The organism is Streptosporangium sp. NPDC000396, assembly GCF_042898655.1.
Taxonomy (GTDB): domain Bacteria; phylum Actinomycetota; class Actinomycetes; order Streptosporangiales; family Streptosporangiaceae; genus Streptosporangium.
Genome location: NZ_JBIAZA010000027.1, coordinates 56143 through 112780, shown reverse-complemented (window position 1 = coordinate 112780; position 56638 = coordinate 56143). Strand labels below are relative to the sequence as shown.

General features: G+C 69.7%; 51 protein-coding genes (2 of these 51 running past the window's edge). 27 read left to right on the top strand and 24 right to left on the bottom strand.

The genetic code is table 11. The features are described from left to right. The 3 genes from ACFY2X_RS34965 to ACFY2X_RS34955 all read left to right on the top strand — a co-directional run. Positions 1-395: the end of a WD40 repeat domain-containing protein gene (locus tag ACFY2X_RS34965; RefSeq protein ID WP_389947084.1), read on the top strand. It extends 2677 nt beyond the left edge of the window; 395 of the gene's 3072 nt are visible here — the last part of the coding sequence; its start codon lies off the left edge, out of view; its stop codon occupies positions 393-395. Between the two features lie 144 nt (positions 396-539). Further along, positions 540-1031: a SigE family RNA polymerase sigma factor gene (locus ACFY2X_RS34960; RefSeq protein ID WP_389947082.1), complete on the top strand. Its 492-nt coding sequence runs from the start codon at positions 540-542 to the stop codon at positions 1029-1031. Next, a complete protein-coding gene (locus tag ACFY2X_RS34955) occupies positions 1028-1819 on the top strand; it encodes a hypothetical protein (RefSeq protein ID WP_389947080.1) in 792 nt (263 codons plus the stop codon). Before ACFY2X_RS34960 ends, ACFY2X_RS34955 begins: the two co-directional genes overlap by 4 nt. A 51-nt stretch (positions 1820-1870) precedes the next feature. Here the strand turns inward: ACFY2X_RS34955 and ACFY2X_RS34950 are convergent, their stop codons facing one another. Both ACFY2X_RS34950 and ACFY2X_RS34945 read right to left on the bottom strand, forming a co-directional pair. Further along, entirely contained in the window at positions 1871-3379 is a 1509-nt protein-coding gene (locus ACFY2X_RS34950; protein WP_389947079.1) for a M28 family peptidase, read from the bottom strand. Between the two features lie 193 nt (positions 3380-3572). Next, complete coding sequence (locus ACFY2X_RS34945; protein WP_389947077.1) at positions 3573-5132, bottom strand: M28 family metallopeptidase; 1560 nt, start codon at positions 5130-5132, stop codon at positions 3573-3575. A gap of 261 nt (positions 5133-5393) precedes the next feature. Between ACFY2X_RS34945 and ACFY2X_RS34940 the strand changes: the two genes are divergently transcribed. After that, complete coding sequence (locus ACFY2X_RS34940) at positions 5394-5579, top strand: PspC domain-containing protein (protein WP_389947076.1); 186 nt, start codon at positions 5394-5396, stop codon at positions 5577-5579. A 16-nt stretch (positions 5580-5595) separates the two neighbouring features. Beyond that, positions 5596-6234, top strand: a complete 639-nt coding sequence (lipB, locus tag ACFY2X_RS34935; RefSeq protein ID WP_389947074.1) for a lipoyl(octanoyl) transferase LipB — start codon at positions 5596-5598, stop codon at positions 6232-6234. 89 nt (positions 6235-6323) lie between these two features. On the opposite strand, the gene ACFY2X_RS34930 is transcribed toward lipB, so the two are convergent. Both ACFY2X_RS34930 and ACFY2X_RS34925 read right to left on the bottom strand, forming a co-directional pair. After that, positions 6324-7883, bottom strand: coding sequence for an amino acid permease (locus ACFY2X_RS34930; RefSeq protein ID WP_389947073.1), 1560 nt, complete (start codon positions 7881-7883; stop codon positions 6324-6326). Beyond that, on the bottom strand, positions 7880-8830 hold the full coding sequence (locus ACFY2X_RS34925) for a phosphotransferase (RefSeq protein ID WP_389947071.1): 951 nt from the start codon (positions 8828-8830) through the stop codon (positions 7880-7882). The genes ACFY2X_RS34930 and ACFY2X_RS34925 overlap by 4 nt, the downstream gene beginning before the upstream one ends. A gap of 244 nt (positions 8831-9074) precedes the next feature. Between ACFY2X_RS34925 and ACFY2X_RS34920 the strand changes: the two genes are divergently transcribed. The 3 genes from ACFY2X_RS34920 (at position 9075) to ACFY2X_RS34910 (ending at position 12012) form a co-directional block, all read left to right on the top strand. Further along, positions 9075-9701 (top strand): TetR family transcriptional regulator, encoded by a 627-nt coding sequence (locus ACFY2X_RS34920; protein ID WP_389947069.1) that lies wholly within the window; start codon positions 9075-9077, stop codon positions 9699-9701. A gap of 218 nt (positions 9702-9919) precedes the next feature. Next, positions 9920-10375: a PH domain-containing protein gene (locus tag ACFY2X_RS34915; protein WP_389947118.1), complete on the top strand. Its 456-nt coding sequence runs from the start codon at positions 9920-9922 to the stop codon at positions 10373-10375. A 152-nt stretch (positions 10376-10527) separates the two neighbouring features. Further along, positions 10528-12012, top strand: a complete 1485-nt coding sequence (locus ACFY2X_RS34910) for a PH domain-containing protein (protein WP_389947067.1) — start codon at positions 10528-10530, stop codon at positions 12010-12012. Between the two features lie 42 nt (positions 12013-12054). Here the strand turns inward: ACFY2X_RS34910 and ACFY2X_RS34905 are convergent, their stop codons facing one another. Then, positions 12055-12792 carry a hypothetical protein gene (locus ACFY2X_RS34905; RefSeq protein WP_389947065.1) on the bottom strand — a complete coding sequence of 246 codons (738 nt, stop codon included), beginning with the start codon at positions 12790-12792 and terminating at the stop codon, positions 12055-12057. Beyond that, the gene (locus ACFY2X_RS34900) at positions 12789-13574 is read right to left on the bottom strand and encodes an SDR family NAD(P)-dependent oxidoreductase (RefSeq protein WP_389947063.1); all 786 of its coding nucleotides are present in this window, start codon (positions 13572-13574) and stop codon (positions 12789-12791) included. The genes ACFY2X_RS34905 and ACFY2X_RS34900 overlap by 4 nt, the downstream gene beginning before the upstream one ends. 68 nt (positions 13575-13642) lie before the next feature. On the opposite strand from ACFY2X_RS34900, the gene ACFY2X_RS34895 reads away from it, so the two are divergent. Next, entirely contained in the window at positions 13643-14149 is a 507-nt protein-coding gene (locus tag ACFY2X_RS34895) for a MarR family winged helix-turn-helix transcriptional regulator (protein WP_389947061.1), read from the top strand. A gap of 66 nt (positions 14150-14215) precedes the next feature. Here ACFY2X_RS34895 and ACFY2X_RS34890 read toward each other — a convergent pair whose 3' ends face one another. Next, entirely contained in the window at positions 14216-14947 is a 732-nt protein-coding gene (locus tag ACFY2X_RS34890) for a helix-turn-helix domain-containing protein (RefSeq protein ID WP_389947059.1), read from the bottom strand. Between the two features lie 6 nt (positions 14948-14953). On the opposite strand from ACFY2X_RS34890, the gene ACFY2X_RS34885 reads away from it, so the two are divergent. Further along, the gene (locus ACFY2X_RS34885) at positions 14954-15319 is read left to right on the top strand and encodes a hypothetical protein (RefSeq protein WP_389947057.1); all 366 of its coding nucleotides are present in this window, start codon (positions 14954-14956) and stop codon (positions 15317-15319) included. 20 nt (positions 15320-15339) lie between these two features. Here ACFY2X_RS34885 and ACFY2X_RS34880 read toward each other — a convergent pair whose 3' ends face one another. Then, positions 15340-15984 (bottom strand): response regulator, encoded by a 645-nt coding sequence (locus tag ACFY2X_RS34880; protein ID WP_389947055.1) that lies wholly within the window; start codon positions 15982-15984, stop codon positions 15340-15342. Continuing rightward, positions 15981-17069: a sensor histidine kinase gene (locus tag ACFY2X_RS34875; RefSeq protein WP_389947053.1), complete on the bottom strand. Its 1089-nt coding sequence runs from the start codon at positions 17067-17069 to the stop codon at positions 15981-15983. The genes ACFY2X_RS34880 and ACFY2X_RS34875 overlap by 4 nt, the downstream gene beginning before the upstream one ends. Before the next feature lie 87 nt (positions 17070-17156). On the opposite strand from ACFY2X_RS34875, the gene ACFY2X_RS34870 reads away from it, so the two are divergent. Together ACFY2X_RS34870 and ACFY2X_RS34865 are read left to right on the top strand one after the other, a co-directional pair. Then, entirely contained in the window at positions 17157-18269 is a 1113-nt protein-coding gene (locus ACFY2X_RS34870) for a hypothetical protein (RefSeq protein ID WP_389947051.1), read from the top strand. A 60-nt stretch (positions 18270-18329) separates the two neighbouring features. Then, positions 18330-18926, top strand: a complete 597-nt coding sequence (locus ACFY2X_RS34865; RefSeq protein WP_389947049.1) for a TIGR03086 family metal-binding protein — start codon at positions 18330-18332, stop codon at positions 18924-18926. Between the two features lie 50 nt (positions 18927-18976). Here the strand turns inward: ACFY2X_RS34865 and ACFY2X_RS34860 are convergent, their stop codons facing one another. The 3 genes from ACFY2X_RS34860 to ACFY2X_RS34850 are packed head-to-tail and all read right to left on the bottom strand — an operon-like array spanning position 18977 to position 20966. Further along, positions 18977-19609 carry an HAD-IA family hydrolase gene (locus tag ACFY2X_RS34860; RefSeq protein WP_389947047.1) on the bottom strand — a complete coding sequence of 211 codons (633 nt, stop codon included), beginning with the start codon at positions 19607-19609 and terminating at the stop codon, positions 18977-18979. Further along, positions 19542-20210: a thymidylate synthase gene (locus ACFY2X_RS34855; protein WP_389947045.1), complete on the bottom strand. Its 669-nt coding sequence runs from the start codon at positions 20208-20210 to the stop codon at positions 19542-19544. Before ACFY2X_RS34855 ends, ACFY2X_RS34860 begins: the two co-directional genes overlap by 68 nt. A 51-nt stretch (positions 20211-20261) precedes the next feature. Further along, the gene (locus tag ACFY2X_RS34850; RefSeq protein ID WP_389947043.1) at positions 20262-20966 is read right to left on the bottom strand and encodes a hypothetical protein; all 705 of its coding nucleotides are present in this window, start codon (positions 20964-20966) and stop codon (positions 20262-20264) included. 154 nt (positions 20967-21120) lie between these two features. Between ACFY2X_RS34850 and ACFY2X_RS34845 the strand changes: the two genes are divergently transcribed. Both ACFY2X_RS34845 and ACFY2X_RS34840 read left to right on the top strand, forming a co-directional pair. After that, positions 21121-24873 (top strand): WD40 repeat domain-containing serine/threonine-protein kinase, encoded by a 3753-nt coding sequence (locus ACFY2X_RS34845; protein WP_389947041.1) that lies wholly within the window; start codon positions 21121-21123, stop codon positions 24871-24873. Between the two features lie 265 nt (positions 24874-25138). Next, positions 25139-25546 (top strand): hypothetical protein, encoded by a 408-nt coding sequence (locus tag ACFY2X_RS34840; protein WP_389947039.1) that lies wholly within the window; start codon positions 25139-25141, stop codon positions 25544-25546. A gap of 168 nt (positions 25547-25714) precedes the next feature. Here ACFY2X_RS34840 and ACFY2X_RS34835 read toward each other — a convergent pair whose 3' ends face one another. Further along, a complete protein-coding gene (locus tag ACFY2X_RS34835) occupies positions 25715-26377 on the bottom strand; it encodes a response regulator (protein ID WP_389947037.1) in 663 nt (220 codons plus the stop codon). After that, complete coding sequence (locus tag ACFY2X_RS34830; protein WP_389947035.1) at positions 26374-27501, bottom strand: sensor histidine kinase; 1128 nt, start codon at positions 27499-27501, stop codon at positions 26374-26376. Before ACFY2X_RS34830 ends, ACFY2X_RS34835 begins: the two co-directional genes overlap by 4 nt. A 219-nt stretch (positions 27502-27720) precedes the next feature. Here ACFY2X_RS34830 and ACFY2X_RS34825 point away from each other — a divergent pair, with 219 nt between their 5' ends. The 3 genes from ACFY2X_RS34825 (at position 27721) to ACFY2X_RS34815 (ending at position 29704) form a co-directional block, all read left to right on the top strand. After that, positions 27721-28167: a DUF6223 family protein gene (locus ACFY2X_RS34825; RefSeq protein WP_389947033.1), complete on the top strand. Its 447-nt coding sequence runs from the start codon at positions 27721-27723 to the stop codon at positions 28165-28167. A gap of 218 nt (positions 28168-28385) precedes the next feature. Beyond that, positions 28386-28787 carry a DUF6223 family protein gene (locus ACFY2X_RS34820; RefSeq protein ID WP_389947031.1) on the top strand — a complete coding sequence of 134 codons (402 nt, stop codon included), beginning with the start codon at positions 28386-28388 and terminating at the stop codon, positions 28785-28787. A 209-nt stretch (positions 28788-28996) separates the two neighbouring features. Beyond that, positions 28997-29704, top strand: coding sequence for a sulfotransferase family protein (locus ACFY2X_RS34815; RefSeq protein ID WP_389947029.1), 708 nt, complete (start codon positions 28997-28999; stop codon positions 29702-29704). A 173-nt stretch (positions 29705-29877) separates the two neighbouring features. Here ACFY2X_RS34815 and ACFY2X_RS34810 read toward each other — a convergent pair whose 3' ends face one another. Continuing rightward, positions 29878-30744, bottom strand: coding sequence for a Tn3 family transposase (locus tag ACFY2X_RS34810; protein WP_389947027.1), 867 nt, complete (start codon positions 30742-30744; stop codon positions 29878-29880). Positions 30745-30948: 204 nt separating this feature from the next. Between ACFY2X_RS34810 and ACFY2X_RS34805 the strand changes: the two genes are divergently transcribed. Next, positions 30949-31305 (top strand): hypothetical protein, encoded by a 357-nt coding sequence (locus ACFY2X_RS34805; protein WP_389947026.1) that lies wholly within the window; start codon positions 30949-30951, stop codon positions 31303-31305. A gap of 459 nt (positions 31306-31764) precedes the next feature. Then, complete coding sequence (locus tag ACFY2X_RS34800; RefSeq protein ID WP_389947024.1) at positions 31765-32097, top strand: hypothetical protein; 333 nt, start codon at positions 31765-31767, stop codon at positions 32095-32097. A 311-nt stretch (positions 32098-32408) separates the two neighbouring features. Here the strand turns inward: ACFY2X_RS34800 and ACFY2X_RS34795 are convergent, their stop codons facing one another. Then, the gene (locus ACFY2X_RS34795; protein WP_389947023.1) at positions 32409-35258 is read right to left on the bottom strand and encodes a BTAD domain-containing putative transcriptional regulator; all 2850 of its coding nucleotides are present in this window, start codon (positions 35256-35258) and stop codon (positions 32409-32411) included. A 24-nt stretch (positions 35259-35282) separates the two neighbouring features. Further along, a complete protein-coding gene (locus ACFY2X_RS34790) occupies positions 35283-36188 on the bottom strand; it encodes a hypothetical protein (RefSeq protein ID WP_389947021.1) in 906 nt (301 codons plus the stop codon). 139 nt (positions 36189-36327) lie between these two features. Here ACFY2X_RS34790 and ACFY2X_RS34785 point away from each other — a divergent pair, with 139 nt between their 5' ends. Further along, positions 36328-37152, top strand: coding sequence for a DUF4344 domain-containing metallopeptidase (locus ACFY2X_RS34785; RefSeq protein WP_389947019.1), 825 nt, complete (start codon positions 36328-36330; stop codon positions 37150-37152). A gap of 92 nt (positions 37153-37244) precedes the next feature. Here the strand turns inward: ACFY2X_RS34785 and ACFY2X_RS34780 are convergent, their stop codons facing one another. Then, on the bottom strand, positions 37245-38276 hold the full coding sequence (locus ACFY2X_RS34780; RefSeq protein WP_389947017.1) for a GDP-L-fucose synthase family protein: 1032 nt from the start codon (positions 38274-38276) through the stop codon (positions 37245-37247). A 364-nt stretch (positions 38277-38640) separates the two neighbouring features. Here ACFY2X_RS34780 and gmd point away from each other — a divergent pair, with 364 nt between their 5' ends. The 3 genes from gmd to ACFY2X_RS34765 all read left to right on the top strand — a co-directional run bounded on the left by gmd (position 38641) and on the right by ACFY2X_RS34765 (position 43266). Beyond that, positions 38641-39627, top strand: coding sequence for a GDP-mannose 4,6-dehydratase (gene gmd / locus ACFY2X_RS34775; RefSeq protein ID WP_389947015.1), 987 nt, complete (start codon positions 38641-38643; stop codon positions 39625-39627). A 143-nt stretch (positions 39628-39770) separates the two neighbouring features. Then, the gene (locus ACFY2X_RS34770; RefSeq protein ID WP_389947013.1) at positions 39771-40493 is read left to right on the top strand and encodes a hypothetical protein; all 723 of its coding nucleotides are present in this window, start codon (positions 39771-39773) and stop codon (positions 40491-40493) included. Positions 40494-40497: 4 nt separating this feature from the next. Then, on the top strand, positions 40498-43266 hold the full coding sequence (locus ACFY2X_RS34765; RefSeq protein ID WP_389947011.1) for a glycosyltransferase: 2769 nt from the start codon (positions 40498-40500) through the stop codon (positions 43264-43266). Positions 43267-43327: 61 nt separating this feature from the next. Here ACFY2X_RS34765 and ACFY2X_RS34760 read toward each other — a convergent pair whose 3' ends face one another. Next, complete coding sequence (locus tag ACFY2X_RS34760; protein ID WP_389947009.1) at positions 43328-43879, bottom strand: CGNR zinc finger domain-containing protein; 552 nt, start codon at positions 43877-43879, stop codon at positions 43328-43330. A gap of 15 nt (positions 43880-43894) precedes the next feature. Continuing rightward, positions 43895-44956, bottom strand: a complete 1062-nt coding sequence (locus ACFY2X_RS34755; protein WP_389947007.1) for a DMT family transporter — start codon at positions 44954-44956, stop codon at positions 43895-43897. 71 nt (positions 44957-45027) lie between these two features. Between ACFY2X_RS34755 and ACFY2X_RS34750 the strand changes: the two genes are divergently transcribed. After that, positions 45028-45981, top strand: a complete 954-nt coding sequence (locus tag ACFY2X_RS34750; RefSeq protein ID WP_389947005.1) for a LysR family transcriptional regulator — start codon at positions 45028-45030, stop codon at positions 45979-45981. Between the two features lie 15 nt (positions 45982-45996). Here ACFY2X_RS34750 and ACFY2X_RS34745 read toward each other — a convergent pair whose 3' ends face one another. Continuing rightward, positions 45997-46794, bottom strand: coding sequence for a helix-turn-helix domain-containing protein (locus ACFY2X_RS34745; RefSeq protein WP_389947117.1), 798 nt, complete (start codon positions 46792-46794; stop codon positions 45997-45999). A 256-nt stretch (positions 46795-47050) separates the two neighbouring features. On the opposite strand from ACFY2X_RS34745, the gene ACFY2X_RS34740 reads away from it, so the two are divergent. The 3 genes from ACFY2X_RS34740 (at position 47051) to ACFY2X_RS34730 (ending at position 49829) form a co-directional block, all read left to right on the top strand. Next, positions 47051-47716 carry a DUF4097 family beta strand repeat-containing protein gene (locus ACFY2X_RS34740; RefSeq protein ID WP_389947003.1) on the top strand — a complete coding sequence of 222 codons (666 nt, stop codon included), beginning with the start codon at positions 47051-47053 and terminating at the stop codon, positions 47714-47716. Positions 47717-47886: 170 nt separating this feature from the next. Further along, positions 47887-49116 carry a serine hydrolase domain-containing protein gene (locus tag ACFY2X_RS34735; RefSeq protein ID WP_389947001.1) on the top strand — a complete coding sequence of 410 codons (1230 nt, stop codon included), beginning with the start codon at positions 47887-47889 and terminating at the stop codon, positions 49114-49116. A 197-nt stretch (positions 49117-49313) separates the two neighbouring features. After that, positions 49314-49829 (top strand): hypothetical protein, encoded by a 516-nt coding sequence (locus tag ACFY2X_RS34730; protein WP_389946999.1) that lies wholly within the window; start codon positions 49314-49316, stop codon positions 49827-49829. 84 nt (positions 49830-49913) lie between these two features. Here the strand turns inward: ACFY2X_RS34730 and ACFY2X_RS34725 are convergent, their stop codons facing one another. The 3 genes in view from ACFY2X_RS34725 to ACFY2X_RS34715 are tightly spaced (at most 25 nt apart) and all read right to left on the bottom strand, a layout consistent with a single transcriptional unit that may run on beyond the window. Next, positions 49914-50729, bottom strand: coding sequence for a class I SAM-dependent methyltransferase (locus ACFY2X_RS34725; protein WP_389946997.1), 816 nt, complete (start codon positions 50727-50729; stop codon positions 49914-49916). A 25-nt stretch (positions 50730-50754) separates the two neighbouring features. Next, on the bottom strand, positions 50755-51204 hold the full coding sequence (locus tag ACFY2X_RS34720) for an acyl-CoA thioesterase (RefSeq protein WP_389946995.1): 450 nt from the start codon (positions 51202-51204) through the stop codon (positions 50755-50757). Continuing rightward, positions 51201-56638, bottom strand: partial view of an SDR family NAD(P)-dependent oxidoreductase gene (locus ACFY2X_RS34715; protein WP_389946993.1) — the 3' portion only. 376 nt of this gene lie beyond the right edge of the window; the window shows 5438 of its 5814 coding nt (coding positions 377-5814); its start codon lies off the right edge, out of view; it ends in the stop codon at positions 51201-51203. The genes ACFY2X_RS34720 and ACFY2X_RS34715 overlap by 4 nt, the downstream gene beginning before the upstream one ends.

Sequence of the window (56638 nt, the reverse complement as noted above, 5' to 3'; positions counted from 1 at the left end):
TGCTGCGGATGTGGACTCCGTACGGCCACGAGACCGGCCCGACACTGAAGACCGGCTACGCCCGTGGCCTGGCCATCGCCCCGGACGGTTCACGGCTGGCGATGGTCGACTACGACAAGTCGGTCCAGCAATGGACGCTGGACGGGCAGCGCCTGCCCGACTTCGAAGGCCTGGAAGCCGACACCCACAGCCTGGCCTACAGCCCGTCCGGCACCCTGCTGGCCGCGACCCACGACAGGACGCTGCGCGTGTGGGGCGTCCAGGAGGAGTCGCCGCTCGCCGAGCTCCGGCTCGCGAACACGCTGAACGCGTGCGCCTGGTCCGCCGACGGCACCCGGCTGTACGCCGTGGGAGGCGCGGGCCTGTACGGCTTCGCACTGCACCTGCCCGGCTAGCTGTTTGTTTCGTTGTCCCCTTCGCCGGCGGCTCCTGCAACGACCGCGTGAGGAGACGGGAGTCGCCGGAATTTCTGATCCCCTGTAAACCGAACCCGCCGCCTCGGCGGTAGTCATCCTCGGAGCATCACGCTGGAGGCAAGGATGACTGACTACGCGGAGTACGTCGCGCAGCGCCATGAACGGCTGCGAAGAACGGCGTATCTCCTCACCAGGGACTGGGCGATCGCCGAGGACCTGGTGCAGACGGCGCTGGCCAAGGCCTGGATCGCCTGGCGGCGGATCGACGGCGATCCCGATCCGTACGTCTACCGGATCATCGCGAACACGCACGCCTCCTGGTGGCGGCGACGCTGGCGCGGGGAGATCCCGACGGGCGAGCTGCCCGACCGGGCGGTCGCGGGGGACTTCGCCGGTGACGTCGCCAACCGCGAGGCGCTGTGGATGGCGATCGGCGCGCTGTCGGGCCGTCAGCGAGCGGTGGTCGTCCTGCACTACTTCGAGGAGATGACCCTCGCCCAGGTGGCCGACGTGCTCGGGTGCTCGCTGGGGACGGTGAAGGGCCAGCTCGGCAGGGCTCTCACCCGGTTACGAGTTGATCAGGGGATCCAGATGATGACGGGAGCGGAGCGATGATTCACACCGAGCACGATCTGAGGGAACTTCTCGCGGAGCGCAGCACGGACGGCAGCGGGGGCGCCGCCCAGCTGGAGTCGATCATCGCGAAGGGGCGCAGAATCCGGCGGCGGAGGATGGGCGCGCTCATGGCCGCGGCGGTCGCGGCGGTCGCCGCGGTGGTGCCGGTCGTCATGGCGCTGTCGCCCGGAGGGAAGTCGCCGAGCGTGGCCGTCGCCGCCGAGCCCACCGCTCTTCTTCCCACCACCCCTCTTCCGGCCGCCACCCCCGAGTCCGGTAAGGATCTGCCCGCTTCCCTCAAGGGCATGGGGAAAAGGCTGAAGCTCATCCAGGCCTACAGGTCGGAGACGATGGGGCTCGGCTACACGGTGAAATTCAAGCCGACCAGCCGCTTCACCGGATACCGCGTCACCTGCGACGATCCTAAGGCGTGGGTGTTGATGACCTATAGGAGGGCGAGATATGCGGAGACCAAGTCGATCACCACGTGCGGCCGGCTTCCCGGATTGACCTCGCAGAGCAGCGAGGAGTCGACTCCCGCCAACTGGACCCAGAAGGAGCAGAGCATCGTCATCCGGGTGTTGCCCTCCGACGCGCCCATCATCGACATCTCGGAGAGCCAGCGCAAAGGGTGCGAGGTGTTCGGCAAGAAGAAGAAGCACATGTGCGACGGGAAATACATCGTGACCGCCCTCTTGGATCCGAAGGTCGCCGATCGCCTGGCCGCGAAGATAGGCACCAAGCCGGGGCGATGGGCGGTCGGCGTGTACGACCAGGACAAGTCCTGATCCTGTGACGAGTACGGCTCCCGCGAACAGGGGCGGGAGCCGTACTCGCGACTATCGGGTGATCTTGACGTCGTCGATTCCGGCCTCGACCAGGGAGGCGCCGGAGGCGTCGGCGGCCTCGATCAGGATCCGGACGGTCTGCCCGGCGAAGGCGGAGATGTCGACGTCGGCCGTGGCCCAGGCGCCGTTGCGGTTGGTGGCCGCGCCGAGCTGCTGGAACACCTGGGAGCTGGTCGAGCCGACGACCCGGACCCGCAGGAAGTCGGCGCTGGAGGCGTTGGAGCCGTGGGCGAGATACCAGGAGAAGCCCAGTCTCAGCGTGCCGCCGGAGGGCAGGGTGACGGCCGGGGATTGGATGCTGGTGGTGCCGCCGTCGATGTCATGGTCTCCGGCGGAGGCGCCGGCCAGTCGTCCGGTGACCAGGTCGTTGGTGCCGCTGACCGTGGTGCCGAGCTGCTTGGCGCCGCTGGAGGTGGTGGCCTCGGGGTCACCGCGTTCCCACTGGCCGGTGGTGGCGGTGTCGGTGCCGCCGGGGTTGGCGGTCCAGCCGGTCGCCGTCTCGAAGGTGTCCTGCCAGACGACCACGGGCGGGACGGCCGTGGCGATCGTCCACACGGAGTAGGCGATCGCGTCGGCGTTGCGGTCCAGCGCGGTGTCGTTGATGTTCGACGCGGTGTCGCAGGACCGGTGATAGCAGGAGTCGAACGCCTGGCCCGCCGTACCGCCCCACAGCGCGGCCTGGGCGCTGGACTTGATGCCCTCGGCGCCGGTGAAGGTGCCGCCGGCGGGGATGCCGACGCTGATGAACGGGCCGTAGTCGGAGCGGCCGTCGAAGTCGGTTCCCCGGGTGGGCACGCCGATCGAGGTGAAGTAGGCCTGGAGCGTCGCCTCCAGCTGGGCGGAGCCCGCCGGGCCGGGGCCCGAGCCGACGCCGTCGGAGTTGTCGCCGTCGTAGACGAAATAGCCGGGGTTGGGCGAGCCGACCATGTCGAAGTTCAGGTAGGCCTTGACCTTGGCGCGTTCGGCGGCCGGGAGGTTGTTGACGTAGAACTGCGAGCCGCGCAGGCCGAGTTCCTCGGCACCCCACCAGGCGAAGCGGAGGTGCTTGGTGGGCGCCAGGGCCTGGCGGGATACCTCGAGCGCGGTCTCCAGGATGGTGGCGCTGCCGGAGCCGTTGTCGTTGATGCCCGGTCCCGCGGTCACGCTGTCCAGGTGGGCGCCGACCATGAGGATGTCGTTCGGGTCGCCGCCCGGCCAGTCGGCGATGACGTTGTAGCCGGTCGCGCCGTTGTAGGTGAACGACTGCAGGGTGGTGGTGAACCCGGCGCCGTCGAGCAGGCCCTTGACGTAGTTCGCCGAGGCGAGATAGCCGGGGCGGCCGTGGGCGCGGTTGCCGCCGTTGGCGGTGGCGATGGACTGGAGCTGGGAGAGGTGCGCCTTCACGTTGGTCAGCGAGATGTCCGGCGGGGCGGCGGCCGACGCGGTGGCCGCGGTCGGTGCGGTGAGTGCCAGGGGGATGGCGAGGATCGCCGCCATCCCGATGGTCCGCAGGTTGCGCATCATGCTCCTCGGGTCGAAGGGTGTGGGAGTCCCCGAGCGGCGCGCACCGGCAGCGGTGCGCGCCGTACAGCGTGGTGGTGCGCTTGATGAGGGCGTGGATCTCCGCCCTAGGGATGCGTCCCGTGGATCTCTGTCCTACCACGTGAAACCATCTAGATCACGGATCGTGACGGAGAGTCCCACGGGACACTTTTCAGCTGGCCGCGCCCTTGGACGCCCGCGCGAAGGTCGCGGCGGACTTCAGGGCGGCGGCGCTCCGGGTGGCGTTCCGATCGGGAATGGTGGACAGGTCGTAGGCGTAGAAAGCGGTCGAGTAGCCGATGGCCCTGGCGTTGCGGTCGAGCGCGGCGGCGTTGATGTTGCCGATACCGTCGCAGGCCGAGTGGTAGCAGGGGTCGTAGGCGGCGCCCGCCGTACCGCCGAACGTGGCGGCCTCCTCGGCGGTCTTGATGCCTTCGGCGCCGGTGAAGATGCCACCGGACGGGATGCCGGTCGCGATGAACGGGCCGTAGTCGGAGCGGCCGTCGAAGTCGGTGCCCTTGAAGCTCAGGCCGCGCTTGCCGTAGAACTTCTCCAGGAGCTTCTCGATCTCGGCGGAACCGGCCGGGCCGGGACCGGCGCCCTCGGCGTCGGAGTCGTCACCGTCGTAGAGGAAGGTGACGTCGTTCGGCGAGGCCACCATGTCGAAGTTGAGATAGAGCCGGATCTTGTCCCGCTCGGCCTGCGACAGGCCCGCGACATACTGCTCGGAGCCGACCAGGCCCAGTTCCTCGGCCCCCCACCAGGCGAACCGCACCTTGTTCTTGGTGGGCAGGTGAGCCATCCTCAGCGCGGTCTCCAGGATGGCGGCGCTGCCGGAGCCGTTGTCGTTGATACCGGGGCCTTCGGGGACGCTGTCCAGGTGGGCGCCGACCATCACGATCTCGTCGCGCTTGCCCCACCGGGAGTCGGCGATGAGGTTCTTGGTCTGGCCGACCGTCGTCTTCGCGTCCACCTTCAGGTGGACGGTCGTGCCCGGGGTGTCGGCCAGGTCGAGGCCGACGGCGGTGCTGGCGAAGACGATCGGGAAGCCGAAGCGCCACTCGCGGATGTCGAACTGGAACGGCTCGGTACGGCCCGGCTGCCCTTCGTTGAAGAAGATCACACCGGCCGCGCCCGCGGCCTTGGCGTTCGTCGCCTTGTCGACGAACGGGCAGGTGCCGCGCTGGATGAGGGCGATCCGCCCGGGCACGAACCCGGCGAAGTCGGCGGCCTCACAGCCCGCGGTGGAGGTGTTGGGGGTGCCGGGCACCGGGATGACCGCGTCGACGACCTGGATCTGCGCGGTGACGTCTCCGGGGCTGGAGGAGATCACCGTCACGAAGTCGGCGGGGTTGGTGTAGGTCTTGGCCTCCGGGGTGACCTGCTGCAGTACCGAGGGGGAGAACTCCTCCCACCTGAGGGGATACTCCACGTCGGTGGTGGAGACCTGGTAACCGGCCTGCCGCAGCTTGTCCTTCACGTAGGCCAGAGAGGCGTCGTATCCCGGCGTGCCCACGGCGCGGGTGCCACCGTTGGCGGCGGCGATCTCCTGGAACTTGTCGAGGTGCTTCTTGACGTTCTTGCCCTTGACCGTGCCAGACAGGGCACCGGCCAGGGCGTCGGAGACACCGGTCGTGGTGGCTCCCGCCGGTGGGGTGAAGGCGAACGGAAGGGAAACGGCCGCGGCGAGGGCGACGGTTCGGACCATGCCGCGTCGTAAATTCAGGCGCATCGCGCTCCTTTGGAGGTGGAACTTGGGAGTCCCCATTCGGTACTAAGGCGGAACGTACCGTGATCAATCACCTTCGCCTAGACCCGTTGCAGCAGAGTCGCGCGGAACGGTGACCGAGAATGTGACGGCATCCAACCCTGCCAGGGTTTTCTCAGGACGACCGGGGAAACCCTGTCAGGGTTTTCTCAGGGATGACCGGGGAACGGGGTTGCCTTCGCCCTTCGTTCAACCGGGTGAAGAAGAACGATTCGGGGAGGCACAATGCACCGCTCGAGAAACCACAAAATAATCGCCGGAGTCTGCGGCGGGATCGCGGAGAGCCTCGGCTGGTCGCCCACGGTCGTCCGGGTGCTGTGGCTGCTGCTGTCTCTCATCCCGGGACCGCTGTGGGTCGTCTACGTGCTCATGTGGATCCTCATCCCCAAGGCGCCCGCAGTCCGCTACTGAAAATAAGCTGGGGGGCATGAGGCAACGCCCCCTGTCGCTGATCCAGGACGACCTGGTGGACTACGAGAAAGCCATGGAGCGGATGACCGACCTGGTCGGTCAACGGCAGCGCGACGAGCGCCCCGACACGCTCTGGCTCCTGAGCCATCCGCAGGTCTACACCGTCGGCAGGCGCACGCTGGAGCAGCACCTGCCCGACCCGTCCCACGGCATCCCGGTCGTGAGCACGGGGCGCGGCGGGCAGCTCACCTACCACGGCCCTGGCCAGCTGGTCGGATATCTGATCGTCAAGCTCGACGAGAGCGAGGGGATCGTCGACTACGTCCGCGAGGTCGAACTGCGGCTCGTCCGCGCGCTCGACGCGCTCGGCGTCCCGGCCGAGCGCCGCGACACCCCACCGGGCTCGGAACTGCTCACGGGCGTGTGGACGATGAAGACCGGCCGGAAGATCGTTTCGATCGGCATGCGGCAGAGCCGCGGCGTGACCAGCCACGGCTTCGCCCTCAACGTCGACGGCGACCTGACCCCGTGGAACTGGGCGGTGCCCTGCGGCATGCCCGAGGTCGACATGACCTCGCTGAACCGGGAGACCCCCGGCACCGCCGGCATGGACCGGGTCCGGGCGGCGGTGACGGAGGCCTTCGAGGCGAGCTGATCGGCCGGTCTCCGGAGCCGGCCCACGAGGCCGATCTCCGGGACCGGGCGATCACCCGGTTTCCGGGGTCGGCCGTCGAGGCGGGCGGGTCAGCCGACCGATTCCACCTCCGACTCCTCGACCGTACGGCGCGGCCCGCTGAACCAGTGCCGGGCCGACAGCGCCCACCACAGGCCCACGCCGAGAACCATCACGCCGAGCACGATGGGCGCGTAGTTGACCGCGGTCCAGGTGAACGTCTCGTCTCCCGGCGTGGCGGGGTTGTCCTTGTTGAAGGGCACGCCCGCCGGGGCCAGCGGCATGACGAAGTAGATCGAGACCACGACGATCTCGATGAGGGCGATCCAGCCCATGACCTTGTACTTCGAGCCCAGCGTCCACGGGCCGGGCTGGAAGCGGTCACCCATCTTCAGGCGGAGCCAGATCGGGATGGCGAAGGCGATGTAGAGGCCGATGACCGCGACCGAGACCACCGCGTAGAACGCCAGCGGCGTGCCGGTCGGAGCCTTGTAGAGGGCGGGAAGGGTCAGGATGAGCGCCGCGACGGAGCCGAAGATGATCGCGTTGACCGGGGTGCGGTTCTTGTCCACCTTGGACCAGAGCCGCCAGCCGGGGATGCCGCCGTCCCGGGAGAACGCGTAGGTCATCCTGGACATCGAGGTCACGCAGCTCATGCCGCAGAAGAACTGCCCGATCGTGGAGATGCCGAAGACCACCGTGGCCATGACCGGAGTGAGCGACGAGGTGAAGATGGCCCCCACAAAGCCGAACTCCTTGTTGACCGCGTCGACGTCGCTGGCCGCGAAGAGGAAGGCCAGCAGCAGGACCCAGCCGCCGATCGCGGAGTAGAAGATCGACTGCCAGAGCCCGCGGGCCGCGGTCGTCGAGGCGCCCTGCGTCTCCTCCGAGACGTGCGCGCAGGCGTCGAAACCGGTGATCGTGTACTGGGTCAGCAGGAAGCCCAGCGGCAGCACGTAGATCCAGAACGAGCCGTCGGAGAAGCCGGAGTTGTTGAAGGTCTCGGTGAACACGAACGACAGCGACTGGTGCTTCTCCGGTCCGAAGATCAGGATGGCTATCACCACCGCCGCCCCGAACACGTGCCACCACACCGAGACGTTCTGCAGGACGGAGATCAGGCGGTGGCTGAAGACATTGATGAGCGCGTGCAGCACCAGGATGACCACGAACAGGATGAAGGTGTTGCCGAGGGAGACCTCGAAGCCTTCGGCGAACCGGTTGACGGTGATGTTCAGGAACGTCGCGCAGCCGTAGTCCACCGAGGCGGTCACCGCGATCAGCCCGATGAGATTGAACCACCCGGTGAACCAGCCGTGGATCGGCTTGCCCATCTTGGCGGCCCACCAGTAGATGCCACCGGCGGTCGGGTAGGCCGACACCAGTTCGGACATGCACAGACCGATGATCAAAATGAAGATCGAGATCAACGGCCAGCCCCACGTGATGGCGACGGGCCCGCCGTTGTTCCAGGCCTGGCCGAAGGTCGTGAAACAGCCGGACAGGATGGAGATGATCGAGAAGGAGATGGCGAAGTTGGAGAAGCCGCTCCAGGTCCTGGACAGCTCCTGCTTGTAACCGAGTTCGGCGAGTCTCCTCGCGTCCTCGTCCACGGGCTCTGGCTTGGTCACTCAAGCCTCCTTGGGTGTTGCGAAGGGGGGGTGAAACGTCCGGGGCGTGCTCCCCGGACGCGGTCGACGAGCCGCCCGAACCCGGAGTCGTCCAGGTCCCGTACGGCTTGCGCGAACTTGTCTGCCGCCTCGGCGTCGTAGTCGAAGTCGGCCGCCGCCTGCTCCCTCAGCAATCCGTGGTGCACGGAGAACCAGAGGGTCCAGGTGAAGTTGGACATGACCAGGTTGAGCCGGACCCTGGCGTTCAGCCTTGGGCTGTCCTCGCCGAAGTAGGCGCGGGCCAGCCGGTGGGTGAGGTCGGGGTCGTAATCGGCTTCGGCGGCGATGTCGCCCAGCTCGAAGGCCGGGTCGTTGTTCCCGGAGAGCTGGTAGTCCACGATCTTGATTTCCGTGCCGCATCGGATGAAGTTCTCCGGCAGCAGGTCGTTGTGGCAGGGCACCGTCGGCAGCGGGTCGGCGGCGAGCGCGCGCTCGATCTCCGCCACTGTTCGCAGCCGGTCCTCATAGCCGTCGGGTGTCCGCAGTCCATGGGTGCGGCACAGGGCGAGGAGTTCGTCGAGCTTGCGGAAGATGGAGAAGTCGTTGACGAACCGGGGGCCGGCGTGCAGCCGGCGGCAGGCGGCCGCGATCGGTTCGGGCAGCGTTCGCACGTCGTGCGCGTTCAGGGTGACGCCGTCCAGATACTCCAGCAGCAGGGCGCCGGGCATCCGGCGCAGGACTTGCGGGCCGACCCCGGTCTGCGCCGCGTGGAGCGTGTTGGTGATCTCCTGGTCGAGAGGGATGCCCAGACCCGCCTCCGAGACCCTCGGATCGAGCACCCGCAGCAGCCACCGCTGCCCGTCGGCCGTGTCCAGCCGGGCGATCCGGTGGCTGAGCCCACCTTTGATCGGCGTTTCGACAACAGGCTGTCCAGCCCATTTTCGGACGTCCGAGAGAGCATCCGGCATGTCGCCCTCCTTTGGCCTACCTTCATACCATTGATCTGTTTCTGCGGACAGAGGGGTTGCCGACCTGCAACTTTTCCAACTTCGCCGGAGTCCTCAGGATCGGCCGCGGAGCGGCGGATTCCGGCGCCGGGCCATACCGAAATCGCCGGGTCCCGGCTCGCGCGCCGGCCGGGCGCATTCCCCGACTCTCCATCGTCGTCGGACGCCTGGACCACATTCTGGCCTCATGTGCTAAATTTTAGCCATGCGGCCAAAAAAAGAGACGGATGGCCAGGAGGCCAGATCGTTCATCGAAGTGGCCCGGCGAGCACAGATCGTCAAGTGCGCGATCGAGGTGATCGCCGAGGTGGGATACGCGCAGGCGTCACTGGCGCTGATCGCGAAGCGGGCGGAGATCAGCAAGGGGGTGATCTCCTACCACTTCAAGGGCAAGGACGAGTTGATCCAGCAGGTGGTCGAGGAGGCTTTCACCCTCGGCGACGCGTTCGTGCGTTCCCGGATCGAGGGGCAGACGACTGCCGCGGGCATGCTCAGGGCCTACATCGAGGCGACCGTCGAGTTCTATCGCACGCACCGCACGCACATGGTCGCCCTGCTCGACATCTGGTCCGGCTATCGCCACGAGGACGGCAGGCTGAGGCTCAACGTGACCGCCAACGAGCCGGAGCTGGCCGACGTCGAGCAGATCTTCCAGTTCGGCCAGCTCACCGGAGAGTTCCGGCAGTTCTCCACCCGGGTGATGACCGTGACCGTCAAACAGGCCGTCGACGGTGTGCTCATGCAGATGGGCGTCTATCCGGATCTCGACTTCGAGTCCTACACCCAAGAGCTCGTGGAGACCTTCGAGATCGCGACACGGAAGGAGGGGTGATGGAGATCGTTCACCCTGGCTGGGAGGACGCCGGACCCGGCGGGCAGGTTCCCGGGCATCTGAGGCCGGGCGGGCGCCACGCCGGATCCGGCGGGCAGGTTCCCGGACATCCGGGATCGGGCGCCGGGTATCCGGCGCCACGTGCCGGATACCCGGCGCTCGATGGGCGGAGCACGGACGGCGGCAGGGAGCTCAAGCTCCGGCCGCCGCGGCATCCGGTGGACAGCCGGGCGGTCCGGTGGTGGACCAGCCAGGCGGCCGTGATCGTGGCTCCGCCGGTGCTGGTGCTGGTCCTGCTCGGCCTCCTGATCCCTCCGGCCCGGTTCTGGCTGCTGCTCCCGGCACTGATCATCGCGGTGCCCGGCATCGCCTACATGCTGGTGATGCCGCGCTGGCGCTTCAGGGTGCATCGGTGGGAGATCACCGACGGCGCGGTCTACGCATCCTCCGGGTGGATCTGGCAGAAGTGGCGGGTCGCGCCGATGTCGCGGATTCAGACCGTCGACACGCTTCGAGGTCCGCTCCAGCAGATCTTCGGCCTGGCCGGTGTGACCGTCACCACGGCCTCGGCGGCGGGAGCGATAAAGATCAACGGACTGGACCAGGCACTCGCCGCCGACCTCGTCGAGCGGCTCACCGCCCGGACTCAGCACACCCCCGGTGATGCCACATGAACGGGAACAGGGACACCGCCGCCGACCACGGGTATGGCGCAGGAGGTCGCGGGGGCCTTCCTGCCGGTGCCGGTGGCGCCGTCGGCGGCTGGGCTCAAGGAGATGGCCGTGGTCCGGGGAGCGGCCGGGTTCCGGTGGAAGGTCGTGGCCAGGTGGGTGATCGGGTTCAGGCGGGCGCTCACGAGCACGGTGAGACCGGTGCGGAGTGGATGCGGCTCGATCGGCGGATGCTGTGGCTGAACCTGGGCTGGCTGGCCGGGCCGCTGACGCCCATCGCGATCACGGCGCTGGTCGCCCGCGACAGGCTGAACCTCGCGACCGTCATCACCTTCGGCTCGGTCCTTGTGACCTTCGCCGTGATCACCACGATCGGCCTGCTCAAATACGCCACCACCCGCTACCGGGTCACCGGCGAGCGCGTCGAGCTCCACTCCGGACTGATCTTCCGCAGGCACCGGTCGATCCCACGTGACCGGGTGCGCAGCGTGGATCTGACGGCCAGCCCGATACACCGGGTCCTCGGTCTTGCCAAGATCAAGATCGGCACCGGTCAGAACGACGCCGAGAAGGGATTCGCCCTCGACGGGATCTCCGGAGCCGATGCCCTGCTCCTCAAGCAGGGCCTGCTCGACCGCACGGACTCCGCCGACTCCGCGATCGCGGAGCTGCGTCCGGCGTGGATCCGCTACGCCCTGCTGAGCAGCTGGTCGCTGCTGATCGGCTTCACCCCGTTCGGCATGTTCTTCCGCGCGCTGGACATGTTCGGAATCGAGCCCTCGGAGGTCGGCTTCCTCGGCGACCTGTGGACCGTGATCACCGGCACCAACCCGGTCGTGGTGGTCGTCGTCGCCCTGGGCGTCGTCCTGGCGATCGGGTTGTCCGGCACGCTCGCCCTCTACGTCGAGTGCTGGTGGAACTTCCGCCTGACCCGCGAGCCCGACGGCACCTTCCTCGTGCGGCGAGGACTGCTGACCACCCGTTCCCTGTCGCTGGAGGAGCGGCGGCTGCGCGGGGTGGAGGTGGCCGAACCGCTGCCGCTGCGCTGGGGGCGCGGCGCCAGGGTGAACGCCGTGGCCACCGGGCTCGGTGAGGACGACTCCACAGCCCTGCTGCCACCGGCCCCACGTGCGGAGGCTCACAGGATCGCGGCCGTCGTGCTGGCCGAGGACGTCTCGCCCACCCTCGACACGCTCCGCACCCACCCCCGGAGCGCGCTGCGCCGCAGGATCACCCGCGCGATCTGGTCGCCACTCGTTCTCGCGGCCCTGTTCGCCGGGCTCGCCGCGTGGCTGAGCTGGGTTCCCGGCCTGCTCTGGCTGGTCGGCCTGGCCCTGCTCCCCGTCGGGCTGCTCATGGCTCGCGACGCCTACCGCAATCTGGGTCACGGCCTGCACGGTCGCTATCTCGTGACCCGATGCGGTACGGCCCGGCGCAGGACCGTGGCGCTCGACCGCACCGCGATCATCGGGTGGACCGTCAGCCGCTCTCCCTTCCAGCGCAGGTCGGATCTGCTCACGCTGGCCGCGACCACGGCGGCGGGCAAGGGTGCTTACAAGATCAGGGACGTCTCCGTCACGCAGGGACTGGCGTTCGCGGAGGAGACGGTGCCCGGCCTGCTGGCCCCCTTCCTCCACTGACGCCTTCCTCGCCGGTGCCCCTCGGTCAACTCCTGACCGTGTTCAACCGGCCTGCTGCTCGCTCATCGGTGATCCCGCCCCGGCCCGGCGTGAACCGGCCTTGCCGGCACGGGTGCGGGGCAGCAGGAAGCCGGTGGTGATGAGCCAGGCCAGGGCGGTGAAGCGGGCCACGGGCAGCAGGATGGCCGTGTCGGAGACCAGCAGGGCGAGCGTGGACAGTTCGGCGACGGCGGCGATGGCCAGGCCGGTGAACGCCAGCGGACGCGGCAGCAGCCCGGCCAGCAGGCCCGGTACGGCGATGCCCGCCACGAGCAGGCCCAGGAAGACGACGTGCCCGGTGCCTCCGGTGGCGAAGGCGAGATCCTGCAGGCCTCGGACCAAGGCGGGCTCGGCGAGCACCTCCGGGCGTGACAGCACCCAGCTGAACAGCGCGGACAGGGCCAGCATGGCGGAGGCCAGCAGACCGCCGGCCAGGGCGATGGTGGCGCCGGGTGCCCGGATGCCGAGGTTGTGCAGGCGGGCCGAGGCGGTCGCGGCATAGATCGACATCGGGACCGAGGCGGCGAACTGCAGGAACGCGCTGACGCGCACGGCGTCCTGGTGATCGTGGAAATACGCCAGGATCCCGGCCGACGGGCCGAAGGGCGAGGGGAACGTCTCGCCCGCCATGGCCGTGCTGACGGCGATCCCACCGATGAACAGCACGGTGAACACCACACCGAGGATCCCCAGTGGAGGTCCGCCGTCGGCCTGGCGCCGGGTGCGCTCGACGGCCGTCACACGATCACCCGCCCGCCGGTCAGATCGAGGGTGACCCCGGTGACCCAGGACGACGCGCTCGAAGCGAGGTACAGCACGGCCTGGGCGACATCGCCGGGCTGCCCGATGCGGCCGAGCGGGTATGCCGTGGCCAGCTCGTCGAGTTGCCCGGGGGACATGAACCGCTGCATGCGCTCGTTGAGCACCGCGGAGGGGGCCAGGCAGTTGACGCGGACGCCGTGCCTGCCGACCTCGTTCGCGAGGTGCTTGGTGAGCATCACCACGCCCGCCTTCGCCGCGGCGTAGGCGGCGTTCGAGCCGCTCGGCTGGCGGCCCGCCGTGGAGGACATGGTGATGATCGATCCCTCGCCCCGCTCGATCATGCCGGGCAGGAACGCGGTCACCGTCAGATACGCCGACGTCAGGTCCGACTCGATGATCGCACGCCACCGGTCGAGTCCGAGCTCGGTGGTGGGTGCGGGGGCGCCCTGGCCGCCGGCGAACGCCGCGAGGATCCCCACCGGCCCCAGCGTTCGCTCGACCGTGTCGCGCATGTCCCGCACCGCTGCCTCGTCGGTGACGTCTCCGGGCGCGGCCACCGCCGTACCGCCGTCTGCCGTGATCTCGGCGACGATCGTGTCGATCGCCGCCCGGTCGCGGCCGTTCACCGCGACTTTGACGCCGTTCGCCGCCAGGGCGCGGCAGGTCGCCGCTCCGATCCCCCGCGAGCCGCCGGTCACCAGCGCGACCTTGCCGGCCAGATCCGGATAGCGCGGCACGTTGCCGCCGTCTGGGCTGTCCATCTCCATCTCCGTTCTCTCAAGTAAATTATTCATAGCACAGAACTATTCTGTGTCGCTAACATTGCCGCATGACCGCACAACGGCAGACCGGCCACGACGACGGGTCGGCGCCACGGCCTCATCCGAGAGGGACGGCGTTCCTGCTCGCCCAAGTGGGTGCTCATGCCGCGGCGCGGTTCGCCGAGCGGATCAGCGACCTCGGGGTGATCCCCTCAGACGTCGGGCTCCTGCGCATGATCGCCGTCCAGCCGGGGCGCAGCCAGCGGTCCCTGGCCGAGGAGCTGGGGGTCGTGCCGAGCCGGGTCGTCGCGTTGGTCGATGGTCTGGAACGCAAGGGGCTCATCGAACGACGGCGAAACCCGCAGGACCGCCGTCATCACGAGCTGCACCTCACCGCCGAGGGCACGCACGTCATGACCGCGACGCGAGAGCTCGGCTCCGCGCACGAGGACGAGATCTGCGCCGCCCTCGACGACGCCCAGCGCGCGCAGCTCACCGACCTGCTCCAGGCCATCGCCGCCCAGCAGGGTCTCGCGCCTGGCGTCCACCCCGGATACCGGCACCCTCCACGGTGACCACCGCGAGACGGCCTGGCCCGGCACCCCGCACGGACCGGGCCCACAGAGATCTGCCGCGGGCTTCTACGGCCGCAGGGAGCGGGGTGTGCGGCCGATGAGGTCGCGTGCGGTGCGGGTGAGGTGAGCCTGGTCGGCGAACCCCGCGGTCGCGGCGGCATCCGCCACCGAGGCGTGGGCCAACGTCGCGACAGCGGCCTTCAACCGCGCCCACCTGCGTAACCGCGCCAACGGGATCCCGACGGAAGCGCGGACGAGGGCGCGCAGCCGTGCGGGCGAGAGCCCGACGTCGCCCGCGATCTGGGAGAGATCCTCGCGATGCGGGCACGTCCGCAACGCGTGGAGCACCCTGGGGTCCAGGTGGCCGCCGCCCCCGGTCAGCGTCATGAGCTCGGCGCGCGCGGCGGCCAGGTCGGGCGCCACGGTGGTGTCGTCGACCCCGGTCGCCCCCAGAGCGGCCAGCAGCCGCCGGACCTCCGCGGCCTCCAGCCGCCGCAGCCCCACACCGGAGGGGAGCAGCCAGGCGTCGACGAACAGCGTCACGTACGGCGACGCCGCCGCACACGCGTGGGCCAGCTGGGGTGGCACGACGATCCCGGGGGCGACCAGCGGACGCCCCCCGCCGGTGGCCACCGTGACGTCACCGCCGACCGGGAGCACGACCTTCCAAGCCGGATGGCGGTGCCGTGTGACGGCGAACGGGCCGGTGTCGGCGAACATGGTCGTCCCGGTGCCGGCCGCGAAGGCGAGACGGCGATCGTTTTGTTCAAGCGCCCACGCGCGGGTGGCCGTGACCATCGTGCCATGCACACCATCGCAGCGGTCGCGCTGGCCTTTTTCCTGATCGTCGTGGGGATCGGGCACTTCGTGTTCACGGGGTACTTCCGTACGTTGATCCCGGCCTGGATCCCCTGGAAGACGCCGCTCGTCCTGGCCAGCGGAGTCGCGGAAATCCTTTCCGGCGCGCTGACCCTCGTCCCGGGAACGCGCGCGGCCGGCGCCTGGGCGGCGGCCGCGCTCATCACCTCGTACCTGGTCTCCCACCTCGACGCCCTGCGGCACGCCCACCCCGGACGGTCCCGCGTGCTTGAGCGCCCGTCCGGCGCGGTGGCGCGGCTGGTGGTCAACGCCTTCTACATCGCCTGGGCGGTCATGGTGGCGGCGGGCTGAGCCACCGGAGAACACCACCGTCAGCCATGCCCGGTTCCGGCGAAGACGAGGCCCAGCTCGTAGGCGAGGACCGCCGCCTGGGTGCGGTCGCGGGCGCCGAGCTTGTCCAGGACGTTGCCCACGTGCGTCTTGACCGTCTCCTTCGAGACGTACAGCGCCGCCGCGATCTCCGCGTTGTTCTGGCCGAGCGCGATGTGCCGCAGCACGTCCAGCTCGCGCGGGGTCAGCTCGACCGGAACGCGCGGCCTCGCCGTACCGTGATGAGGGGAGGCGATGCGGCGCAGCGCGTCGGGGAAGAGCACCGCGTCGCGTGAGTGCACCAGCCGGACGGCGTCCACCAGTTCGCTCGCGGGCGAGCGTTTGAGCACGTAGCCGGCGGCTCCGGCGCGCAGAGCGCCCCAGACCAGCTGGTCACTTTCGAACGTCGTGACCACGACGACCCGCGTCGCTGGGGAGCGGCGGGCGAGCTCCTGGGTGGCGGCCAGGCCGTCCAGGTGGGGCATGCGGATGTCCATCAGCACGACGTCCGCGTCGGCACCCATCTCGACGGCCTCGCGACCGTCGGCCGCCTCACCGACGACCTCGATGTCGTCGTGGATGGAGAGCATCGTCGACCAACCCGAGCGGATCAGCGCCTCGTCGTCGGCCAGGACGACGCGGATCACAGCGGTAACGTCGCCTGGAGTCGCCACGTGCCGTTCACCTCCTGCCGCGTGCACGTCCCGCCGACCAGGCGAGCCCGCATGCGCATGCCCGTCAGGCCGCGTCTCGCCCTGCCCGGATCGGGGGAGGCGCCCGCCGTCTCGTTCTCCACGGTCAGGACCAGGTCGTCGCCGACGGCGATGTCGAGCGTGACGGGGCCGCGCCCGTGGCGCAGGGCGTTGGTGAGCGCCTCCCTGGCGATCGCGTAGGCCGCGCGCGAGGTCGGGACCGGGATCCGGTCGAGACGGCCGGCGCTTGTGCGCACGTCGAGGCCGCGGGTGAGCGTGTCGAGCGAGTCGAGCGTGGGCGCCTCGGCCGTGTCGCCGTCGTCGAGCACGCCGAGCAGCACGTCGAGGTCCTGCTGGGCGTCGCGGGCGGTGCTCACCAGGTGGCCGAGCGAGCGATCGGCCTCCGCGACGCCGGTCTGCGCCTTCTGCAACGCCGCCTGGGCGGCCATGGCCTGGACCAGGACGACGCTGAGGGCGTGGCCGACCGAGTCGTGCAGCTCCAGGGCGAGGGTCTGGCGGCGGCCGAGCTCCTCGATCGTGCGTGACGGCTCGGCGCGCAGCAACCGGCGCGCCGCCCACCGCTGGCCGTACCCGGCGGCGACCATCGCGGCCACCACGGCGACGGCCATCAGGGGCACCTGGGCCGTCTCGCCCGGGGCCTCGCGCCATCGCGCCAGGTCACCCAGTTGGATCAGCCCCGGGGACAGCATCAGCACGGCCGCGCTGAGCGTGGCGCCGCCGTACAGGTGCAGGCTCGTCAGGGCCACCAGGTAGAGCCGATCGGCCCGCTCGGGCACGTCGACGCCGAGCAGTTCCGACAGCGCGGCCACCTCGATGCGCCGGATCAGCGGCACCATGGCGACCAGCACCGAGGCGGGAAGGCACACCGCCCACAACATCAGCACGAGCACCGGCGGCTGCTCAGACGCCTGCGTGGACAGGACCGCCAGGCCGAGCGCGACGGCGGCCGGGGTCAGCAGCGCGGCGCCCAGCAGTTGGTAGATCCCCGCCCCCACGGCGCGGACAACACGGTCTTTCACGCCGACAGACGTTAGCCGACGGCCCGCCGTACGGACTCCCCCGGCGGAGGGAGGTGGCCCCACGTGCCCGTTCCTAGCGTGGGCGGCATGACGAGAATTGATCGGATCCTCGGCGCGCTGCTGTCGCTCGCGGTGACCGCCGTCGGGGTGCTGTGGTGGACGACCCCGGACAGTTACCCCTTCGGCGCGCGCGACCGCGTCACCGTGTCGCTTTCGCACCTGATCGAGCACGGGGTGGCCGGTCCGATGATGGTCGTCGCCGGGCTCGTGGGACTGGCGGCGGTTTTCGCGCCGAGGCCGGTGCTGCGGGCGGGAGCGGTCGCGCAGGTGCTCTTCTTCGGCGTGGTGATGTCCGATGCCGGCATCATGTCCCTGCTCGGGTACGTCATGGCGGTGCTGGGGCCCGTCGCCCTGATCGGCATCGTGGTGATGGCCTGCGTGCGCGGGAGACGATCGGGCTTCGTGGGGCTCGCGGCGCTGGCGGCCGTGATGGTCGCCGGTACCGTCACAGGGGTCGCCTCCCCCGGCATGATCTGGCTCCTCTTCGGAAGACTCGCCGCGAGCTTCTCCTCCTACTCCGAGCGGCTGGCGTGGACGCTGGCCGACGCCGCGGCGTGTGCCGTGTGGGTGATGATCGCGGTGAGGGCGTTCAGGGGAGGCGAGCCGCCGCGCTGGATCCGGCCCGAGGCCGTCGTCCGCTGGGGACGCTTCACCACGATCGGGGCGGCCCTGTGCCCGCTGCCGTACGCGATCTACCGTCTGACCTGGCTGACGCCGTGGCCCACCGACACCGACCTGACCGGTCCGCATCTGGACCCGGGGACCCGGCTGCAGGGTGTGAGCATCGCCGTCGGAGCCCTGATCAGCGCGGTGCTGACGCTCGGGCTCATCAGCAGGTGGGGAGAGGTGTTCCCGCGCTGGGTGCCGGTCTACCACGGCCGCCCCGTCCCCGTGCGGCTGCCGGTCGTCGCGGGCGGGCTGATCGCCGGGGCCTGCTGCATAGCCTCACCCGGACTCGCGATCAACGCCGTCGAGCGGGGACAGCTGGGCTTCCTGCTGCTCTGGCCGTACCCGCTGTGGGGTGCGCTGCTCGCCGCCGCGGTCTTCGCCTACTGGCTGCGCCGCAGGTCCGGTACGGCGCTGCGGGGAGAGGCCGGACAGGAAAATAGTGGAATAGATGATTCCGTTCTGCTAAGATAAAGACATGACGAACCACCCCGAAGGGGTAGCGGTTCCAGCCGAACGGAAGGCGGGCAAGCGATGAGCCAGAGCACCACGACCGAGTGGGCCGTGCTGAACGACGCGCACCAGGCACTGCGCACGGCCGTGCGCGGCGTGGCCGCCGAAGACTGGAACCGCCCCACCCCCTGCGCGAACTGGACCGTCACCCAGGTGCTCCAGCACGCCGCGGGCGACCAGATCGGCTTCGCCGCGTTCCTCACCGGAGGCCCCGGCCCGTCCGAGGACCCGTTCGCGCCCTCCGGCACCCTGACCACCTCCCCCCTGACCGTGGCGGAAGAGGCGATGACGGCCTCCGCCGAGGCCTGGGCGAGCGTCGACAAGGACGCCGAGGAGGTCACGGTTCCGGTGCCGCCCGGCAAGATGCCCGCCTGGCTCGGAGCCGGCGCCTGCGCCCTCGACGCCGCGGTCCACGCCTGGGACATCGCCGTCGCCACCGGCCAGCCCTCGCCGCTCACCCCGCAGCTCGCCCGGGAGTTGATGCCGGTCGCCACCGCCATCGTCGAGCCGCTCCGGGCCTTCGGCGCCTACGCGCCGGCACTCGACCCCGAAGACGGGGACGACGACCTCGCCGCGCTGCTCCGCTACCTCGGCCGCCGCCCCGACTGGACCGCCTGACCGGCGATCCGCCGTATCTCCTTCGGGCATCCGAGGGAGATACGGCGTCTCTAGACGAAACCAAGATCGGCGACCGCCCGGTGAACGGGAATGCCGGGCGCGGGCGGTGCCCCCGTGCGGTTCACCCAGCAGAAGTCCACCCCGGCGGCCTGCGCGCAGCCGCCGTCGCTCACCGGGGAGTCGCCGACCATCAGGGCCTCGTCCGCCTTGGCCTCCAGCAGGGCCAGGGTGTGGTGGAGCAGCTCTCCGTCGGGCTTGCGCAAACCCACCTCGGGCGCGATCACCACGTGCTCGAAGAACCCGCCGATGCGCGTACGGCGGAGCTTGGCCCGCTGGACGTGGGCGATGCCGTCGGTCACCAGGGCCAGCCGGAACCGCCGTGACAGCCGCCGCAGGGCGGCGCGTGCCTCCGGGAAGAGGGTCACGTTCCGGCCGAGCGCCTCTTCGAACGCGGACGCCACCGAGGGGAGGGCGCCCAGCCGGGCCCAGCGTTCCAGCCGCAGCTCGGCGAGAGTGATCCGGTGCTCGCGGTAGGCGGCCCAGAGCGGTTCGTTGGCGGCGTGGAAGGCCGACAGGAACTCGGCCAGGCTCATCCGGAAGAAGCGCCGATGGACCTCATGAAGCGCGCCGCGCTCCGTTTGGGCGTAGTCGACCACGGTCCCGTCCAAGTCGACCAGCAGCACCTGGTGTCGACTCTCCCTCGCCGAGCCCATCGCGCTCCGACAGCCGGAGGATCTCCTCGACCGTCGCCGCGTCCACGGCATACAAATGAGGAACGTCGACGAAGACCCTCATTGCCCCACAACCCACTCGGAGGTCGTCGGCGACCTCTCTCTGAATACTACGCAGCGGCACGTAGTTCAGGTAGGAGGTGAACACGTTCTGCGACCGGAAGGCGGCGGTCATCGCCAGCCGCCCGTCGCGGAGCCGGAAGGCCAGGCTGGTCAGGCAGGGCACCGCGTCGGGGGGCTCGCCCGGGGCGGTGAGGGAGATCCAGCCGCTCTTGGTGTACGGCTTGGCGCGCAGCGTGTCGACGACCCAGCGGAGCTGGTTGATGCCGAGAAACTGGCGGAGCCGGCCGCCATAGCTGTATTTGAAGGGCGGAACGACCGCGCACTCGCTGAACTTGCTGGCATACAGCGGGATCTTCCCCGCGTCACCGTAGGACTCCAGGATCGGATCGTCCCAGCCCAGCTCGGTGATCTCGAACAGCACCGCCGGGGCTTCGATGATCGGTCCTCGATCGTCCTCGGCGGGGCGGCCGTTGTTTCTTACATGTCGCATCAGCCAGATCCACGTCTCCCCACAAGACACGAATCTGATGAGGTCGGGCATTCAGGTCTCCACGTTGGGGAAATGGTAGGGGTTGTGGGGGAGTCTGCGCTGCCGGGAGACGTTGGCGCGGACGTAGTAGGCGAAGTAGTGGATCAGCGCGATCAGCCCGATGACCACCAGGAGCAGAGCCACGTTGGGCTCGGCGCCGACCAGGCCGAGCACGCCGACCGCGATGTAGGAGGCGTTGACCAGGGCCAGCATCATCACGTTGATCCCCGGCCAGGCGAGCGGCGCGTAGGTCTCGGGGTATCGGGGGTCCACCGGCAGGTTGGGAGTCCAGCCCAGGGCTCCGAGATGGTCTTTCAGCTGGACCACGTAGAGCAGACGGAAGTTGTTGATCGCGCGCGCCGTCCGCATGTGCGCGTTCACCGCCTCGATCAGCCGCAGGAACGGCAGAATGCTGAGCAGTCCGAACGCGGCGATCATCGCGAACAGATATCCCGGCACGCTGCTCCAGGCGGTCAGCGACACCGGGTTGATCACCTTCGCGCTCGCCAGCGCGATCGCGGCGGCGAAGGGGGCGGCGAGCAGGCTCATGGAGAGCCTGGTCATCTTGAGCCGTTCGTCCTTGGCCGCGAGATAGACGTTGTAGGTCCCGGTGAAGTCGACGGCGACGAGCGTCAGGAAGTCTTTCGGCTCCACAGGCAGGTCGTCGAGACTCGGGGGCAACGACTCCGCGGTCATGCGCGGCAACATCTTCCGCATCGGGACCCACTCTCGGGGGCTGGCGGACTTTACCGGTAAGAAGATTTTGACGCACTTGTCAGCTTGGCGCGCGCCGTTTGACGACATCTCTTTCACAACTTCTCCGAGCTCACCGGCATCTAAGGAATGACGCTGTCGTGAGACGGGGGTTTTCATGGGGTTGGCGGCGCTCGCATCGGGTGATCCCCAGCGGCTGGGCGGATACTGGCTGGCCGGACGGTTGGGCGCGGGAGGCCAGGGAGTCGTCTACGAGGCCTACGACGCCGATGGACACCGGGTCGCGATCAAGGTGCTGCACGGTGACGTGGCGGCCGATCCGGAACTGCGGGCGCGCTTCATGAAGGAGGCGGAGGCGGCGCGACGGGTGGCGTCGTTCTGCACGGCCCGGATCCTTGACGTGGACTTCCAGGCGGCGCGGCCGTACATCGTCAGCGAGTTCGTCGCCGGGCCCAACCTGCGGGAGGCGGTCCGCGAGGCCGGGCCGTACACCGGGGACGTTTTGCGCCGCCTCGCCGTCGCGCTGGCCACCGCGCTGACCGCGATCCACCGTGCCGGGGTGGTCCACCGCGACGTCAAGCCGGAGAACGTGCTGCTCGGCCCGGACGGTCCCCGAGTGATCGACTTCGGGGTGGCCAGGACCGGGGAGATGTCACTGACCACGACGGGGATCGTGGCGGGAACGCCGACGTTCATGGCGCCCGAGATGTTCACCGGGCAGCGGGCCGGGACCCCGGCGGACGTGTTCGCCTGGGGAGGGGTGGTGCTGTTCGCGGCCACGGGAAAGGACCCGTTCCAGGCCGAGAGCCTGGGCGGCGTGATGCACCGGGTGCTCACCGTCGATCCCGATCTGGGAGACGTCCCGGAGCCGCTGCGCTCGCTGATGGCGGCCGCGCTGGCCAAGGAGTCGGCGCGCCGCCCGGCCGCGCACGAGCTGCTGGCGGGCCTGCTGGGCGGCGAGGCCGTGGCCGCGGGCGGGCCCGCGCCAGAAACCGCGAGGCCCGGGGATCAGGCGGTTCAGGACCAGATTTCCGGAAACCTCGCTCAGGAGCGTGTTCCCGGGGATCAGGCGGTTCGGGATCATGTTTCCGGGAACCTCGCCGACGGGGTCCGGATGGCCTGCGAGGTCCTGCCGCCGAGCCCCGGGATGCCCGCGCTCGGCGCGATCGCCGAAGAGGTCTTCGCCGGACTGCCGCCCGAGGCGCAGGCCGACGCCCCCGGCGTGCTGCTCCGCATGATCGGTGACGATTCAATCCAGAGCATCGAATACCGGCCCGAGGACGAGCCGGTGATCGCCCGCTTCGCCGACGCGGGGCTGCTGGTCAGAGAGGGCACCACGGTCGTCCCGGCCGGCGTCGCCCTGTCGCGTGCCTGGCCTCGGCTCCGGGAGTGGCTCACGGCCGAGCGCGACGGGCTGCCGGTGCACCGGCGCCTGGCCGAGGCCGCCCGGCTGTGGGAGGAACGCGGCCGGGCGCCGGGAGACCTGTACCAGGGCGCCACGCTGCGGGAGGCGCTGCGCTGGGCCGCGACCGAGCGGCGCTATCTCGGGATCAACCCCGAGGAGCGGCGGTTTCTCGACGCCGCCTCGGCGCTGGAGCGGAGGCGCCAGCGCCGGCGGCGGCTGGTCAGCGCGGGCATGGCCGTACTGCTCGCCTTCTCGCTGGCGGTGACCGCGATCGCGCTGGGACAGCGGCAGACCCTGGCCGGGCAGGCCGGGGAACTGGCGAGACAGCGGGACGAGGCCGCGGCCCGGGCCATCGCCGCCCGCGCCGCAGACCTGCGTGCCTCCGACCCCCGGGCGGCCATGCGGCTCAGCGTCGCCGCGTGGCGGGTCGCCCAGGTGCCGGAGGCGCGCTCCGCGCTGCACGCCTCGCTGGCTCAGAAGGAGATCGACGTCTTCGCCGACCCCGACGAGACCTCAGCCGCCTCCTACGTCCTCACCCCCGACGCCCGGACGCTCGTCCGGGCGTACGCCGGGGAGGTCCGCATGTACGACGTGAGCACCCACAAGCTGGTCCGGTCGTTCCGGGGGGTGGGAAACTCCGCCACCGTGACCGGGGCGAGCCCCGACGGATCGACCGTCGAGGCCGGTGGGCGGCTCTGGGACAGTGCCACGGGCAAGGCCTTCGGCCCGGCGATCCCCGAGGATGCCTGGGTGGAGCTGGAGTCGCGGCGGCGGCTGATCTCGGCCTTCGGCCCGGGCACATGGGTGATGCGCCCGCTGGGCGGCGGCAGGCCGCTGGTCTCGACGACCGTGTACGAACCGCGAAGCGCCGTGTCACCCGACGGCCGGTGGGCGGCCGTGTCCGACAGGGAGGGCAAGGTCGAGGTCTGGAACCTGAGCAGGGGGAGGCGGTCGTTCACGCGGAAGATCGACGGTTCCATCACTCCGCGGGGGGAGAGGGACTCGCCGGCGATCGCGTTCTCCCCGGACGGCGCGACCCTCGCGGTCGGTGGTGAGACCTCGATCGTCCTGTTGAACCCGGCCGACGGCAAGCAGCGGGGCCGGCCCTTCGAGTCGACCGCCGGAGGTGGCCTCCAGTTCAGCCCGGACGGCCGCTTCCTCGCGGAGGAAGCCGACAGCGTCCTCCGCCTCTGGAAGGTGGCCGACCGGACCATCTCCGCGGAGCTGCCGCTCGCAGCGGATCACGGAAACAAGCGCTTCACCGCCGACGGCCGCCTGCTGCGATACATGACCGGGATCGGCTCGGTCGTCTCGATCGATGTCAGCGCCGTCACCCGTCCCGACACCTTGAACGTGCCGAAGAAACGCAGCGGCTGGGAGAGCGCGGTGTTCGCTCCCGGCGGCCGCGTGCTCGCCTACGCCAACCTCGGGATGGTCCGGCTCTGGGACCCCTCCCGGCTGGCTCCGATCGGAGGCCCGCTGGCCGTCGACGCGGGCTCGGCCGGGGTGTTCAGCCCGGACGGGACGACGCTCGCCATCCCCCGGCGGGACGGGACGGCGGTGACCCTGTGGGATGTCACCACGCGCGAGCACCTCGCCACCCTGGACACCGGAGCCAAGTCGATCACCACCCTCGCCTTCGGCGGCGGCGGCGACGGACGGACGGTCGCGGTCGGCGTGGGAGACGAGGGGAACAACAGGGGGGAAGGGAAGGTGCAGATCTGGGACGTGGGCGGAGGCAGGCTCATCAGGACGGTGGACCGGGTGTTCGCCGAGAGCCTGGCCCTGCGGCCGGGAGGGACCGTGGACGGCGATCGGGGCGGGGATCTCGGGGGCGGTCCGGCCGGGAGCGCGGGAGGGGGTTCTGAGGGAGGTCCGGCCGGGAGCGCGGGAGGGGGTTCTGAGGGAGGTCCGGCCGGGAGCGCGGGCGGGGACTCCGGAGGCGGCTCGGCCGGGGATCTGGGCGGGGGTTCCGGAGAGTTCCGCGGGAGGGAGATGATCTCCGCGGGAGCCGACGTGGTCACGCTTCCCGACGGGAAGATAACTCGCAACCCCGCCGGGATCAGCGGCCGGGACGTCAGCGCCGCCGCCTTCACTCCCGACGGACGCACCCTGGCCTGGGGGCTCGGCGAACGCGTCGTGCTGTGGGATGTCGAACGCGGTGCGCGCCTGGGAGTCCTGAACGTCAAGGGGTTCCAGAGCACCCTGCGTTTCTCCCCCGACGGCCGGGTGCTCCTCACGGTGGGAGAGCGGGTGCGTCTGTGGGACATGGCCACCCGGCGCGAGATCGGTCTTCTCCCCGCCGACACCAATGCCCTGGATCTCGCCTTCAGCCCGGACGGCCGGATCGTCAACGCGGTGGCCCGGGACGGCTCGGTCAGCCGTTTCCCCGTGGAACCGGCCCTGGTCGCCGAGTCTGTCTGCGCGCGGGTCGGCTCGGGCCTGTCGGCGGCCGAGTGGAGTCACCTGATCCCCGACGTCCCCTACCGCGAGACCTGCGGTTGAGCACCGCCTCACGACGGGAGAGCAGGAGAGCCGAGAAGAGGCCCCGGGGGGAGCCGAGAGGAGATCGGGCCGGGGCTGATAGGCCCTCCGCTCGGGTCGGCGCGACCAGCCCCAAAGTAACTCTTCGTAATCAACATCACGTGAGCCGCAACTGATCCGGTGCCGCCAGCACCGAAGCGGCCGTTCGCCTCACCGCCGGTTCGCGACGTGTCATCGTGGCGGGACTGCGGTCATCACCGCGACGACATCCGCAAGGGGGCGCGCCGTGCGGCCTGCTTATGACCTGACCGACTCTCACGAGGCTCGCGCTTTCTTGCGGGAGGAGGCTCCGAACACTCAGTTCATGTCGGCCGGGAACGCCGTGCATGATGCTCGCGCGGTTACCAACGTCTACGACCTGACCGGACCGTCTCGCTCGTCTGGCAGCTATCGGCCCTCCGGCGATGAGGCCCTGGTCGCGCTGACTCTGCTGGCGGGCTCGCGTGATTGGCTGGCCGAGGCCGAGCCCGCGCTCATCGAGGCCGTGCGCGAGGCCGGCGTCACGTGGGAGCAGCTTGCCCCGGTGCTGCGGGTCGGCGACCGCCGTGCCGCGCAGCGCCGGCACGCCCGGCGCTGGCGCTCATGGCGGGAGTCTCCTATCAGCTGGCCTGCACCGCCGTCATCGACCCGCTGACCGCGGTCATCGCGGTGATCAGCCTGGTTGTGCTGTGGAAGACCAGACTCAACAATGCCTGGCTGATCGCCGGCGGTGCCGCGATCGGGCTGGCCCACACCGTGCTGGTCTGACCCGGCCCCCGCCGCCGGCGATCCCCCGACCCGCAAGGACCCATCAGCGACCAGGTCAGGAGTCGCGCGGCGCTACCAGACCGGATTCGTAGGCAAGGACGACGAGCTGGGCGCGGTCGCGAGCGCGGAGCTTGGCCATGGACCGGTTGATGTGGGTTTTCGCGGTCAGCGGGCTGATCACCATATGGTCGGCGATCTCGTCGTTGGACAGGCCCCGCGCGACCAGGACGACGGCTTCGCGTTCACGCGTGGTGAGTTCGTTCAGTCCCGGCCCGGTGCCGGTATGGCGCGGCTGGGTGATGTACCTGGTGATGAGCTTGCGGGTGATGGACGGGGCGAGCAGCGCGTCGCCACGTGCCGCGACGCGTACGGCATGGAGGAAGTCTTCGGGCACGATGTCCTTGACGAGGAATCCGGCCGCGCCGGCGCGTAGCGCGTTGAAGACGTATTCGTCGAAGCCGTAGTTGGTCAGGATGACGACGTGCACCCCGGCCAGGTCGGGGTCCGCGGCGATGCGCCGGGTCGCCTCGATGCCGTCGACGACCGGCATCTGGATGTCGATGAGCGCGACGTCGGGCAGATGCTCCTTGGCCAGCGCCAGGCCCTCCAGCCCGTCGCCGGCCTCGGCCACCACCTCGATGTCGTCCTCGAGGTCCAGCAGCGCGCGGAACCCGCTGCGCAGCAGCGGCTGATCATCGACCAGCAAGACCCGTATCACGACGTCCACTCCACAGGAAGCTCGGCCTGGACGGTGAAGCCGCCCTCGCCGCGCGGCTCCGCGCGTAGGCGCCCGCCGAGGGCGGTGACCCGTTCACGCATCCCGAGCAGCCCCACCCCGGGCACCGGTGCGGCGTCCGGTGCGGCCTTGCCGTCGTCGTCGATGCGGATCGCCAGGGCGTCCGGGCGGCAGTCGATCCGGACCGACGCGGTCGCGGCGGCGGCATGCCGGGTGATGTTGGTGAGTGACTCCTGCACGATTCGGTAGACGGTCCGGCTCACCGCGGCCGGCACGCCATGCTGTTGCCCTTCGATGGTCAGCGTCGCGTTCAGGCCGTTCGTCCGAGCGCGTTCCACCAGCTCCGCGACATGGTCGAGCCTGCGCGGCGGGCTCGTGTCGTCATCGCGCAGCGCCTCCAAGGTCGCCCGCAGTTCCCGGGTCGCCTCCCGTCCCGCCTCCTGGATCGCCAGCAGGGCCTCCGGCACCTGTTCGCCGCGCCTGCGGGCCACGTGGACGGCGACTTCGGCCTGCACTTTGATGATCGAGATCTGGTGGGTGAGCGAATCGTGCAGTTCCCGCGCGATGCGCAGCCGCTCCTCATCTGCGCGCCGCCGCGCGGTCTCCTCCCGACTGCGCTCGGCTTCCTCCGCCCGTTGCTCTGCCTGCCGCAGCGCCTCACCCGCGGCGCTGGCCGCGACCAGCCAGGCCAGCTCCAGCGCGCCGCGGGCCTGCGCGAACGCCTCGCCCGTGTCGTGCAGGCCCGAGGCCAGGGCCGCCACGGGGAGAGCGGCCAGCATGGCCACGCTCGCCGCCACCGTGACGGCGCGATGTCCTGTCCGTACGGCGGCGTACACCGCGAACAGGTACGCGACCACGGGTACGTCGAAACCGGCCGCCTGGTACCCCACCGCGCACACCCCGGTGACGATGAGGACCACGACCGGAGCCCGGCGGCGCCCGGCCAGCGCCAGGCCGCCGACCGCCAGCAGCGCGTAGCCGAGCAGGTCCAGGGTCGTGGCGGAATGCTGCCCGGACAACCCGGTGACCAGCAACACCGCAGCCACACAGCCGGCGACCGCCCAGTCGATGACACCAGCCCGAACACCGAACCGTCCTGAACCCATGCGCGCACCCTAGCCGGATGCCCGCGCGAGCGACTCCTGCGCGGGGACGATCGGCCGGCTACCGCACCCGCAGTACCTCCGCCGATCCTGCCGCGTCTGCGGCAGCAGGCTGCCGCATCGGCGGCATCACACATTGCCCTCGTACGCGGGACGACCCGCGGTGGGTCCAGCGGACATGCTCAGACGACATCCAGAGTCGTAGGAAGAAAGGAGCACCACATGTCCGTGCGTCACCTGCTTGCCGCTGCCGTAAGCGTCCCGCCCGCCATCGCCGGGCTTGCCACACCGGCGGCCGCGCACATCTTGACCCAGCCGGACCCTGTCAGTGCCTACAGCATGACCGCCGGGCGTCTGTGGTCTGCGGTGGCCGCGCTGCTCGGGCTGGCCGGCGTGGTCATCGGCGGCCTGGCTCTGGCCCGCGCCGCCGGTCGCATCGGCACCGGCTCCGGAAGAAGGGGGGCTGTCGTGGCCTTGGCGGCGGGGCTGGCCGGCATGGTCATCGGCGGGCTGGTCGTGGCCGCCGCCGATGGTGGTCCCGGCACCGGCTACGGCATAGTCGGGGGCTTCGTGGCCCTCGTGGTGGGGCTGATCGCCACGGTTCTCGGTGGGCTGGCTCTGGCCCGCTCCCGCCGCGCCACCGCATCACCGCACCCCCGGACCGGCTGATCATCGCACAGACGAGCACGCCCGGGGAACCGGGTCAATTCTGGTGAGCGGACAGCCGTCGGCTGTCGGAGGCGCGACTGCCCCGACGGCGCGATCATCGACTCCGTGAAACCCCCTCCCAGGCGCTTGCGCTCGTCACCGGCACCTCGGCCGGCATAGGCCGAGTTACCGCGCTGCACACGCTGCCGACACCCGTCATTCGACCGAAAGGATCCTCAATGTCCGTTCTGTTTGGGCTTGCCGCACAGGCGGCCTCACCAGTCTGTACGACGGCAGCAGAATGCGCAGGCCAGGGCGTCGATACCTTCCTCGGGACCCCTGCGCGAATCTGGGCCAGTGTGGCCGCACTGGTCGCGCTGGGCGGCGCGGTCATCGGCTGGCTGGCGCTGCGCTCCGTCCGTCGTCTCGGCAACGGCGGGAGGAAGGGAGCCATCGTGGCCCTGGTGGCGGGGCTGATCGGTGGGCTCAACGGCACGGTGAAACTGGCTGTCGCCGACGGTGGTCTCGGCACCGGCAACGGAGTATTCGGGGCGGCCTTGGCCCTGGTGCTTGGGCTCGTCGGTGCGGCCCTCGGCGGGCTGACTCTGACCCGCGCCCGCCGCACCGAGCTGAGCGGCTGACCGCAGCAAATACAAGCGCGCGATCGAGGCCCTGATGACCGTACACACCTCGATCATCGCAGGCGGTCGCTTCTCGTGATCTTGTATGTACAGGCAGACAGCTCTACATCAACAAGTGCGGCTGCCCTACTAATCCGACACCCACTCCAAGGCCGCGGCCAACGTCCGCCGAAAGGTGAACGCCGCGGCCGCAGCAGCAGGAGGCTGACGTGTTACACGTGATCGGCGCGGGATTCCCGCGTACCGGAACAAGATCGATGAAGGCCGCGCTGGAAAGGCTGGGATTCGGCCCCTGCTACCACATGGCCGAAATCGGGAGCAATCCCGGCCACGTCGACCGGTGGCTGCCCGCCGCCTCCGGCCTGCCGCTGGACTGGGACAGCGTGCTCGACGGCTACCGATCCACCCAGGACTGGCCGGCCAGTTTCTTCTGGCGCGAGCAGGCGGAGGTCTACCCGGACGCGAAGGTCGTCCTGACCGTCCGCGATCCGCATCGCTGGTATGTCAGCATGCAGGCTCTGATCGCCACCCGCCGGGACGTGCCGCCGGATCTGCCTGAAGCGGGGGCCGTGGTGCTCAGGACGATGGAGAGGCTCCGCCCGGTTCTCGATCTCATCGGAGAGTCCACCTTCGGCGACACCTGGGACTTCCAGCGGGGCATGCCGGACGAAGAGATCGCGGTAGCGGCGTTCCACCGTCACGTGGCCGTTGTCCAGAAGAGCCTGCCCGCGGATCGTCTCCTGGTGTTCGACGTCCGCGAGGGCTGGGAGCCGCTCTGCCGGTTCCTGGGCGTCGACGCCCCAGCCGGCGAGCCGTTCCCGCATCTCAATGACTCCGAGACCATGCAGCGCGCGCTGCAACAACTGTTGACCGATGGCAGCATCGACTCGGCTTTCATTTCCGGCACGCACGACTGAACGGCATCACCGCGATCGGTGCCCGGTTCTGGTCCTACTGGAGCACCCTGCTGTGAGGCGCGGCCGAACGGCGACAAGCGGGCAGCCCACGTACCGCAGACTGCCCAAGGCCTTGTCGACGGAGAAAGCTGTTCCTGGTGGTGACGTAGTTTGACCGCCCTCAACCACGAACCTCAGCTGGGCGGGCTGAGCGAGACGCCGTCCAGCTCCAAATGGCGACTCATGTCGAGCTCGAAGCGCCCGTACAGGTTCAGGTGGGACCAGAACAGAGCTGTCAGCCCGCGCCGGTCGGCCGGGCTCAGCCGTTTTCGCCAGGCCGGATCGCGCAGCACAATCTGGATCAGGTGCGTGTTGAGGCAGGTGATGGCGGCGGTGATCAGGTGCAGCGCCAGTGCGGAGACCTCGACGTTCTCCCGGTCATCGCCGGTCAGGTCGCCGGCCTTGCCGTAGAACAGGTCCTTGCTGGCGGAGTTGAAGTTCTCCACCACGTTCAGGCCCTCGCTGATCTCCCGCCTGAGCTCCTCATCGGCGAGATACTCACAGATGAAGATCGTCCTGACTGTGCGGCCGAGCTCTTCGAGCGCCTCGTAGTGCACGCCCCGGTTGTCGTCGAAGTCGGCCGGCAGGTCGGCCTCCGGGTTGCGCCAGATCGTGCCGCCCTCCACCCAGATCTCCCGGCGGCGGATCGCCTTGCGCAGCGCCACCAGCACGCACAGCTCGTACGGGATGCGCTCGATCCGCCCGCGTTCGTCGACCACCGCCTCCTGCCAGTCCTCGGGCACCACATGCTCGATCGTGCTGCCCGACCAGCGGTACTCGGCGAACAGCGCCGCATCGACCTTCACCTGGCCCGCCACGTAGTCCACTGCGGCCTTCGGCACGTCCTCCCGTCGCGGGAAACGACCCTCCAGCTCGAAGAACTTCAGCATCAGGGCGAATCCGAGACGGGTGGCACCGCTCTTGTTCGCCAGTAGCTCGACCTCGGCCTCGTCCAGTGTCCAGCACTCGATGAGGTCCTCCAGCTCCCAGGCTCTGCGCATCGGCCGGGATCCTCTCTCCCCCGATCGCCTGAAGATTCGCAAAGCACCCTGCTCCGCACAGATGTCGCTACGGTCCGGTACCGCCTATCCGCGACCGCTACGTACCACTCCTGAGACATTGCAGAGAGTTGCTTTGGGGCTGGTCGCGCCGACCCGAGCGGAGGGCCTGATAGGGGGGCGGCGCTTTCTCCGTAAGCTCCTGGTGTGAACGAGGACCAGGAATACATCAGGTATCGCCAGGATTCGGTGGTGCTCGCCGAGATCGGACGCTTTCTCGGTCCCCAGGTCACGCGGCTGACCGTCCGGCTGTCCCGTGAGCTGGCGCAGGCCGCGGTCGCCGCGTGGAACCGTGACGAGGAGGGCGAGGTGGGGGAGGAGACCCACGAACAGGTGCGTCTCCGCGACCGGGCGGCATCGCTGGCCCTGATCGGTCTCGCCGTGTCGGACCGCGGCGTCGCCTCGGGCGACGAGGTCGTCGTGGAACTGGACGTGACCGAGGTGGCGGCGGCCCTCCTGGCCGCCTACGACGAGGACATCATCCCATTGGAGCCACCGTCTTAGGCGGCCTTTCCGCACCATATTTCAGCGCGTCAAGTGATAGCGGGGGATATGGTTCCAATAACTAGGATAATGGCGACTTTTGGCAAATGTAATGACTGTCGGATGAGGGGGTGTTTCCGGCGGGCAGGCGGGCGCGCCGGCCGACCGGAGCGGAATGTTTAAATTAGCGTGATCAAGACATGAGTTTGTCGTGCGGCCGAAGCAGTGAATTACTCCGGCATGAATGGTGCGACAAATGGTAATCGGTCTCTCGGGTCATGCGGGGCCGCCTCGGCCGTGGCGCTCGCGTTGGCATTCGTGCTGTCCCCGGCCCTGCACGCTTCCGCCGCGATCGGTGTTTCAGGCTCATCGTGGCACTCGCCCGTGCCTCTCTACTTCAAACTCGAGGCCGTGGGGACCTCAAGCCAATCCAGCTCCAACGGGAAAAAGAACCGGAAGACGTTCGCCCTGAATGTGTGGGTGCAGAACCCCAACGACATCCCCGTGACGATCACGGGTGTCGGCCGGAGCGGGCCGGGACTGCGTCTGCTTCCCGCCAGGAACACCGCCCCTCAGACGCTTCTGCCTGAGCAGAGCCAGAGGTTCGACCTGAGATACGAGGTCACCAACTGCAGGGCGGTTCCGAAGGCGGAGTGGCCGGTGCCGGTGTTCGTGAAGCAGGAATCCGCCTCGAAGGCCGTTTATGCCCCCCTCCAGATGTCCGGCGCGGACGCGGCGGGCGAGAGCCAGGGGCAGGCCGGGCCGCCCTGGCAGAGCGTCATGGCCGCCGGGGTGTGTGACGAGTCCTTCTGACGGAACTGCGAATCACTTTCACGACCTTCGTCAGATGGAAAGATTCGCCGCCTGGCCGGAGGCGAGGCTCCGCAAGCCGATAAACCGAATGGGTGGCCGGACACGCGTCCCAGGCCGATGAAAGACGAAGGCCGACAGAGCCCGGACAGGTGACGGGCACGACAGGTCGAAAACAGGCGAGAGAAAAGTATGGGCCCGGGTCCGGAAGCCCTCCGGGGCCCGGGCCGACGACCACGAGGCCGAAGGCCCTGCCGATCTCCTCGACGTCAGGTCGGTCCCCGAGACGGCCGGTCCGGCTCTCCCGTCTCGCCTCAGACGGGGGCGGGGCTCAGCAGAGTACGGACGTCGGTGGCCTCCGGAACGCCGAGCTGCTCGAAGAGGACCAGAGCCTCCTGCCAGCAGCCGCGTGCCCGGTCGGCCTGGCCAAGCTGCCGCAGTGCGCGCCCGAGCACGGTCAGCGCCATGCCCTGGCCCCATTCCAGGCCGACCTCACGCAACACGCCCAGCGACTGCTCGGCGTGCCGGACCGCCTCGTCGGACGAGCCGATCTCGGCGTAGGTCTCCGCCAGCCGGAAGAGCGCGAGACCTTCCCACAGGCGCCGGTTGTTGTCCCGGTAGAGCGCGAGCGCCTCGGAGAGACTGGTGATCGACTCAGTCCAGAGACCGGCTCCGCGTTGCACGATGCCAAGCTGGTAAAGCGTGGAACTGGTCATGCTCATGCCGAGCTTCCTGTCGGCGGCGACGGCTCGCTCGGCGCAGGTGAGAGCCTCTGCCGTACGGTCCAGCGCGATCAGGGCCCGGGACTTGTTGCCGAGAGTGACCAGCTCGCCGTGCAGGTCGCCGACGGCGCGGAGCATGTCCAGCGCCTCGTCGTAGTAGGTCAGTGCCTGGTCGTGCTCCCGCCGCCCGTCGAGGATCGAGGCGAGCATCTGAAGTCCCTCGCCGACGAATCTCTTGTCCCCCGACCGCCTGCTGAGCTTCACCCCCGCCGAGGCCGCGGCGGATGCCTGATCGAGCCGCTGTGTGACGTAGTGGAGACGACCGAGCATGATCCACGCACGGCCCTCGCTGCGGTGCTCGCCGTACCCACGGCTCGCGTCGATCACCGTGGTGGCGGCCTTGAAGTATGACCTGGCGGAGGTGGCCTTCACGTAGGGGATCAGACCGATGGACTCCGTGAGATCTTCCATCGCATAGAGCAGGTCGGCGGTGAGCACGAGCGTGTCGCGCGGGCCTCGGGCGGACTGGTGCACGGTGGCGACCAACCCGGAGGCCTCGGCGAACAGCCAATCAACGGCCTCGGCCTGGGAGGCGAAGGACAGGCCCGGCCGGACGGTCGGTGCCAGGTGCTCCGCCACGACGCTGCCCGGGCTCGTGTTCGCGTAGACGTTGCGCGCGGTGGCCAGATAGAAGTCGGTCAGCCGGTGCAGGGCGTCTTGGCCTTCCGCGTCGCACCGGGATCGCGCGAAGACTCTGAGCAGGTCGTGATAGCGGTAGCGGCCGGGTGAGGGTGACTCCAGCAGGTTGAGGTCGACAAGAGACTCGCACAGGTCCTCGGCGTCGAACTCGTCGAGATCCAGTACGGCTGCCGCCGCCGGGAGGGAGAGGTCGGGGCCGTCGGGGAGAGCGAGGAGCCGGAACGCCCTGGCCTGGTCGTCGGCGAGCTGGTCGTAGCCGAGGGCGAACGTGGCCTCTACCGCCAGGTCTCCCACCCGCAGCTCCGCCAGACGGCGTTGCTCGTCGGCCAGCCGGTCCCGCAGCCTGGCGATGGTCCACCCGGATCGGGCAGCCAGGCGGGAGGCGGCGATCCTGATCGCCAGCGGCAGGAAACCACAGGCCCCGACGACGTCCATGGCCGCGGCGCGCTCTGCCGCGACGCGTTCCGCGCCGACGATCTTGGTGAACAGCGCCAGCCCCTCACCCGGATCGAGGACGTCCAGGTCGACGAGCCTGGCCGTTGCCAGGTCCGGCAGCTTGACGCGGCTGGTCACCACCACGGCGCAGCTGGAAACGCCGGGAAGCAGCGGGCGCACCTGAGCCGAGCCCAACGCGTTGTCGAGCAGTACGAAGATCCGCCGGTTGGCCAGCGTGCTCCGGTAGAGAGCGGCCAGCTCCTCCAGGCTCTCCGGGATCGCCGCGTCCGCCACCCCCAGCGAGCGCAGGAACGAGCCGAGCGCGAGCTCGGGCGTGACAGGGTCCGGCCCCGTGCCCCGGAGGTCGATATACAGCTGCCCGTCGGGGAACGATTCGCGGACGCGATGCCCCACGTGCACCGCGAGCGCGGTCTTGCCGATCCCGCCGATCCCCGCCACGGCCGAGATCGCCAGCGCCGCGCCGGGTGAGAGGGCCGAGGACATCTCCGCCACCAGCGCGGAGCGCCCGGTGAAGTCGGCCAGGTCAGCGGGGAGCTGGGCCGGACGCGAAACCGCCTCATCCATCGCGGGCAGGAGCGGTGCCGCCGGGGTGATCGCCGGATCGGCGGTGATGATCCGCTGATAGAGATCGGCCAGTTCAGCCGAGGGATCCACGCCGAGTTCCTCGTCCAGCAGCCGCCTGGCGTCGGTGAACACCCCGATTGCCTCCGCCTGCCTGCCGCACTTGTACAGCGCCAGCATCAGCAGCCCGCGTAACCGCTCTCGCAGCGGATAGGCCGCGCACAATCCGGTCAGCTCGGCGACCGCTTCGGCGTGCGACCCGTTCTCGACCTCTCCGGTGAGGCACCGTTCCAGTACGGCGAGCCGCAGTTCGGTCAGCCTGGTCCGCTGAGTCTCGGCATAGGGCCCTTCCAGCCCCGACAACGCCTCCCCCTGCCACAGTTCCAGCGCCTGCGCCGGTTCGTCCGCCGTACACAGATCTTCGAAGTCGGCCAGGTCGCTGGAGGACGACCGGAGCATGTAGCCGTCGCCGATCGACACGATCGCGTCACTGCCGAGGAGGGCTCTCAGCCGCGAGATGTAGGTCCTCAGCGTCCGCAGCGCGGAGCGCGGCTGTCTCTCGCCCCACAGCGCGTCGATCAGCTGCTCCCTGCCGACGACACGTCCTTCCGCCAGCACCAGCGCGGCGAGCACCAGCCGCTGCTGCGGCGACCCCAGCTTCAGCTCGTCATGCCCCCGCCATGCCCGTACCGGCCCAAGCAGGGAGAACCGTAGATCCCCTGACACGCCGATCAGCATAGGGCCAGAAGCTCACTGCCCCTCTTTGGTCTCCAGGCGGTACCCGCACGGCTCGACGTCGTCGCCGAAGGTGGGATTGAGCTCGATGCGGCCGAGGTTGGTGGCCTCGATCGGGCGGCGCAGCGTCTCCTGCGTGGCGCAGTCGTAGAACACGTAGGCACCCTCGTGCTCGCCGAGAAGCATCATGCGGTCCTCTCCGTAGATCGGCTTGTCGTCGTCGACGGCACGCACCTCGACCCACTGGTCCTGGAAACCGACCATGGTGAGCACGAAGTTGCCCTTGCCGTTCTCGTAGATGTCCAGGGCGCCGACGACCATCTGGCCGATCAGCACGAACCCCAGGCCGATGCCGGTGAGCGCGCCGGTGAGCACTTTCAGTCCCGCTCGGCCGTTCGGCCTGCCGCGCAGCAGACGGAACGGGACCAGGAAACCGAACACGGCCAGCCCCAGGGCCGTGAGCAGCATGGGCAGGCCGTTCACGTCGTAGAAGCTCAGGAATCCCCAGTAGCTGGCTCCGCACCAGAGGGCGGCCAGCGCGGCGGCGATCCAGGGCCGCTCCCTGATCCGCTGGAAGGCCCGGCCGACCCAGCCTCTGGTGATTTTGTCGGCCAGCCAGGCGAGCCCGATCAGCACGCCGATCGTTGGGAGGGCGAGCAGGAAAAGAGTGATCAGGGTGCCGACGAGCCGGCCGAAGAGGGTGGCCTGGTCGATGCCCGCCTGCTCGGGCGTGATGCCGAATATCCAGTACACACTCTGGATGCCCAGGTAGAGCAGCGCGTAGAGGGCGACGGCGATCGGAACCAGAACCGAGCCGATGCGTTCGAGAAGCTGGACGACACTGCCCCGCTCCTCCTCGGCAGGTTCGGCGTTCTCCGGTACGGCGGGCAAGACCTCGGGCGAAATCTGCTGATGAGTCATGACACGTGAGCCTGGGGTGGTTGCGTCGACACGTGGTCGACAGCCGGTAGACGACGAGAACGGAGCCGTCAACCAGGTGTCCACGCCCGCTCGCCAGGCTGCGACGGCCAGAAAAACCGTCTCAGAAGGAACGATCATCATGTGGAATCGCCTCGTGGCCGCCGGAGCCGGAGCGCTGCTGCTCGCCACCACATTGACCGCCTGCGGTGGTGCTCAGAGTTCCACCGGGGCCAGGGCCGAGGTCGAGGCCACACCGGCTGTCGCGAAGGAGACCGGAGGCAGGTTCGTGGTGGCGTACGGCGACGCCAAGGAAGAGTCCGCGATCAGCGGCAAGGAGGTCATCCAGGCGTCCAAGGTACTGGAGGGTTTCGCCGACGCCCTGAACGGGTGGCTCACGCTGCCCGAGGACATCACGCTGACGGGTGAGGAGTGCGGTCAGGTGAACGCCTTCTACTCACCTGACGAGAAGAAGATCACCTTCTGTTACGAGCTCGTCGCCGACGGCTTCGCCCGATATCGCGACGTGGCGGAGTCGGAGGAGGAGAACATCGAGCACGGCAGGGCCAACCTCGTCGACACCCTCTTCCACGAACTCGGGCACGCCGTCATCGACATCTACGACCTGCCCGCCCTGGGCAAGGAGGACGACGCGGCCGACCAGCTCTCCGCGTACCTGCTGACGAAGAGCGGTGACGACTCTCTGGGCATGCAGACGATCAACTACTACTTCCACACCTCCCAGGATCAGGATCGGGCCGACCTGCCGTTCTATGACGAGCACTCGATGGACGAGCAGCGCGCCTACAACTACATGTGCTGGATGTACGGCTCAGATCCCGATGCCTACGCGGACTGGGTCGGCGAGCAGGGCCTGCCCGAGAACAGGGCCGGGAGGTGCCCCGACGAATACAGGAAGATCGCCAACGCCTGGGAGAAGCTGCTCGCCCCCCACGTGAAGAGCTGAGGCCGGCTCCGGGCCGCCTCGTCGTAGGCGAAGTCCACGCCCGCGTCCCGGGCAGCGACGAAGGACGCTCTGAAGGTTTCCTCTCCCGGCGGCTACGCGTTCGCTCCGCGCCGCTCGGCGGATTCCAGGATGGCGACGTGCTGCTTGTACCAGTCGTAGGTGGTCTCGACACCGTGGCGCAGGTCGATGCGCGGAGCCCAGCCGAGCTTGCCGATGCGGGAGACGTCCAGCAGCTTGCACGGGGTGCCGTCAGGCTTGGTGGTGTCCCATTCCACGTCGCCCTCGTATCCCACGACCTCGGCGACGGTCTGGGCCAGTTCGCGGATGGTGAGGTCCGTGCCGGCGCCGACGTTGATCGGCTCCGGCGCGTCGTAGTGCTCCAGAAGGAGCAGGCAGGCCTGGGAGAGGTCGTCGACGTGCAAGAACTCGCGGCGGGGGGTGCCGGTGCCCCACAGCCGCACACACGCGGTGCCCCGGTGCCTGGCCTCGTGGAAGCGGCGGATGAGGGCGGGCAGCACGTGCGAGGTGAGGGGGTCGAAGTTGTCACCGGGTCCGTACAGGTTGCAGGGCATCGCGGAGATGTACGGCAGGCCGTACTGGCGGCGCAGCGCCTGGACATGAGTGATACCAGCGATCTTGGCGATGGCGTAGGCGTCGTTGGTGGGCTCCAGGGGGCCGGTGAGCAGTGCGTCCTCGCGGATCGGCTGGGGTGTGAACTTGGGGTAGATGCAGCTCGAACCCAGAAGGAGCAGGCGTTCCACCCCGTGTTCGGCGGCGGCGTCGAGGACGTTCACCTGGATTCGCACGTTGTCCGAGAGGAACTGTGCCGGGTATGTCGCGTTGGCGATGATGCCGCCGACCTTCGCCGCGGCGAGGATGACCACCTGAGGTCGTTCCGCCGCGAAGAAACGCTCCACCGCCGCCCGGTCGCGCAGGTCCAGTTCGCTCGAATCACGCCCGACCGGATCGGTGAAGCCCGCGGCGAGCAGGTGGCGCCACAGCGCCGAGCCAACGAGGCCACGGTGGCCGGCCACGTACACCTTGGCCGAGCGGTCCAGTCGCATCTGCTCCATCACCCACCGGCGGCAACGGAAGCCGACGTCGCCGGTGCCCTTTCTTCGCATGTCGGCCGGTGCACGTTCACCGGGAGCAGGCGAATACTACGACGGCCCGGCCGCCCGGATCGGGAAACCGGGTTTCGTGTCGCGCTTCATTGAAAAGGGATTTCGCCTGCGGCCGGTGCGGGAGAAAAGCTCATTTACCCTTGGCTTTCCTCCGTTTTCGGCCATGGGCGGCCGGTGAAAAACAGAGGCCTCCACGGAAACCGGAGACCATCGGTGCCGGTTGTATGTCGCTATGTGTTTTTTCCGTCGCCGCTCACGCGCTCGAATCTAAAGAATTCCGTTTCAGGGCGTAGAGCCTCCACCGCGCCCGGTGCCGTTCCGAGTAGCTTCTTGCCCGGTGTCGGCCCAGGGAAGGGATGCTGGCGTGAAAACGGCTCTGATCACCGGGGTGACCGGACAGGACGGGTCCTACCTTGCTGAGCTGCTGTTGGCCAAGGGGTACGTGGTGCACGGGGTGGTGCGCCGGACCTCGACGTTCAACACGCATCGGATCGATCACCTGTACCGCGATCCGCACGATACGGACACCCGGTTCTTCCTGCATCACGGCGACCTGTCGGACGCGTCGCGGATGCTGGCGCTGGTGGAGAAGACCGCCCCGGACGAGGTCTACCACCTGGCCGCCCAGTCTCACGTGCGGGTCTCCTTCGAGGAACCGGCGTTCACCGGCGAGGTCACCGGCATGGGGGCGATGCGGATGCTGGAGGCGATCCGGCTCACCGGGCTGGAGTGCCGGTTCTACCACGCGTCCAGCTCGGAGATGTTCGGCTCCTCCGCGCCGCCGCAGCACGAGGGGACCGTGTTCCAGCCGCGCTCGCCGTACGGGGCCGCCAAGCTCTACGCCCACTGGATGACCCGCAACTACCGTGAGGCGTACGGGATGTTCGCCGTCAACGGCATCCTCTTCAACCACGAGTCGCCGCGTCGCGGTGAGACGTTCGTGACGCGGAAGATCGCAAGGGCCGCCGCCCATATCAAGGCCGGCCTGCAGGACTGTCTGTACCTGGGGAACCTGGAGGCGGTCCGGGACTGGGGGTACGCCCCGGAGTACGTGGAGGCGATGTGGCTGATGCTCCAGCAGGACACGCCTGACGACTACGTCATCGCCACGGGTACGGCCTACACGGTCCGTGACTTCGCCAAGCTGGCCTTCGACCGGGTCGGCCTGGACTGGGCCGACTACGTTCGCCATGATTCCCGCTACGAGCGGCCCGCCGAGGTGGACGCGTTGATCGGCGACGCGTCCAAGGCGAGAAGCGTGCTCAGCTGGAAGCCGTCGGTCCTCGTCCCGGAACTCGCCGCCATCATGGTCGACGCCGAGTCGCGGGCGCTCGCCGGGCAGGGATCGTGAGCCGGGCGGTTGAAAGCCGAACAGTGAATACGAAGCAATCATCACCGGAATCGGCCGAGCCGTTTGTGGTGCCTCTGTCCGACCATGCGCGGCCCGAATGCGTGGCAAGTCTGGCCACCGCCGACAAACGTTTTCCCCAACGCATGGCACGCCTTCACCGGAGCCTTGTCGAAACCGGGTTCGCCGGGGATTTCCTCGCCTGGACGCCCGGCAGGTTTCCCGACGGCTGCCCCTCCCATCGGGAGGTGCCGTTCGCGTTCAAACCGTTCTGCTTCGTCCAGGCCCGGCGAGAGCACCGGCTGGTGCTGTGGATGGACTCGTCCTGCGTCGCCGTGCGACCGCTCGACTCGCTGTTCCGGTGCATAGCCGCTGACGGATACCTGCTGTTCGGGAACGGCCGGCACAAGGTCGGTGAATGGGCCGGTGACCTCGCCCTGGAGTACTTCGGGATGGGCCGCGAGGAGGCGATGAAGGCCGACGAGGTGCACGCGGCGGTGATCGGCCTCGATCTCGGCAGCCCGATCGCCAACGAGTTCCTTGACCTGTGGCACGCCGCCGCCCGCGATGAGCTGGCATTTCGCGGTGTCAAAGAGCCGCTGGACACCCAGGACGACTACAACGCCGTGAAGTGGAACCACGATGGACGGGTCTCCGCGGACCCCCGCGTCCGGGGCCACCGCCATGACCAGACCGTCGCGGGCATTCTCGCGAACCGTCTCGGCATGACGTTGAGGCGGAGCGGTCTGCAGGCCTATCCCCGTGAAGGCGTGTCGGAGGTCCAGGAAGAAACACTGATCATGATCGACCGGTACGAGGTCAACCCTTGTCCGGCTGATCTGAGCCCGATCCTTGGATCAGAAGGATGAACTCGTGACTCCTCCGCTCCCTGAAGAGAGCAGCTTCTCGCTTCCCTCGGCTGAGGTCGGCGACGGCCAAGCCCTGACCGCTTCGGACAAAGAGACCATGACAGGGGAGCGATTCCCCCGCCGGGTGAACCCGGCGGTCCCCTCACTGGACATGATGGACGACCAGCTGAGTCTGGCGGATTCAGCCACGCTGGAACACCTCATTGTGGTCCCCCGGGGCGGACTCGGTAACGCCCTGCGGGCGGTCGCCGCGGCCAGGCGGCTCTGCTCCCTGACCGGCGCGAAGCTCACGGTGGTCTGGGAGTTCGGAAACTACGAGGCGTTGATCGCTCCCGATCCCGGGACGGAGGTGTTCGACCGGCTTCCCTCCCACGTGGCCTCCCTGCGGCACATCAGGTTGCGGAGGATGTCCGAGGGGGGCAACAACGGGAACCGGCGGGTTCCGATTCGCGAGGACCGCGCCCTCATCGTGGAGTCGTGGTTCTGGTTCTGCGCGGTGGAGGAACCTCTGGTCTCCGAAAGGGAGGCCCTCACGGACTGGTTGCCGCGACCGGCCGAGGTGATCCAGGACAGGGTACGGGAGTTCGCCGAGGCCAACTTCAGACGCACCGTGGGCATGCACATCCGGCAGGGGGACAACGACAGGAAGCTGGTCGTCACACCGATCGAGGCCTTCCTGCGGGAGGCCGAGCGCGTCGTCGCCGAGGATCGCAGCATCTTTCTCGCCACCGACAGCGAGGAGACGGAAAAGATGATGCGCGCCCGGTTCGGTGAGCGCATCATCGTCTTTCCCAAGAAGTGGGACCTGCCCTACCGGTGGCCGCGGCTGAACGCCAACGGTGAGAAGCTGTCCCCTCACCTGCTGGAGAAGCAGTTCGCCGTCGACGCCGCGGAATCCTCCCCTGACTTCGTCGACACGGAACTTCTCGCCGCCGGTAGCGAACTCGTTCCCGACTTCGTGGACATGCAGCTCCTCGCTGCCTGCGACTACGTCATCGGCTCGAAGATGTCGAGCTACAGCCAGATGGCGGCCCGCTACAACGGTTCAGCGCACTGCGTGCTGTTGCCCGCGCCGCCCCCGCACCCCGTCTGGGGAAAGGCCCTTGAGCCCCCGGGAAAGATGCGGAACCGGGTCGCCATGATGGTCAAACCCGGGAGCGACCGGAACGGCCGGCCGCGCATCCGGCGCAACGACTACGCCGCGCTCGCGGTCCCCGAACTCGGGCAGTGGACGCCGAAGCTCACGGTGTCCGTGGTGATCCCCGCATACGGCAACCAGGAGAAGCTCGACCTCACGCTGGCGGGCCTGGCGGCGCAGAGCTATCCGAGCCACCTGATGCAGGTCGTGGTCGTCGACGACGGGAGCAGCACGCCGCTGCGGCTTCCCGAGGTCGTCCCGGAGCACACCCGGATCATCTCCAGCGCCCCGGACGGCTGGGGAGCCGGGCACGCCATGCGTGCCGGTGTCGAGGCGGCGGACGGTGACGTGATCCACAGGCTTGACTCCGACATGCTCGTCTACCGCGAGCACATCGAGGCGAACATGCGGTGGCACCATCTGACCGACTATCTCGTCGTGATTGGCTACAAGCGTTTCGTCGACTTCGTTCCGGGGCGGCATTCGCTGGGGAACGTCCGTGACGCCATCGCGAGCGGCGAGGCGGACACGCTCTTCGACCTCGAAAACAGCCACCCCAGCTGGATCGAGAAGGTCATCGACGAAACCGACGGCCTGCGTACGGCGGGCTGGCGTGCCTACCAGATCGGGACGGGGCAGACCATTTCCCTCACTCGCCGCCTCTACGAGGAGTGCGGAGGGGTCGACAGCGCGCTGGTCCGCGGCCAGGACACGGAGTTCAGCTACCGGGCGGCGCAGGCGGGCGCCGTCTTCGTGCCCGAGCCCGAGGCGCGCGCGTTCCATCTGGGGCTCACCGAGATGATGACCCGGCACACCGAAGGAATGCGATTCCGGGAGCCGTATCTCAGCAACCGCGTGCCCCTGCGGCGTACCTGGAGAGAAGCGGCGGGGCGTCAGTGGCTCGTCCCCTACGTCGACGTCATCGTCGACGTGAGCGGGGCGTCGTACGAGAAGGGGCGTGCCACCGTGGCGGGCGCGCTGGCGAGCAGCCTGGTGGACGTGCGGGTCACGCTTGTCGGGCCGTGGTCCGAGGCGACAGGCGACCGCCGCTCGCCGCTCGACGATCCTCTTCTCGATCTCAGGCTGATTCGCGAGGCCTTCATGCACGACGGGCGGGTGAGGCTCGCCGAGTCGGTGCCGCCCACGTCCGAGCCCGTTCCGTTCCGCTTCGACTGCCCGGCCGGATGGGTGCTCACGGCGGACGCGCTGCACAAACTCATCAATCTCGCCAACAACAAGTGCTACGGCATGATCTCGCTGGCTCTTCCCGAGGGCTCCGAATCCGGGAAGCCCGGACGGCGCATCGGGCGTTTCGAACGGACCGCGGCGGTCGCCCGTGCTCTCCGGTTGCGTCAGGAAGGCGAGGGCCTGGAGGAAGTCGTCGACGAGATCTTCGGAGTCCACCGGATCGACGGCACCGCGTGGGCGCTGACCCGGGCCGTCGACAAGCCCAAGCGGGGCGCGGTGCCCCCGCTGAGAGAGGAGCGGACCCGGGCGTACAAGGCTGAGGCGACGCGGTGGCGCAAGGAGTCCGTGCGGTGGGAGAAGGAGGTCGCCCGGCTGAGGCGTGAGCTTCAGGAGCCCCTGGGCAAGAAGCTGTTCAAGGCCGCGCGGAAGAGGCTTGTCCGCCGGTAGGGCGCTCGCGGTTCACCGATGCCCGCCGAGGGATGCCCGCCGAGGCGCGGGGAGGGTTCGCCTAGTCCTTGTGCCGCTGGTAGTAGCGCGCGACGCGGACGCGGTTACCGCACAGGGCGGGTGAGCACCAGCGGCGGCGGGGGTGGGCCGGCAGGAACAGCATGTGGCAGTCGGGGCCCTCGCAGCCGCGGACCTTGGTGACGGCCGAGCCGGTGAGCAGGTCGACGGCGGCCTCGGCGAGCTCGGCGAGAAACCGGGCGCGGGCGTCCCCGGCCCTGCGCACGGTCGCGGTCGGCGCGGTGCCGTCCCAGCCGAGTTCCCGGTACGGCGGAGCAGCGCGCTGGGCCTCGTTGAGCGCCCGCACCGCGGCCTCGGGCGGAGCCGTGCCGTGCCGTGCGTGCTCGACGGCTTCGGCGATGTGGCCCCGGAGAACTCGCACCGCCGCCAGATCGGCCGCGTCGATCGTGTCCATCGGAGACAGGCGCTCGCTCTGGACGGACAGCCACTCGCGGAACATGTCGGGTGAGTCGAGCAGGTCGATCTCGCCGTCGGGCGTGTGCGCCCGGGTGTTGAGCAGATCCAGGGCGAGGGGCTCACCGGTCAACGGAACCATGTTTCTAATGCTACATCATCTATTCAATGCATTAGATTGATAGGAGGGATCTTTTCCTGTCTCTTCCCGGCTCTCCTCGGCCGCCGATCGCGTGTTCGGCCGGTCACCGTGCCGTCCGTCCGGGGATCGCAGAAGCCGACCCGATGAGATTCGGGCAGACTTTCGCGGCGCGTCAAGGGATTTCCCGTTCTCGCGTGCCTTCAGGACGAAGACGGTGGCGAGGATGACCGCACCACCGGAGAGCTGGCCGAGGGTGAGCCGCTCGCCGTACACCAGCGCGGTCGAGGCGACGGTGACCGCCGGTTCGGCGCAGGAGAGGATGGCCGCCGTCGAGGCGCCCACCTCCCGCACACCGGCGAACGTGCAGATGACGGGGACGACCGTGGAGATCAGGGCGAGCATCGCCATCCACGGCCAGCCGACCGGCTGGGCGGGCGGGCGCAGGGAGCCGGTCATCAGGGCGGCGACGGCGATGCTCACGGCCGCGCCGGTGCACACCAGCGCCGACAGCAGGTACAGGTCGAGGTCGCGCGGCAGGCCGTCGGCGACGGTCAGGTAGATCGCGTAGACACCGGCCGCGCCCAGGCCCAGCAGCACACCGCCGGCCGCGCCGGGCCCTCCGGCGCCGCCGGTGCCCAGCAGAAGCAGCAGGCCGGACACCGAGCAGGCGAGGGCCGCCACCCTGCGCCGGTCGAGCGACTCGCGGCGCAGCGCGACCGCGATCCCGGTGACCAGCGCCGGATAGGCGTACAGGAGCAGCGAGACCAGCGAGGCGTTGATCCGGGTCAGCGCGCCGAAGTAGAACGCCGCCTGGCAGGCGTAACCGACGGCGCCGAGGGCGAGGCAGACCGTCAGCGTCCGCCGCGCGGGGAAGGCGGGACGCCGCCAGGCCACCAGAGCCCAGAAGAACACGGCGGCGAGGACGAACCGCACGGTCAGCATCGTCGGCATGCCGGCCCCGGCCCGGTAGGACTCCTTGGCGTAGATCGCGGCCGTGCCGAAACCCGAGGCCGCGGTGAGGCAGAGTACGGCGCCCAGCAGAAAGCGGGATCGCGGCGGCGCGGCGGTCGTCGTCATGGGGACAACCGTAAAAAGGGGGTGATCTATCGAGGTAGCCTTGCCTTCCTTGAGAATCCGAAGGAGATTCCTTGGTCTCGCTTCACCAGCTGCGCTGTTTCCTGGCCACTCTCGATCGCGGGTCGTTCACCGCGGCCGCCGCCGAGCTCGGCTACGCCCAGCCGTCGGTCTCCGAGCAGGTGCGCCTGCTGGAACGGCACCTTGACGCCCCGCTGTTCCGGAGGGCCGGTCGCGGCCTGGTGCCCACCGAGGCCGCGCGGGCGCTGTACCCGCACGCGGTCGCGGCCCTGACGGCTGTGGGCGAGGGAGTGAGGGCCGTCTCCTCGGTGAGAGGAATGCTGACCGGCACCGTTCGCTTCGGCGTCTTCAACACCGCGCACTACTACCTCGGCGCGGAGCTCGTAGCCGACGTGCTGGAACGGTATCCGGGCATCCGGATCGAGCTGATCGGGCAGAACTCGGCGGACAACATCGAGCAGCTCCGCCGCGGCGTCCTGGAGGCGGCTCTCATCGCGAGGCCGCTCGAGGGCGACGACATGTCCGTCAGCATGGTGATGCGCGACGAACTGGTCTACGTCAGCGCCGAACCGGATCGGCTGCGCGAACCGGTCACTCCGGCGGCGCTGGCCGCGGCCCCGCTCGTCCTGCCGGACGTGAGCTGGCGCGAGGAAGACTCGACCCGGCGCCAGCTCGCCCACAGCGTCGAGGCGGCCGGGCACGTGTTGCTGCCGCGCGTGGAGGTGGAGAACGTGGAGACGGCGCTGGAGGTCGCCGCCCGGGGGCTGGCCGACACGGTCGTGTGGCGCGGCGTCCTGCACCGGATGGCGGACCGGCTTCCGGCGACCCTGGGCTGGGTGCCGCTGCGGCCCCCGCTGTACGAAAGGTTCGCGATCGCCCACCGCCCCGTCGCCGAGCTCTCACCCGCGACGCGAGCGGTGGTGGAGCTCGCCACCGTCCGGATGCGCCGCCTGGACGCCGCCGTGCGCCTGGCCGACCGGTGGGGGCCGCCGGCCAAGGACCGCTAGCGGCCTCCGGCCGAGTCATGCTGTGGCCGGAGGGACGGCCGTCTCTCCATGATCCGAACTCGGCTTGGCGGTGCCGTCTGAGGTTGCTTCGGTTTTGGTGTATTCGGTTTTGGTGTAGAGGACCTCGCGGGCCTGTTCCGCGGCGCGGATGAGGCTCTCGCCGACGAAGTCGAGGTAGCGGGCGACGCTCTCGAGGCGGATGGCGGCCGGGGTGTCGCGGCCGAGGATGCCGACGCCCTGCCGGGCGAGGTCGACGACCTGGGCGAGGGATCGGCCGCTGGCGATCGTCGACTGGTGCCAGAGGTCGTCGTCGACGGCGTAGCGCTCGCGGCGGCGTTCGTCGCGTTCCCGGCGGACGAGCTCCTGGCTTTCCAGGTAGGTGATCGCTTTGGAGATGGACGCAGGGCTGACCTGGAGGCGCTGGACGAGTTCGGAGGCGGTGAGGTAGCCCGCGTCGGTGGTGTAGAGGCAGGCCAGCACCCGGGCCATCATCTTGGGCGTGCCCCCTTGCATGAGGACGGTGGTCCACATCTCCTCGTACTCGCGCACGGCTTCGGCGTCGCGTCCGTAGGGCTGCGGGGACGCCTGCGCCCCCCGGGGCGCGGCCTGCCTGCGCCGGTGGGTGCGCTGCTGGGTGGCGCGGTGGGCCAACTCGGCGCGGTAGCCGGTGGGGCCGCCGTTCCGCGACACCTCACGCGTGATCGTGGAGGTCGGACGGTCGAGACGGCGGGCGATCTCGGCGTAGGCCAGGCCGTCGGCCAGTCCCACCGCGATCTGCTGACGCTCCTGCTGGGTGAGCCTGCCTCCCGGCATCACGACCCCCTTCATGCCCCACGGGTGCTCCATGGCGCTGCTCGGTGTTCCCTGACGCCTCCAGCATAGCGTTCAGCTTCAATGCATTGCAACGATCGAGCGATCATCATTGCGTTAACTTCGAAGACCATTGCAACAGTTTTCTGGTATCTACCTGCATGAATGTCGATTATGCGCAACGCATGTGTTGCGGTGTTTTGGAAAGCAACGTAGCGTTTCCGATGTCAGAAACAACGAACGAGCACCGGAGAACACCATGCAGACCTTCCCCGCCCCCGCCCCGATCACCGCCGTCCTGGACATCCCCGCCGGACGCGTCCAGGTCATCGCCGCCGACCGCACCGACACCACCGTCGAGATCCGGCCCGCGAACGCCTCGAAGAGCCGCGACGTGAAGGCGGCGGAGCAGACCACGGTCGAATACGCCGACGGCGTCCTGCGGATCGAGAACGCCGCGGCGAAGAACCAGTACTTCGGCCCGTCTGGATCCATCGAGGTGACGGTCCAGCTGCCCGCCGGCTCCCACATCGAGGCCAAGACCGCCAGCACCGAACTCCGGGCCGTCGGACGCCTGGGCGACGTCGCCTTCGAAGGCGCCTACCGCCAGATCAAGATCGACGAGGCCGCGAGCGTCCGCCTCACCGCGACCGACGGCGACGTCGAGGTCGGCCGACTCAACGGCCCCGCGGAGATCAGCACCGCACGGGGCGACATCCGGATCACCGAGGCCGCGCGCGGCACGGTCGTGCTCCGCACCCAGTCCGGCAACATCTCGATCGCCGCCGCCGCCGGCGTCTCGGCCGCCCTGGACGCCGGCACCAGCTACGGCCGCGTCAGCAACGCCCTCAAGAACGACGGCACCGCCGAACTCGACATCCGCGCCACCACCTCCAACGGCGACATCACCGCCCGCAGCCTCTAGAGCTGACGGCACGACGGCGGACCGTCATGACGGCATGCCGTCGTCGCCGGCGCGGGGTGGTAACCAGCGAACGCCGTCCAAGCAGACGCCCAGACCCGCCAGGGCCGGCCCAGCCCCGCCATGGCCGAGATGGCCCGCAAGATCGAACACTGTGTGTAAGGAGATTCACGATGGAAACCGGCGACAGCGGCTTCTCCGCAACGGGACTGCGCAGACTGCGTGAGGTGCTGGCACGGCATGTCGATTCCGGGAAGATTCCCGGGCTCGTCGCCCTGGTCGGCCGGGGCGGTGAGACGCACGTCGAAGCGATCGGGACGATGCGCCACGACGGTGGCGCGCCGATGCGCCGGGACACGATCTTCCGGATGGCCTCGACGACCAAGCCGGTCGCGATGGCGGCGGCGATGGTCCTGCTGGATGAGTGCCGTCTGCGGCTGGATGACCTGGTCCAGGAGTGGCTGCCGGAGCTGGCCGACCGTCGGGTGCTGAAGCGGATCGACGGCCCGCTGGACGACACCGTGCCGGCGCGGCGGCCGATCACCGTACGGGACCTGCTGACCTCCACGTTCGGGATCGGCATGGACATGACGTCGCTGGGCACTCCGATCATGAACGAGATCTTCGAGCAGGGGCTCACGCCCAATCTGCCCGAGCCGATGCCCGAGCCGGATGAGTGGATGCGCCGCCTGGGCACGCTGCCGCTGATGTACCAGCCCGGAGAGCGGTGGCAGTACCACATCAGCCACGATCTGCTCGGCGTGCTGGTGGCCCGGGTCACCGGCCAGTCGTTCGAGACGTTCCTGCGCGAACGCATCTTCGATCCGCTGGGCATGAAGGACACCGCCTTCCACGTGCCCGCCGACAAGATCGATCGGATGCCGACCCTGTATGCCCCTGACCCGCAGACCGGCGAGTTCCTCGTGTGGGACGAGGCCAAGGGGGGACGGTGGAGCCGGCCTCCGGCGTTCCAGGGCGGCGGCGGCGGGCTGGTCTCCACCGTCGATGACTATCACGCCTACTTCCGGATGCTGCTCAATGGCGGGATGCACGGGAGCGAACGGATCCTGTCCCGGCCCGCGGTCGAGCTGATGACCACCAACCGCCTGACGCCCGAGCAGAACGCCGCCCGCGACGCCATGGCCCGCGACAACGTCCACATCTCCTTCGGCCAGGGGCAGCACGGCGGCTGGGGCTTCGGGATGGCGGTGCGCACCTACCGCGGCGACTACGCGCCCATCGGCCAGTTCGGCTGGGACGGCGGAAGCGGCACCTCGACCTACGCCGACCCGGCCAACCGGCTCACCGGAATCCTGCTCACCCAGGTCGGGGCGTCCGCTCCGAATTCGGCGCGGGTTTTCCACGACTTCTGGACCACGCTCTACCAGGCGATCGACGACTGACATCGAGCCCGCGCCCCGTACGTCCGCGCCCGGTAGGCCCGCCCGCAACCCACGGCGCCCAACGGTCAGCCCCCGGCGGCCGAACCGTCGACGACGGCCGGGCGGTCGCGGCTCGTACCAGGCTTCGAACTTGAGCACCAGGTCGTCGCCGATGGACTCGTGGTCCTGGCCACAGGTTCCTCAACCCCGGATGGGATATGCCTGACATATTTTTCTGCCCCGGAGCGGACCCCGTCGATCGGAATGTTCTGACGCTCGTTCTGCGGGTCGACCCGCAGGGCACTCCGGCCGAGCGCGCGGTCTACGCGCTGGGCATGAGCGCTTACGAGGGCGATCGCGTCTTCTACGTGTTGCCGACCGATGCGTGGGCGGAGCGGCGTCTGGAGGGCGACACGCTCACCGTGGACATCATGACGTACACGTCCTGGCTCGGGGAACTGGTCGCCGGTGTCGCCGATCCGGCCGACTTCGACCCGCTCCCCGGCCCGAACCCCGGAGAGTGCGTCCTCCTGAGACGGAGCGCGACGGTCGACCCGGTCGAGTACGCGCGCGCCGACGGCGCCACGCTGGTCTTCGGGGCACCGGCCGACATGCCCGTCGAGCAGGTCATCGCCGCGATGTACGCCGAGGAGGACTGGCCGATAATTCTCGGCCCTCGCCGCGATCAGCCGATCGAGTCGTCGAACCAGCCGATCGAGCCGCCGACGGTCTGATCCGGCCCGGCCTCAGCCGCCGGTGGCGGTACGGGACGTGGCCCGTACCGCCAGAACCGGCACCGGCACCGGCACCGGGAAAGGTTACGAACCCTTGGCCGCGATGAAGAGGAAGTTGCGGGGGAAGCCCATGACGTCCCTGGGCAGCGGGGGATCCCACGGCCATCGGCCGTAGGAGGCGCCCTCCTCTCCCGGGGTCTTCAGCTCGGTCACCCGCCAGCCGCACTCGGCGAGGAACTCCTCGGGCTCGTCGGTACCGAACAGCCACGGGCAGCCGTCCTCGGTCAGCTTGCGCAGGCCCTCCCGCGAGAACTCACTGATCATCGACTGGTGGCTGAGCAGGTCCCCGGCGAGCACGCTCCCCGGTGCGGAGAGCTCCGCGACCCGCTTCACCAGCAGGCGGGCATCGGTCTCGGGCATGTAGAACAGCAGTCCCTCGGCCACCCACAGCGTCGGCTCCGCCGGATCCCAGTCGGCGGCCCGCAGGGCCTCCGGCCAGGCGCCGGTCAGGTCGGCGCCGACGGGCCGCCGGTCGCAGCCGTGCCGGGCGCCGAGCTCGGCGAGTTTCTTGTCCTTCCAGTCGAGCAGATCGGCCTGGTCGACCTCGTGGAGAACGGTCCCGGGCCGCCACGGCAGCCGCACCGAGCGGGTGTCCAGGCCCGCCGCCAGCAGCACGACCTGCCGGAAGCCGGAGGACCTGGAGATCACGTCGTCCAGGTACCGGGTCCGGACGGCGATGAACTCGCCGACCCCCGGGTTGTCGTACCGCTCGAAGAGGGCCGTGCCCTCCTGCCCGGCGAGTTCCTCGGCCAGGTCGTCGGTGAAGATCGCGTCATCGCGTCGCGACTCCTTCGCCCTGGCGGCCGCGGTCCAGCGGGCCGTGGCGGAAACAGCGTGCATGTCAGCTCCTTGGGCTGGGACGGGGTCAACGACGGGAGCCGGGACTCTGCACCTGCTGGAGCAGCCGCCGCATCTGTTCCGGGATCCGTGCCGGGACCATGTGACCGTTCTCGTCGGGACGTACGCAGGCGATTCGCTGCTCCCCGGTGGCCACCAGCTCCTCTCCTCCACCCGGCAGCTGGCGCCAGTACTCGTAGGTCATCACGGACTGGGTCTGGCCCAGCTCCCCCTGGCGCATCCTGATGACCACCTCGTCGAAGACCGCGAGCTCCCGGAGGTAGTCGCAGCGGCAGCTCACGGTCAGCAGGCGGACCCCGTCGGCGAAACCGGCCACCACGTCGGGGACGAAGTCCCGCAGGAACATCTCCCGCGCCCGGCCCTGCCAGCGGATGTAGTTGACATAGTTGACGTTGCCGAGCAGGTCGGTGTCCTCGATGCCCACGACGTGCCGGTACTCGTAAGCGTCCCCGCTCACCGGAGCTCACCCGCCTTGCCCGCGTCCGGGTCGGTGGCGGCCAGGATCGCGAGCACGACGGGGGCGCTGACCCCGCGCAGCCTGGTGGACATCGTCAGGATCCGGTGACCGCCGGAGACGAGTCCCACCCAGCCACCCTCCGCGGCCGAGTCGAAGGTGATGGCGACATCGACGGGCCATCCGGCCTTGACCGTGCACTCGGCGGCGGCCCAGACCCGCGTGGCCGCGGTGTCGAAGTCCTCTCCGGTCTCGTCCGCGATGGTCTCGGCCAGCGCGAGCCGGTCGGCGCCGAGGAGGCTCGACCAGGTCTCCCTGGTTCTGGCCGTGACCGTCTCCAGGTCGCACCCCGGAGTGGTCGTGGCCATGGTGACGCCGGCGGAGTGCGCGACGGAGACGGTCTCGCCGCCCGCCACCTCGGGCTTGCCGTCGGGACGCCAGGAGACCTTGGCGTCGGCGCCGAGCAGCCGCCGGATGGCCAGCTCGCTCGCCTGCCGCCGCTCCAGCCCCTCGCCGTCCAGGTCGAGGATGACGCGGCCGGCCAGTTCCTGCTCGATGAAGACGTGCTCCAGGTAGGAGCTCAGCAGTACGGGCACCCACTCGGCGGGAACCGCGTACTTGCTGACCAGCTGCGTCCGGAAACCCTGCCAGGTCTCGACGACGCCGCCCTCCCGGTCGGTGACCTCGATGTCCCAGCACTTGTCGTCGAAGCGGTGCCGGATGTAGACGTCGGTCGCCATGGCGCCGGTGGACGGGCCGGGCACCAGGCGTTCCACGCTCAGGGGGATGGCGAGCACGGTCGGCCCGCAGGTCTGCATCGGCTGCATGTAGGCGTCCCTGGCGGCCGGGTCGCCGAGCAGCAGCCGGTCGGGGAGATATCGTCCGAACCAGGAGGCGTCCGTGCCGGCCAGCAGCCGTCCCGTCACGTGCTGGGCGCCCGTGCGGTGGATGCTCTCGACGAGCTTGAACCTCGGGCCGTGGAAGAGCATCGGCCCGTAGAGGTCGGTCGCGGGCTCGAACGCCAGCGGCGGCAGCGCCACGTCGTCGGGCCGGGTGAGCCCGAGCGTCTCGGGTTCGGCACCGGAGAAGTCGCAGACCGCCCGGTAGTGGTCGATCTGGAACTTGGTCGCGCTCGTGCGGACCGCGGTGGTGACCAGGCCGGGCCCGGTGCGCAGCGCGGCCACCCGGATCGTCACCGGGGTGTCCTCGGCGACGACGATGGCCCTGAGGAACTCGATGTTCGAAAGGACGGGCACGGTCGCGGTGCCGAGCAGACCGGCAGCGGCCTGAGCCATGATCTCCATGCCGACCGTTCCGGGAAGCACGGCGCCCTCCCCGCCGCCGAAGACGTGCTCGGCGAGATAGGGGTCGCTGGCCCAGCCGACCTCGGAGTCGGCGACCAGTTCGATGCCCGGGTAGTACACGCGTGGCTGCTCCAGGAAGCGGAGCAGTGGCAGCTCGCCGGTCCCCTCGGAACCGGCGCCGAAGGTCACCGTCGGCATTTCCCCGAACCGGCCGGTGACCACGGTGACGACGGGCGCGCCGGGGTCGGCGATCAGGTCGCGGAGCATCGCCATGCCCTGGTCGGGGGTGATGGTGGTGACGCCCACGCGGGCGAGGTTCTCCACCGAGCCGAGCCGCTCGCCCATGCCGACACCCGACCACAGGGACCACTCCACGGCTCTGCAACGGCAGTGCGGCAGCTCCCGCGCGAGCCGTTCCACGAGGTCGCTCTGCCACTCGTTGGCGACGGCGTAGTGCGCCTCGCCTCGCAGACCGGCCCGTCCGGTGATGCTGCCGAAGGTGACGAGCAACCGCAGCGCGCCGGTGTCGACGGCGGCCAGCACCGCTTCGAGCCCGGTGACCTTGGGGTCGATCGTGTTGGCGTAGTCGTCGTCGGTGAGCTCGCCGAGCAGCTTGGGCACGTTGCCGCCGGCTCCGTAGAGGACACCGGTGACCCGGCCGAGCTCGCGCTCGATCTCGGCGACCGTCTCGGCGACCTTGGCCCGGTCGGTGACGTCGACGCGCAGGTAGCGGGCGGTCACCCCGGCGGCCGTCATCCGCGCCAGGTTGGCGGCCAGTTCGTCGTCCCGCGCCGGGTCGGAGCGGCCCAGCAGGGCCAGTCGCGTACCCGTCTCCCTGGCCAGGTTCAGCGCGCACTCGGCGGTGATGCCCTTGCCGCCGCCGGCGACGAGCAGCACGTCGTCCGGGCCGAGCGGAAGCTCGGCGCCGTCGAGTTCCACCGGAGCCAGGACGGGCTCCCTGCGGGCGCCGTCGGCGTCGTAGACGACCTCCCTGAAGCGGTCGGTCGCGGTGACCTCCGTGGTGACCCGCGCGGGAGCCCCGGCGGCGTCGGCGGGGGTGCCGAGGGGGAGGGTCACGACGGTGGTGGCGACCCAGGGTGCCTCCAGGTGCAGGGTCTTGGCGAACCCGGCCCCTCCCGGGTCTTCCTGGACGACCGCGCAGCGGACCACGTCCTTGCCCGCCAGAACCGCCTCGGCGGCGGAGCGCAGTACGGCCAGCCGCTCGGCGCGGGGCTCCGAGGGGAGCATGACCAGTACTCCGGTGCCGGTCTCCGCCTCCTCAAGCGCGGCCCGTACGGCGTCGGCGGCGGGGTGCTCACCGATGACCTGCCAGGCGCCCGGGACACGCGGAGCCGTACGGCCCGCGGGGGCGCTCTCCCGCCGGTCGACGGCGAAGGCGTGCACCCAGGTGGCGATGCCGGGAGGCACGATCCGGGCGGCGGCCGTCTCGGCGTCCTCGGCCGGTGCCTCGCCGGTCGCGACGAGCTGCTCCAGCGTCTCGGCGACCTGGCCCAGCGTCGCGGTGGCGTACCCGGTGGGCGCGGCGGGCGAGGACAGCCCGAGACGGCGCATGGCCTCGCCGACGATCTCGCCCACCACGATCGAGCTGAGATGCAGGTCGTCGAGGAACTTGCTGTCGGCCTGCACCGCCTCCAGCGGGAACTCCGCGTGGGCGGCGACCAGCCCGCGCAGCAGGAGCAGCGGGTCGTCGACGGGCTCGTCGTCCAGGGACGCGGTGGACGGCGCGGCGGATCCGGCCGGGGACGCGGCGGCGCTGACGAGCAGGGCGGCGTCGACCTCGGGCACGACCTCGCACAGGTTGGTGATGAAGGTCGGGGCGGCGGCCGGGTCGAAGGGGCGGGTGAAGCGATCCTCGAACAGGTCGCCCACCCTGACACCGGCGCCGACGGCGAACGCGGCGCCCAGGGTCTGCAACATGCCGGCCACGGAGTTCTCGTCCGTGCGGGTGGCGACGGCGGGGACGTCGATGATCTCCCGCGCCAGCTGGGTCAGCACCTGACCCGGGCCGACCTCGATGAGCAGGTCCGCGTCCTTCGCCGCCGCGGTGAGCGCCTCGATGAACAGGACCGGTGCGGTGATCTGCTCGCGCAGCAGGTCGAGGGGGTCGCCGACGACCGGCGCGCCGGTCACGGTGGAGACGACGCGGCGGCGGACGGGCGCCGGACGCTCCTCTGCCAGCCGGCCCGCGAAGACGTCGGCGGCCGGAGCCACCAGCGGTGAGTGGAAGGCGTGCGAGACGGGGAGTCTGACGGCGGACAGGCCCTGGCGGGTCGCCCGCGCGATGACGCGGGTCACCGCCTCGGCGGGGCCCGACACCACCGTCTGGCGCGGCGAGTTGAGACCGGCGACGACCACGGGATCGTCTTCGAGCAGCGAGGTCACGGTGTCGGCGTCCGCGGCGATGCTCGCCATCGCGCCGCCGCTCTCCGAGAGCTCGCTCATCGCCCGGCCGCGGGCGGTGGCAATGCGCAGCACCGAGGCCTCGTCGAAGGACCCGGCCCAGTGCAGCGCGACGATCTCGCCGAGGCTGTGCCCGACCGCGGCGCCGGCCTCGACACCGAGCTCGGAGAGGACCCGCAGTCCGGCGACCGAGGCGGTCACGATGCGCGGCTGGGCGACGGCGGTCTCGACCTGGTCGCCGCCGGTGGGCAGCGCCGCCGACTCGTACAGCTCGTCGACCGAGTCGAAGCGGCGGCGCAGCGCGCCACCGTCCGCGCGGGTGCCGGAGCCCTGCCCGGGGAACATCAGTACGATGCGCGGCAGCTCGCCGAGCGTTCCGAGGAAAACCCCCGCCGCGCTGTCGAGGTGCCGATCCGTACCCCGCGCGGCCAGTTCGGCGACCTGCCGGAGCCGTTCGGCGAGCTGGGCGGGCGTGCCGGCGACGACCGCGGCGCGCCGGGTCCGGTGGCCCAGCTTCCGCGCCAGGTGGGCGGCGAGGTCGGACAGCTCCGCGCGGGACATGCCCACGGCGACTTCGGCGAGGCCGGCCGCCTCCTGCCGGAGGGCGTCCAGCGAGTCGGCGTCCAGGCAGAACAGCTCGACGTCCTGGGGGGAGTTCATCAGCGCGCGGGTCCGCCCGTCGAGGCGGGTACGGCGCGGGCGGGGAGACTCGACCACCACGTGGGTGTTGATGCCGCCGAAGCCCATGGCGCTGACGCCCGCGCGCAGCGGCGCGTCCTGCGGCCAGGACTCGGCCTTACGGAGGGCGCGGAGGGTGGGGGAGCCGCCGGACAGGATCTTGTGGGGGCGTTCGCAGCCGGTGGTCGGCGGCAGCACCGCGTTGTTGACCGCCATGATGGCCTTGATCAGGCCGGCCATCCCGGCGGCCGCCTTCGTGTGGCCGATGTTCGCCTTGATCGAGCCGATGACCGCGGGCGGCGCGGCCGGGGCGGCCGCCCTGCGGGCCTCGGTGATGGTCTCCAGTTCGGCGGCGTCGCCCACGGCGGTTCCGGTGCCGTGTCCTTCGAAGTAGGGCACCTCCTCGATGCCGAAGCCGGCGCGTTCGTAGGCGCGGTCGAGGCAGAGCCGCTGGCCGTCCGACTCCGGCCGGGTGATTCCACCGGCGCCGTCGGACGACACCCCCCAGCCGGGGAGCAGGGCGTGGATGCGGTGGCCCCGGGCGACGGCGTCCTCCTCCCGCATCAGCACCACCATCCCGCAGCCCTCACCCGGCCAGAAACCGGAGGAGCGCTGGTCGTAGACGCGCATCTCGTCGGTCGCGAGCGCGCCCGCCCGGGAGAAGCCGATCAGCTCGTTGGGGTCGATGCTGATGTCCACGCCGCCGGCGACCGCCACGTCGAGGTCGCCGGAGACCAGCGCGTTGCAGGAGGTGATGAGCGACAGCAGGGAGGAGGCGCAGGCCCCGTCGACGGCGTAGCCGCCGCCGTTGAGGTCGAAGTGGTTGCAGATGCGCCCGGCGATCGTGTTGGACAGGCCACCGGCCAGGTAGTCCCCGTCGGGAACGGGGAACGGCGCCTTGTAATCGTTTTCCATACGGCCCAGCAACTCGGCGAGCTGCTGGGTGTCGAGCGTCCCTTCCAGGGCGTTCGCGACGATGCGGCGAACGTAGGGCCAGCGCAGCCTGATCCCGGCCGCGCGCTGGCCCTCACCGG

What these genes read in the sequence shown, in the direction of transcription:
- ACFY2X_RS34960 (WP_389947082.1), top strand. Translation starts at nt 540, where the DNA reads ATGACTGACTACGCGGAGTACGTCGCGCAGCGCCATGAACGGCTGCGA.
- ACFY2X_RS34955 (WP_389947080.1), top strand. Translation starts at nt 1,028, where the DNA reads ATGATTCACACCGAGCACGATCTGAGGGAACTTCTCGCGGAGCGCAGC.
- ACFY2X_RS34950 (WP_389947079.1), bottom strand. Translation starts at nt 3,379, where the DNA reads ATGCGCAACCTGCGGACCATCGGGATGGCGGCGATCCTCGCCATCCCC.
- ACFY2X_RS34945 (WP_389947077.1), bottom strand. Translation starts at nt 5,132, where the DNA reads ATGCGCCTGAATTTACGACGCGGCATGGTCCGAACCGTCGCCCTCGCC.
- ACFY2X_RS34940 (WP_389947076.1), top strand. Translation starts at nt 5,394, where the DNA reads ATGCACCGCTCGAGAAACCACAAAATAATCGCCGGAGTCTGCGGCGGG.
- lipB (WP_389947074.1), top strand. Translation starts at nt 5,596, where the DNA reads ATGAGGCAACGCCCCCTGTCGCTGATCCAGGACGACCTGGTGGACTAC.
- ACFY2X_RS34925 (WP_389947071.1), bottom strand. Translation starts at nt 8,830, where the DNA reads ATGCCGGATGCTCTCTCGGACGTCCGAAAATGGGCTGGACAGCCTGTT.
- ACFY2X_RS34920 (WP_389947069.1), top strand. Translation starts at nt 9,075, where the DNA reads ATGCGGCCAAAAAAAGAGACGGATGGCCAGGAGGCCAGATCGTTCATC.
- ACFY2X_RS34900 (WP_389947063.1), bottom strand. Translation starts at nt 13,574, where the DNA reads ATGGACAGCCCAGACGGCGGCAACGTGCCGCGCTATCCGGATCTGGCC.
- ACFY2X_RS34895 (WP_389947061.1), top strand. Translation starts at nt 13,643, where the DNA reads ATGACCGCACAACGGCAGACCGGCCACGACGACGGGTCGGCGCCACGG.
- ACFY2X_RS34890 (WP_389947059.1), bottom strand. Translation starts at nt 14,947, where the DNA reads ATGGTCACGGCCACCCGCGCGTGGGCGCTTGAACAAAACGATCGCCGT.
- ACFY2X_RS34885 (WP_389947057.1), top strand. Translation starts at nt 14,954, where the DNA reads ATGCACACCATCGCAGCGGTCGCGCTGGCCTTTTTCCTGATCGTCGTG.
- ACFY2X_RS34870 (WP_389947051.1), top strand. Translation starts at nt 17,157, where the DNA reads ATGACGAGAATTGATCGGATCCTCGGCGCGCTGCTGTCGCTCGCGGTG.
- ACFY2X_RS34865 (WP_389947049.1), top strand. Translation starts at nt 18,330, where the DNA reads ATGAGCCAGAGCACCACGACCGAGTGGGCCGTGCTGAACGACGCGCAC.
- ACFY2X_RS34855 (WP_389947045.1), bottom strand. Translation starts at nt 20,210, where the DNA reads ATGCGACATGTAAGAAACAACGGCCGCCCCGCCGAGGACGATCGAGGA.
- ACFY2X_RS34850 (WP_389947043.1), bottom strand. Translation starts at nt 20,966, where the DNA reads ATGCGGAAGATGTTGCCGCGCATGACCGCGGAGTCGTTGCCCCCGAGT.
- ACFY2X_RS34845 (WP_389947041.1), top strand. Translation starts at nt 21,121, where the DNA reads ATGGGGTTGGCGGCGCTCGCATCGGGTGATCCCCAGCGGCTGGGCGGA.
- ACFY2X_RS34830 (WP_389947035.1), bottom strand. Translation starts at nt 27,501, where the DNA reads ATGGGTTCAGGACGGTTCGGTGTTCGGGCTGGTGTCATCGACTGGGCG.
- ACFY2X_RS34825 (WP_389947033.1), top strand. Translation starts at nt 27,721, where the DNA reads ATGTCCGTGCGTCACCTGCTTGCCGCTGCCGTAAGCGTCCCGCCCGCC.
- ACFY2X_RS34820 (WP_389947031.1), top strand. Translation starts at nt 28,386, where the DNA reads ATGTCCGTTCTGTTTGGGCTTGCCGCACAGGCGGCCTCACCAGTCTGT.
- ACFY2X_RS34810 (WP_389947027.1), bottom strand. Translation starts at nt 30,744, where the DNA reads ATGCGCAGAGCCTGGGAGCTGGAGGACCTCATCGAGTGCTGGACACTG.
- ACFY2X_RS34790 (WP_389947021.1), bottom strand. Translation starts at nt 36,188, where the DNA reads ATGACTCATCAGCAGATTTCGCCCGAGGTCTTGCCCGCCGTACCGGAG.
- ACFY2X_RS34785 (WP_389947019.1), top strand. Translation starts at nt 36,328, where the DNA reads ATGTGGAATCGCCTCGTGGCCGCCGGAGCCGGAGCGCTGCTGCTCGCC.
- ACFY2X_RS34780 (WP_389947017.1), bottom strand. Translation starts at nt 38,276, where the DNA reads ATGCGAAGAAAGGGCACCGGCGACGTCGGCTTCCGTTGCCGCCGGTGG.
- ACFY2X_RS34770 (WP_389947013.1), top strand. Translation starts at nt 39,771, where the DNA reads ATGGCACGCCTTCACCGGAGCCTTGTCGAAACCGGGTTCGCCGGGGAT.
- ACFY2X_RS34760 (WP_389947009.1), bottom strand. Translation starts at nt 43,879, where the DNA reads ATGGTTCCGTTGACCGGTGAGCCCCTCGCCCTGGATCTGCTCAACACC.
- ACFY2X_RS34755 (WP_389947007.1), bottom strand. Translation starts at nt 44,956, where the DNA reads ATGACGACGACCGCCGCGCCGCCGCGATCCCGCTTTCTGCTGGGCGCC.
- ACFY2X_RS34745 (WP_389947117.1), bottom strand. Translation starts at nt 46,794, where the DNA reads ATGCCGGGAGGCAGGCTCACCCAGCAGGAGCGTCAGCAGATCGCGGTG.
- ACFY2X_RS34740 (WP_389947003.1), top strand. Translation starts at nt 47,051, where the DNA reads ATGCAGACCTTCCCCGCCCCCGCCCCGATCACCGCCGTCCTGGACATC.
- ACFY2X_RS34735 (WP_389947001.1), top strand. Translation starts at nt 47,887, where the DNA reads ATGGAAACCGGCGACAGCGGCTTCTCCGCAACGGGACTGCGCAGACTG.
- ACFY2X_RS34730 (WP_389946999.1), top strand. Translation starts at nt 49,314, where the DNA reads ATGCCTGACATATTTTTCTGCCCCGGAGCGGACCCCGTCGATCGGAAT.
- ACFY2X_RS34725 (WP_389946997.1), bottom strand. Translation starts at nt 50,729, where the DNA reads ATGCACGCTGTTTCCGCCACGGCCCGCTGGACCGCGGCCGCCAGGGCG.